This is a genomic window from Telluria sp. ZB4P36 (assembly GCF_059685865.1).
Map to the genome: position 1 here is coordinate 1 of NZ_JCASIE010000026.1, position 57,544 is coordinate 57,544.

Annotated in this window: 50 protein-coding genes (1 of these 50 cut by a window edge); 32 read left to right on the top strand and 18 right to left on the bottom strand. The window is 66.3% G+C overall.

Features of this window, described 5'->3' with window-relative positions:
* The first annotated feature begins 231 nt into the window (after positions 1–231).
* A complete protein-coding gene (gene gshA / locus AC56LK_RS22920; protein ID WP_497186773.1) occupies positions 232–1,533 on the top strand; it encodes a glutamate--cysteine ligase in 1,302 nt (433 codons plus the stop codon).
* A 3-nt stretch (positions 1,534–1,536) separates the two neighbouring features.
* Here the strand turns inward: gshA and AC56LK_RS22925 are convergent, their stop codons facing one another.
* Together AC56LK_RS22925 and AC56LK_RS22930 are read right to left on the bottom strand one after the other, a co-directional pair.
* Positions 1,537–2,184, bottom strand: coding sequence for a DUF4272 domain-containing protein (locus tag AC56LK_RS22925; RefSeq protein ID WP_497186774.1), 648 nt, complete (start codon positions 2,182–2,184; stop codon positions 1,537–1,539).
* 49 nt (positions 2,185–2,233) lie between these two features.
* Positions 2,234–2,947: a class I SAM-dependent methyltransferase gene (locus AC56LK_RS22930; protein ID WP_497186775.1), complete on the bottom strand. Its 714-nt coding sequence runs from the start codon at positions 2,945–2,947 to the stop codon at positions 2,234–2,236.
* 181 nt (positions 2,948–3,128) lie between these two features.
* Between AC56LK_RS22930 and gshB the strand changes: the two genes are divergently transcribed.
* The 8 genes from gshB to AC56LK_RS22970 all read left to right on the top strand — a co-directional run bounded on the left by gshB (position 3,129) and on the right by AC56LK_RS22970 (position 10,417).
* Complete coding sequence (gshB, locus tag AC56LK_RS22935) at positions 3,129–4,079, top strand: glutathione synthase (protein ID WP_497186776.1); 951 nt, start codon at positions 3,129–3,131, stop codon at positions 4,077–4,079.
* Position 4,080: 1 nt separating this feature from the next.
* Positions 4,081–4,488: a PTS sugar transporter subunit IIA gene (locus AC56LK_RS22940; RefSeq protein WP_497186777.1), complete on the top strand. Its 408-nt coding sequence runs from the start codon at positions 4,081–4,083 to the stop codon at positions 4,486–4,488.
* Between the two features lie 43 nt (positions 4,489–4,531).
* Complete coding sequence (locus AC56LK_RS22945) at positions 4,532–4,801, top strand: HPr family phosphocarrier protein (protein WP_436107599.1); 270 nt, start codon at positions 4,532–4,534, stop codon at positions 4,799–4,801.
* A gap of 41 nt (positions 4,802–4,842) precedes the next feature.
* Entirely contained in the window at positions 4,843–6,609 is a 1,767-nt protein-coding gene (gene ptsP, locus AC56LK_RS22950) for a phosphoenolpyruvate--protein phosphotransferase (protein ID WP_497186778.1), read from the top strand.
* Between the two features lie 51 nt (positions 6,610–6,660).
* Positions 6,661–7,824, top strand: coding sequence for a homoserine O-succinyltransferase MetX (gene metX, locus AC56LK_RS22955; RefSeq protein WP_497186779.1), 1,164 nt, complete (start codon positions 6,661–6,663; stop codon positions 7,822–7,824).
* Positions 7,821–8,438, top strand: coding sequence for a methionine biosynthesis protein MetW (metW, locus tag AC56LK_RS22960; RefSeq protein WP_497186780.1), 618 nt, complete (start codon positions 7,821–7,823; stop codon positions 8,436–8,438). Before metX ends, metW begins: the two co-directional genes overlap by 4 nt.
* Before the next feature lie 138 nt (positions 8,439–8,576).
* Complete coding sequence (locus AC56LK_RS22965) at positions 8,577–9,482, top strand: M48 family metallopeptidase (RefSeq protein ID WP_497186781.1); 906 nt, start codon at positions 8,577–8,579, stop codon at positions 9,480–9,482.
* Entirely contained in the window at positions 9,482–10,417 is a 936-nt protein-coding gene (locus tag AC56LK_RS22970; protein WP_497186782.1) for a pseudouridine synthase, read from the top strand. Before AC56LK_RS22965 ends, AC56LK_RS22970 begins: the two co-directional genes overlap by 1 nt.
* A gap of 15 nt (positions 10,418–10,432) precedes the next feature.
* On the opposite strand, the gene AC56LK_RS22975 is transcribed toward AC56LK_RS22970, so the two are convergent.
* Both AC56LK_RS22975 and AC56LK_RS22980 read right to left on the bottom strand, forming a co-directional pair.
* The gene (locus tag AC56LK_RS22975; RefSeq protein WP_497186783.1) at positions 10,433–14,719 is read right to left on the bottom strand and encodes an Ig-like domain-containing protein; all 4,287 of its coding nucleotides are present in this window, start codon (positions 14,717–14,719) and stop codon (positions 10,433–10,435) included.
* A 195-nt stretch (positions 14,720–14,914) separates the two neighbouring features.
* Complete coding sequence (locus AC56LK_RS22980; protein ID WP_497186784.1) at positions 14,915–15,685, bottom strand: exodeoxyribonuclease III; 771 nt, start codon at positions 15,683–15,685, stop codon at positions 14,915–14,917.
* A 200-nt stretch (positions 15,686–15,885) separates the two neighbouring features.
* Between AC56LK_RS22980 and AC56LK_RS22985 the strand changes: the two genes are divergently transcribed.
* The 3 genes from AC56LK_RS22985 to AC56LK_RS22995 all read left to right on the top strand — a co-directional run bounded on the left by AC56LK_RS22985 (position 15,886) and on the right by AC56LK_RS22995 (position 19,893).
* A complete protein-coding gene (locus AC56LK_RS22985) occupies positions 15,886–18,453 on the top strand; it encodes a hybrid sensor histidine kinase/response regulator (protein ID WP_497186819.1) in 2,568 nt (855 codons plus the stop codon).
* 61 nt (positions 18,454–18,514) lie between these two features.
* On the top strand, positions 18,515–19,174 hold the full coding sequence (pyrE, locus tag AC56LK_RS22990; protein ID WP_497186785.1) for an orotate phosphoribosyltransferase: 660 nt from the start codon (positions 18,515–18,517) through the stop codon (positions 19,172–19,174).
* Between the two features lie 2 nt (positions 19,175–19,176).
* Entirely contained in the window at positions 19,177–19,893 is a 717-nt protein-coding gene (locus AC56LK_RS22995; protein WP_497186786.1) for a DUF6624 domain-containing protein, read from the top strand.
* A 64-nt stretch (positions 19,894–19,957) separates the two neighbouring features.
* Here the strand turns inward: AC56LK_RS22995 and gatB are convergent, their stop codons facing one another.
* Genes gatB through gatC form a run of 3 tightly spaced genes read right to left on the bottom strand, consistent with a single transcriptional unit; the run spans position 19,958 to position 23,257 of the window.
* A complete protein-coding gene (gatB, locus tag AC56LK_RS23000) occupies positions 19,958–21,436 on the bottom strand; it encodes an Asp-tRNA(Asn)/Glu-tRNA(Gln) amidotransferase subunit GatB (RefSeq protein ID WP_497186820.1) in 1,479 nt (492 codons plus the stop codon).
* 15 nt (positions 21,437–21,451) lie between these two features.
* Entirely contained in the window at positions 21,452–22,927 is a 1,476-nt protein-coding gene (gatA, locus tag AC56LK_RS23005) for an Asp-tRNA(Asn)/Glu-tRNA(Gln) amidotransferase subunit GatA (RefSeq protein ID WP_497186787.1), read from the bottom strand.
* 30 nt (positions 22,928–22,957) lie between these two features.
* Positions 22,958–23,257: an Asp-tRNA(Asn)/Glu-tRNA(Gln) amidotransferase subunit GatC gene (gene gatC, locus AC56LK_RS23010; RefSeq protein WP_436107588.1), complete on the bottom strand. Its 300-nt coding sequence runs from the start codon at positions 23,255–23,257 to the stop codon at positions 22,958–22,960.
* Positions 23,258–23,566: 309 nt separating this feature from the next.
* Between gatC and AC56LK_RS23015 the strand changes: the two genes are divergently transcribed.
* The 8 genes from AC56LK_RS23015 (at position 23,567) to AC56LK_RS23050 (ending at position 33,156) form a co-directional block, all read left to right on the top strand.
* Positions 23,567–24,610 (top strand): rod shape-determining protein, encoded by a 1,044-nt coding sequence (locus tag AC56LK_RS23015; RefSeq protein WP_436107587.1) that lies wholly within the window; start codon positions 23,567–23,569, stop codon positions 24,608–24,610.
* A 162-nt stretch (positions 24,611–24,772) separates the two neighbouring features.
* Positions 24,773–25,813: a rod shape-determining protein MreC gene (gene mreC / locus AC56LK_RS23020; protein ID WP_497186788.1), complete on the top strand. Its 1,041-nt coding sequence runs from the start codon at positions 24,773–24,775 to the stop codon at positions 25,811–25,813.
* Entirely contained in the window at positions 25,813–26,331 is a 519-nt protein-coding gene (gene mreD / locus AC56LK_RS23025) for a rod shape-determining protein MreD (protein WP_497186789.1), read from the top strand. The genes mreC and mreD overlap by 1 nt, the downstream gene beginning before the upstream one ends.
* 39 nt (positions 26,332–26,370) lie before the next feature.
* Positions 26,371–28,299: a penicillin-binding protein 2 gene (gene mrdA, locus AC56LK_RS23030; protein ID WP_497186790.1), complete on the top strand. Its 1,929-nt coding sequence runs from the start codon at positions 26,371–26,373 to the stop codon at positions 28,297–28,299.
* Positions 28,300–28,301: 2 nt separating this feature from the next.
* The gene (gene rodA / locus AC56LK_RS23035; protein WP_497186791.1) at positions 28,302–29,417 is read left to right on the top strand and encodes a rod shape-determining protein RodA; all 1,116 of its coding nucleotides are present in this window, start codon (positions 28,302–28,304) and stop codon (positions 29,415–29,417) included.
* A gap of 18 nt (positions 29,418–29,435) precedes the next feature.
* Positions 29,436–30,443: a septal ring lytic transglycosylase RlpA family protein gene (locus tag AC56LK_RS23040; protein WP_497186792.1), complete on the top strand. Its 1,008-nt coding sequence runs from the start codon at positions 29,436–29,438 to the stop codon at positions 30,441–30,443.
* A gap of 133 nt (positions 30,444–30,576) precedes the next feature.
* On the top strand, positions 30,577–30,951 hold the full coding sequence (locus AC56LK_RS23045) for a GFA family protein (RefSeq protein WP_497186793.1): 375 nt from the start codon (positions 30,577–30,579) through the stop codon (positions 30,949–30,951).
* 102 nt (positions 30,952–31,053) lie between these two features.
* Entirely contained in the window at positions 31,054–33,156 is a 2,103-nt protein-coding gene (locus AC56LK_RS23050) for a putative bifunctional diguanylate cyclase/phosphodiesterase (RefSeq protein WP_497186794.1), read from the top strand.
* A 6-nt stretch (positions 33,157–33,162) separates the two neighbouring features.
* Here AC56LK_RS23050 and AC56LK_RS23055 read toward each other — a convergent pair whose 3' ends face one another.
* Genes AC56LK_RS23055 through argS form a run of 7 tightly spaced genes read right to left on the bottom strand, consistent with a single transcriptional unit; the run spans position 33,163 to position 39,272 of the window.
* Entirely contained in the window at positions 33,163–33,855 is a 693-nt protein-coding gene (locus AC56LK_RS23055; RefSeq protein ID WP_497186795.1) for an SPOR domain-containing protein, read from the bottom strand.
* Positions 33,856–33,868: 13 nt separating this feature from the next.
* Complete coding sequence (locus AC56LK_RS23060; RefSeq protein WP_497186796.1) at positions 33,869–34,594, bottom strand: type III pantothenate kinase; 726 nt, start codon at positions 34,592–34,594, stop codon at positions 33,869–33,871.
* A gap of 2 nt (positions 34,595–34,596) precedes the next feature.
* Complete coding sequence (locus tag AC56LK_RS23065; RefSeq protein WP_497186797.1) at positions 34,597–35,361, bottom strand: biotin--[acetyl-CoA-carboxylase] ligase; 765 nt, start codon at positions 35,359–35,361, stop codon at positions 34,597–34,599.
* A complete protein-coding gene (locus AC56LK_RS23070) occupies positions 35,358–36,152 on the bottom strand; it encodes an SDR family oxidoreductase (protein WP_497186798.1) in 795 nt (264 codons plus the stop codon). The genes AC56LK_RS23065 and AC56LK_RS23070 overlap by 4 nt, the downstream gene beginning before the upstream one ends.
* Positions 36,149–36,814, bottom strand: coding sequence for a thiol:disulfide interchange protein DsbA/DsbL (locus AC56LK_RS23075; protein WP_497186799.1), 666 nt, complete (start codon positions 36,812–36,814; stop codon positions 36,149–36,151). The genes AC56LK_RS23070 and AC56LK_RS23075 overlap by 4 nt, the downstream gene beginning before the upstream one ends.
* Before the next feature lie 24 nt (positions 36,815–36,838).
* Positions 36,839–37,513, bottom strand: a complete 675-nt coding sequence (locus tag AC56LK_RS23080) for an SPOR domain-containing protein (RefSeq protein WP_497186800.1) — start codon at positions 37,511–37,513, stop codon at positions 36,839–36,841.
* A 7-nt stretch (positions 37,514–37,520) separates the two neighbouring features.
* A complete protein-coding gene (argS, locus tag AC56LK_RS23085; RefSeq protein WP_497186801.1) occupies positions 37,521–39,272 on the bottom strand; it encodes an arginine--tRNA ligase in 1,752 nt (583 codons plus the stop codon).
* A 333-nt stretch (positions 39,273–39,605) separates the two neighbouring features.
* Here argS and rsmB point away from each other — a divergent pair, with 333 nt between their 5' ends.
* The 8 genes from rsmB to AC56LK_RS23125 all read left to right on the top strand — a co-directional run bounded on the left by rsmB (position 39,606) and on the right by AC56LK_RS23125 (position 47,734).
* On the top strand, positions 39,606–40,997 hold the full coding sequence (gene rsmB / locus AC56LK_RS23090) for a 16S rRNA (cytosine(967)-C(5))-methyltransferase RsmB (protein WP_497186821.1): 1,392 nt from the start codon (positions 39,606–39,608) through the stop codon (positions 40,995–40,997).
* Between the two features lie 57 nt (positions 40,998–41,054).
* Positions 41,055–41,618: a DUF4390 domain-containing protein gene (locus AC56LK_RS23095; protein WP_436107571.1), complete on the top strand. Its 564-nt coding sequence runs from the start codon at positions 41,055–41,057 to the stop codon at positions 41,616–41,618.
* Between the two features lie 5 nt (positions 41,619–41,623).
* Entirely contained in the window at positions 41,624–43,933 is a 2,310-nt protein-coding gene (locus AC56LK_RS23100) for a sensor histidine kinase (RefSeq protein ID WP_497186802.1), read from the top strand.
* A gap of 66 nt (positions 43,934–43,999) precedes the next feature.
* Complete coding sequence (locus AC56LK_RS23105; protein ID WP_497186803.1) at positions 44,000–44,743, top strand: response regulator; 744 nt, start codon at positions 44,000–44,002, stop codon at positions 44,741–44,743.
* A gap of 9 nt (positions 44,744–44,752) precedes the next feature.
* Positions 44,753–45,127 carry a GTPase gene (locus AC56LK_RS23110; RefSeq protein ID WP_497186804.1) on the top strand — a complete coding sequence of 125 codons (375 nt, stop codon included), beginning with the start codon at positions 44,753–44,755 and terminating at the stop codon, positions 45,125–45,127.
* A 131-nt stretch (positions 45,128–45,258) separates the two neighbouring features.
* Positions 45,259–45,516 carry a BTH_I0359 family protein gene (locus tag AC56LK_RS23115; protein WP_027865841.1) on the top strand — a complete coding sequence of 86 codons (258 nt, stop codon included), beginning with the start codon at positions 45,259–45,261 and terminating at the stop codon, positions 45,514–45,516.
* Between the two features lie 76 nt (positions 45,517–45,592).
* Positions 45,593–46,357, top strand: coding sequence for a class II glutamine amidotransferase (locus AC56LK_RS23120; RefSeq protein WP_497186805.1), 765 nt, complete (start codon positions 45,593–45,595; stop codon positions 46,355–46,357).
* Between the two features lie 99 nt (positions 46,358–46,456).
* Entirely contained in the window at positions 46,457–47,734 is a 1,278-nt protein-coding gene (locus tag AC56LK_RS23125; RefSeq protein WP_497186806.1) for an EAL and HDOD domain-containing protein, read from the top strand.
* A gap of 57 nt (positions 47,735–47,791) precedes the next feature.
* On the opposite strand, the gene metH is transcribed toward AC56LK_RS23125, so the two are convergent.
* On the bottom strand, positions 47,792–51,559 hold the full coding sequence (metH, locus tag AC56LK_RS23130) for a methionine synthase (protein WP_497186807.1): 3,768 nt from the start codon (positions 51,557–51,559) through the stop codon (positions 47,792–47,794).
* 249 nt (positions 51,560–51,808) lie between these two features.
* On the opposite strand from metH, the gene AC56LK_RS23135 reads away from it, so the two are divergent.
* A complete protein-coding gene (locus tag AC56LK_RS23135; protein ID WP_497186808.1) occupies positions 51,809–52,039 on the top strand; it encodes a BrnA antitoxin family protein in 231 nt (76 codons plus the stop codon).
* Between the two features lie 39 nt (positions 52,040–52,078).
* Here AC56LK_RS23135 and fmt read toward each other — a convergent pair whose 3' ends face one another.
* Positions 52,079–53,026: a methionyl-tRNA formyltransferase gene (fmt, locus tag AC56LK_RS23140; protein WP_497186809.1), complete on the bottom strand. Its 948-nt coding sequence runs from the start codon at positions 53,024–53,026 to the stop codon at positions 52,079–52,081.
* Entirely contained in the window at positions 53,023–53,562 is a 540-nt protein-coding gene (gene def, locus AC56LK_RS23145; RefSeq protein WP_497186810.1) for a peptide deformylase, read from the bottom strand. The genes fmt and def overlap by 4 nt, the downstream gene beginning before the upstream one ends.
* A 209-nt stretch (positions 53,563–53,771) precedes the next feature.
* Here def and AC56LK_RS23150 point away from each other — a divergent pair, with 209 nt between their 5' ends.
* The 3 genes from AC56LK_RS23150 to AC56LK_RS23160 all read left to right on the top strand — a co-directional run bounded on the left by AC56LK_RS23150 (position 53,772) and on the right by AC56LK_RS23160 (position 56,700).
* The gene (locus tag AC56LK_RS23150) at positions 53,772–54,866 is read left to right on the top strand and encodes a LysM peptidoglycan-binding domain-containing protein (RefSeq protein ID WP_497186811.1); all 1,095 of its coding nucleotides are present in this window, start codon (positions 53,772–53,774) and stop codon (positions 54,864–54,866) included.
* A gap of 8 nt (positions 54,867–54,874) precedes the next feature.
* Positions 54,875–56,005, top strand: a complete 1,131-nt coding sequence (gene dprA / locus AC56LK_RS23155; protein WP_497186812.1) for a DNA-processing protein DprA — start codon at positions 54,875–54,877, stop codon at positions 56,003–56,005.
* 236 nt (positions 56,006–56,241) lie between these two features.
* A complete protein-coding gene (locus tag AC56LK_RS23160) occupies positions 56,242–56,700 on the top strand; it encodes a Smg family protein (RefSeq protein WP_436107559.1) in 459 nt (152 codons plus the stop codon).
* A 61-nt stretch (positions 56,701–56,761) separates the two neighbouring features.
* Here the strand turns inward: AC56LK_RS23160 and AC56LK_RS23165 are convergent, their stop codons facing one another.
* Positions 56,762–57,544, bottom strand: the 3' portion of a protein-coding gene (locus AC56LK_RS23165; RefSeq protein ID WP_497186813.1) for a LysR family transcriptional regulator. The gene runs 96 nt beyond the window's last position; the window shows 783 of its 879 coding nt (coding positions 97–879); its start codon lies beyond the right edge, outside the window; its stop codon occupies positions 56,762–56,764.

Consider the following 57,544-nt stretch of genomic DNA (forward strand, 5'->3'; position numbering starts at 1 on the left):
AGCCGTATAGTCCAGGTCAAGTTGGAGAGCCATAATAAAAAACGGATTCATGTTTTGAACATGAATCCGTTTTAGCTCAAGCCACCAAGAGGTCAATGCCTTAAGTGACAGGCATTAGCCTGCGGGCGCCTTTTTTGTTTACGGCAAGTATGCGGGCTTTAAATAAGCATATTCGTCCATATATGAGGCTACCGATATAATTCAAAAAAGCCACTACTAGGACGCTCCCCCATGGTTCCGCACCTCGCCACCGCCCTGACCGGTCCCCTCCTCGACCTGGAAAAGAAGATTCTCGAAGCCACGCCCGCCATCGAGCGCTGGTTCCGCCTCGAGTGGCAGGAGCACACCCCGCCGTTCTACTGCTCGGTGGACCTGCGCAATGCCGGCTACAAGCTGGCGCCGGTCGACACCAACCTGTTCCCGGGCGGCTTCAACAACCTGTCCACCGAGATGCTGCCGCTGGCGGTGCAGGCCGCCATGGCCGCGATCGACAAGTACTGCCCGGACGCGCGCAACCTTCTGATGATCCCGGAAATCCACACGCGCAATCCGATGTACCTGCAGAACGTGGCGCGCCTGATGCAGATCTTCCGCCAGACCGGCCTGCACGTGCGCCTCGGCTCGCTGTCGCCGGAAGTCACCCAGCCGACCCCGCTGGCGCTGCCGGACGGGAACATGCTGGTGGTCGAGCCGCTGGTGCGCTCGCCGAACGGGCGCCGCGTCGGCCTGGCCGATTTCGATCCCTGCACCATTCTGCTGAACAACGACCTGTCGGCCGGCATCCCGGCGATCCTGGAGAACATCCACGAGCAGTCGCTGCTGCCGCCGCTGCATGCGGGCTGGGCGCTGCGCCGCAAGAGCAACCACTTCAAGGCCTTCGACGAAGTCGCCAAGAAGTTCGGCAAGCTGATCGACATCGATCCGTGGCTGGTCAATCCCCTGCACAGCAAGGTCGGCGAGATCGACCTGCAGGAAGACGTCGGCACCGAGCAGCTGGCCGACGCCGTCTCGGCCCTGCTCTCGAAGATCAAGAAGAAGTACAAGGAATACGGCATGAAGGAGCAGAAGCCCTTCGTCATCGTGAAGCCGGACGCCGGCACCTATGGCATGGGTGTGATGACGGTGAAAGACGCCAGCGAGGTGCGCGACCTGAGCCGCGCCCAGCGCAACAAGATGACGGTCATCAAGGATGGCGTGGCAGTCACCGACATGATCGTGCAGGAAGGTGTGCCGACCTTTGAAAGCATCAACGATGCCGTGGCCGAGCCGGTGGTGTACATGATCGACCGCTACGTGGTGGGCGGCTTCTACCGCGTGCACGCCGAGCGCGGCATCGACCAGAACCTGAACGCGCCGGGCTCGCAATACGTGCCGCTGGCCTTCGCCCAGCAGCACGCGGTGCCGGACCTCAAGGCCAAGCCGGGCACGGCGGCGCCGAACCGCTTCTACGTGTACGGCGTGGTGGCGCGCCTGGGCCTGCTGGCCGCGTCGCTCGAACTCGAGCGCACCGATCCGAATCCGGAAGTGTATTAATCCTCAGGTGTCGGTGCCGACGGCATCCCAGTCGTCTTCGTCTTCGTAGCAGATCATCCAGTTCGCGGCATGGTGCCACTCCAGCACCATGCCCGGATGGATGCCGGGAGGCGGCTCGCGCCCGTTCAGCTGGGCGTCGCGCACGGCCCAGTGCAGGCGGTACAGCAGGTCGGCCCAGTCCAGGACCTCGGCCTTGCCGCGCAGGTGCAGCGCCTGGCGCAGCATGCCGGCGTCGCCCAGGTCGTGCGGATAGAGCGGCAGGATGGCCTCGGCGCTGGAAGCCTGTTCCGGCATCGGCAGTTCATCCACGAGTCCGCCGCACCAGGCCAGGAAGATCATCGCTTCCAGCCGCCACGAAAAGCGGATCACGTCGGCCTCGGCCGGCGTGTCGTTGAAGATGAAGGCCGCTTCGTCGCCGGACAGCCAGCTGCGCCGCTCGCCCACCGAGAAATATTCCTTGAAGTAGGCATTCTCACGCAGGGTGGCCGTGCCGACCACGCCCCACAGGGCCAGCAGGCGGTGCCACAGCGCGTCCTCCGAACGCAGCCTGACGCTGTCCTCGCCTTCGATCATGGGCAGATGCGGGTTGACGGGAATGCCGCGCTCCCGCAACAGGTCTTCGTTTGCCGTCCTGCGTTCTTCTGGTGTCATGCCGCGCCCCGGAAATCGTTTGCAGGACGATAACATTATTCCGGGCCGGCTAGCCGCCCTTCTGGACCATGTACATGAAGTGCGAGCGCAGCGGCGGGGCCAGCGCGGCCAGCAGGTCGGACGCCATCCAGGGCGCCCGCGCCAGCAGCCGGTGGATCGGCGGCGCCAGCATCAAGCTGCGGTAGCGGCTGCGCTCGCCGGGCCAGAAGGCGTCGAGCTCGGCCCGCGTCACCTTGTGCACATTGCGGTTGCGCGGGTTGTCATAGCGGAAGTCGAACACGAGGCACCAGCCGCCCGGGCGCAAGGCGCGCCACATCTGGCCCGCCAGTTCGCGCCTTACCCCTGCGTCGAGGATCGAAGAAAACACGGTCTGGGCCGAGACGAGGTCGAAACCGCGCAGTGTCATCGTGTCGAGGGGGCCGAGGCGCCAGGCGACGCCGCCGGCGGTGCAGCGCCGCGCGTGATCGAGCCGGTCCTGCTGGAGTTCGGTGCCGGTGAGCCTGGCCGGGTCGGCGCCCCAGTCGATCAGCTGGCGCAGGAAGCCGCCGGTGCCGCAGCCGACGTCGAGCACTTTCAGGCCGGACAGGTCGCCGCCCACCGTACTGGACAGCAGGGCGGCAAAGGCGCGCGAGCGGGCCGAGACCTGCTGCAGGATTTCCGGCCGGTGCCAGGCATAACGGTCCAGCGCCGCGCCGCCATGCCAGCGCCGGTACACGTCCTTGATGCGGTCCTGTTCCGCCTGTTTGTCGGTGTGCGTGCTCATGGAAGCATGGTCGCAGGGCGGACCGCCCAAAGGCTTGAGGCGCCTCATATTGCCCTGCTGTGCATGCGCAATTTGCAATCAGGAATTTGTACATGCACCGCGCAGGTGCATAAAGCAGGGCTCGTCCGCGAGCAATCGCGTTTCCGGCTAAAATCAGGGTATTCCCCGCATTGGATGCCCCATGAAGATCGCTTTCCTCGCCGACCCGCTTTCCACGTTCAAGATCTACAAGGATTCGACTTTCGCGATGATGCGCGAAGCCGCGAAACGCGGCCATGCCATCTACGCCTTCGAGCAGCGCGACATGGTGCTGGAAGAGGGCGTGGTGACGGCGATCGTGACGCGCATCCACCTCACCGGCGACGCCCACGCATGGTACCGCGCCGACCGGCCGGAAAGCCTGCAGCTGTCGGCATTCGATGCCGTCATCGAGCGCAAGGATCCGCCCTTCGACATGGAATACGTGTACGGCACTTATCTGCTGGAGCTGGCCGAGCGCCAGGGCGCGCGCGTGTTCAACCGCCCGGGCGCGATCCGCGACCACAACGAGAAGCTCGCCATCGGCCAGTTCAGCCGGTACACCTCGCCGACCCTGGTCAGCTCGGATCCGGCCCGCCTGCGTTCCTTCCACGAGAAGCACGGCGACGTGATCTTCAAGCCGCTGGACGGCATGGGCGGCGCCGGCATCTTCCGCGTCAAGGACGACGGCATGAACCTGGGTTCGGTGATCGAATCGCTGACCGCCAACGGCAAGCACACGATCATGGCGCAGAAATTCATCCCGGCCATCAAGCAGGGCGACAAGCGGGTGCTGGTCATCAACGGCAAGCCGGTGCCCTTCACGCTGGCCCGCATCCCGCAGGGGAACGAGGTGCGCGGCAACCTGGCCGCCGGCGGCCTGGGCGTGGCCCAGCCGATCACCGTGCGGGAGCGCGAGATCGCCGAGGCCCTGGGGCCGGTATTGGCCGCGCGCGGCTTATTGCTGGTAGGATTGGACGTGATCGGCGATTTCCTGACCGAAGTGAACGTCACCAGCCCGACCTGCTTCCAGGAGATCACCGACCAGACCGGATTCGACGTGGCCGCGATGTTCATCGACGCGGTCGAACTGAAGGCAAAAGAGACACACTGACATGGTAGGCATCCTGCTGATGACCCACGCTCCGCTGGGCCAGGCATTCATCGCGGCGGTGGCCCACGTATTCCGTGGCCCCACCGAGCGCTTCGAGGCGATCGACGTGGCCGCCGACCAGGACCTGGCGCAGGTGAACTGCCTCGCCAAGGAAGCGATCGCGCGCCTCGACGACGGCGACGGCGTGCTGGTCATCACCGACATCAAGGGCGGCACGCCGTCCAACTGCTGCAACTCGCTGGCCGATGCCGGCCATGTGGAAGTCATCGCCGGCATCAGCCTGCCGATGCTGCTGCGTGCGATCACCTACCGCCGCGACACCCTCGACGTGGTCGTGGAAATGGCCCTGGCCGGCGCCCAGAACGGCGCCGTGCGGGTGGACAACCGGATCCGCGTCGGATCGAGCTGACTTACATTGAACACACTTTTGGCCACGGGCACATAACGAGAACATGATTCAACAGGAACTGGAAATCATTAACAAGCTGGGCCTGCACGCCCGCGCCTCCGCCAAATTCACCCAGCTGGCCGCCAAGTTCAAGAGCGACGTCTGGCTCACCCGTAACGGCCGCCGCATCAATGCCAAGTCGATCATGGGCGTGATGATGCTGGCCGCCGGCAAGGGCGCGAAAGTGCTGCTCGAGGCCGACGGCCCGGACGAGGAAGCCTGCATTGCCGCCTTGACCGGCCTGATCAACGACAAGTTCGGCGAAGGCGAGTAATGCCGCGCGAAGCGGCAACTCCCCGCCACACGGGACCCTCGATGGCATCGTTCACGCTCCACGGCATTCCGGTTTCGCGCGGCATCTCGATCGGCCGCGCGCACCTGCTCACGCCGGCCGCACTCGACGTCAAGCACTACCTGGTTCCGGTGGAGCAGGTCGAGGCCGAGGTCAAGCGCCTGCAGCACGCCATCGCCGAAGTGCACCGCGGCCTGCAGGCCCTGTGGACCGAGCTGCCCAAGGACGCCCCGACCGAACTGGGCGCCTTCATCGACGTGCACGCCCTGATCCTGTCCGACCCGATGATCTCGGAAGCGCCGCTCGACATCATCCGCACCCGCCACTACAACGCCGAATGGGCGCTGGTGACCCAGATCGACGAGCTGTCGGCCCAGTTCGACGAGATCGAGGACGAGTACCTGCGCGAGCGCAAGCACGACATCCAGCAGGTGGCCGAACGGGTGCTGAAGGTCCTGATGGGCACCGCCCTCGACATCCCGCCGCCGCTTACCGGCGACGACCACGCGCCGCCGCAGATGATCGTGGTGGCCCACGACATCTCGCCGGCCGACATGCTGGCCTTCCGCGACCGGTCCTTCATCGGCTTCGTCACCGACGTCGGCGGCCAGAATTCGCACACCGCGATCGTCGCTCGCTCGCTCGACATCCCGGCGGTGGTCGGCATGAGCCAGGCCTCGCGCCTGGTCGAGCAGGACGACTGGGTGATCATCGACGGCGACGCCGGCGTGGTGATCTGCAACCCGAGCCAGCTGGTGCTGGAACAGTACCGGTCCCGCCAGGCCACCCTGATCAAGGCGCGCAAGCGCCTGCTCAAGCTCAAGAAGACCCCGGCGGTCACCAGGGACGGCACCCCGATCACGCTGCTGGCCAACATCGAGCTGCCGGACGACTGCCCGGCGGCGCTGGAAGCCGGCGCGATGGGTGTCGGCCTGTTCCGCTCGGAGTTCCTGTTCATGGGCCGCGGCGGCAGCGGACTGGGAAGCGCACTGCGCATCCCGAGCGAGGACGAGCAGTTCGAGCAGTACCGCAAGGCGGTGGTGGCCATGAAGGGCCGCCCGGTGACGATCCGCACCCTCGACGTCGGCGCCGACAAGCCGCTCGACCCGACCGAGCACACCGCGCTCAATCCGGCGCTGGGCCTGCGCGCGATCCGCTACTGCCTGGCCGAGCCCCAGCTGTTCCTGACCCAGCTGCGCGCGATCCTGCGCGCCTCCGCCTTCGGCAAGGTGCGGATCCTGATCCCGATGCTGGCGCACGCCTTCGAGATCGACCAGACGCTCAGCATGATCGAGCAGGCCAAGGCCCAGCTGCGTGAAGAGGGCGTCAAGTACGACCCGGGCGTGGAAGTGGGCGCCATGATCGAGATTCCCGCGGCCGCGCTGGCGCTGCCGATGTTCGTCAAGCGCATGAACTTCCTGTCGATCGGGACCAATGACCTGATCCAGTACACGCTGGCGATCGACCGCGTCGACTACGAAGTGGCGCACCTGTACAATCCGCTGCACCCGGCGGTGCTGATGCTGATCGCCCAGACCATCGCCATCGGCCAGAAAGCCGGGCTGGACGTCGCCGTGTGCGGCGAGATGGCCGGCGACACCAAGCTCACCCGCCTGCTGCTCGGCATGGGCCTGCGCGAGTTCTCGATGCACCCGGCCCAGCTGCTGTCGGTAAAGCAGGAAATCCTGAACAGCGACCTGTCCGCCATCACGACGCGCACGCGCCGCATCCTGCGCTCGGTCGAGCCGAACGAGATCGCCGCCGCCGTCGAACAGCTGCAAACCCTCTAACGTATCAACGGCGGCGCATGCCGCCACAACAAGAACACCACGAACACCTCCATGGGATCGATCGGAACAGTCACACCACAGGCGATGCACTTCGCCGAGCCGCTGCGCCTGCAAAGCGGCGCCAGCATCGGCGACTACACGCTGATGTATGAAACCTATGGGACCCTGAACGCCGACAAGTCGAACGCGGTCCTGGTCTGCCATGCGTTGAACGCCTCGCACCACGTGGCCGGCACCTATGCCGACAAGCCCAAGAGCCTGGGCTGGTGGGACAACATGGTCGGCCCGGGCAAGCCGGTGGACACCGACCGCTTCTTCGTGATCGGCGTGAACAACCTCGGTTCCTGCTTCGGCTCGACCGGTCCGATGCACGTGAATCCGGCCACGGGCAAACCCTACGGCGCGGCCTTTCCGCTGCTGACGGTGGAAGACTGGGTCACGGCGCAGGCGCGCCTGGCCGACCGCCTCGGCATCGAACAGTTCGCCGCCGTGATGGGCGGCTCGCTGGGCGGCATGCAGGCCCTGTCGTGGAGCATCATGTTCCCCGAGCGCCTGCGCCACTGCATCGTGATCGCCTCGACCCCGAAGCTGTCGGCCCAGAACATCGCCTTCAACGACGTGGCGCGCCAGGCGATTCTCACCGATCCGGACTACCACGGCGGCAACTTCTACGAGCACGGCGTGGTGCCGAAGAACGGCCTGAAGGTGGCGCGCATGGTCGGCCACATCACCTACCTGTCGAACGACGACATGGCGGAGAAATTCGGCCGCAAGCTGCGCAACGCGGCCGAGAGCGACGAGTACGCCTTCGACTTCGGGATCGACTTCGAGATCGAGTCCTACCTGCGCTACCAGGGCGACAAGTTCTCGGAATACTTCGACGCGAATACCTACCTGATCATCACCAAGGCGCTCGACTACTTCGACCCGGCGCGCGCCCACGGCGGCGACCTGGCCAAGGCCCTGGCGGGAACCAAGGCGCAGTTCCTGCTCGCCTCGTTCACCACCGACTGGCGCTTCTCGCCCGAGCGCAGCCGCGAGATCGTCGATGCCCTGGTGTCGAACCGGCGCAAGGTGACCTACGCCGAGATCGACGCGCCGCACGGCCACGACGCCTTCCTGCTGGAAGACCCGCGCTACATGGGGGTGGTGCGCGCCTACTACGACCGGATTGCGGCCGAGTTTTCCGATGCGCTCGCAGGGGAGGCGGCATGAATTTCAAGGACCTGAACACCCTGCGTCCCGACCTGGCCTTCATCGCGGACTGGGTGCGCGACGGCGCCCACGTGCTGGACGTCGGCTGCGGCGACGGCGCCATGCTGCGCTACCTCGAACTGGGCAAGAACTGCACCGGCTACGGCGTCGAGATCGCCGACGACAAGGTGCTGGAGAGCACCCAGCGCGGCATCAGCGTGATCCAGCACGACATGGAAGAAGGCCTCGACCTGTTCCGCGACAATGCCTTCGACATGGTGCTCTGCCTGTCCTCGCTGCAGATGATGCAGCACGTCGAGGCGCGCCTGCGCGACATCGTGCGCGTCGGCCAGGAAGCCATCGTGTCCTTCCCGAACTTCGCCTACTGGCCGCACCGCGTGGCGCTGATCCGCGGCCGGATGCCGGTCTCGCGCTCGCTGCCCTACCAGTGGTTCGATACGCCGAACGTGCGCTACGCAACCATCCACGATTTCAAGGACCTGGCCGAGAAGTGCGGGCTGGAAGTGCTGGAATACGTGGCCCTGGCCGAGGGCAAGCCGGTGAGTTTCCTGCCCAACCTGCGCGGCAGCCTCGCGGTGTTTCGTCTGCGCAAAAGAACCGGGGCAACCGTCTAAGCCGGTTCGGTAGCGCTTTATGTGCGGTGGCGGCTTGTCGAGCCGGCCAGCATCCGCGATCATCGGCACTATCGTGGGTCTTCTTCCAGTTACTTTCTATGGAGATAGTGCTGCTAAGAACAGTCTATCAGTGATGAAATGAAAAACCTCAAGTATCTAGCCGCCTGCCTGTCCCTGCTGGCCGCGGTCGGCACGGGCGGCATGAACATGGCCGTCGCCCAGGACGACCGCAGTACCACGGTCCAGGACGGCATCAAGGTCGAACCGCTGTCGCGTGCGCGCGTGTTCGTTTCTGAAGAACAGCTCAACCAGGCGTCGGCCCAGCAATACACGCAGATGATGAGCCAGGCGCAGCAGAAGGGCGTGCTGCTGCCGCCTTCGCATCCCGAGGTGCAGCGCCTGCGCGCCATCGCCAAGCGCATCATCCCGCATACGCCGCGCTGGAACCAGCTGGCGACCGAATGGGAGTGGCAGGTCAACGTCATCGATGCGAAGGACGTCAACGCCTTCTGCATGCCGGGCGGCCGGATCGGCTTCTTCACCGGCATCCTGACTTCGCTGAAGCTGACCGACGACGAGGTCGCGGCCATCATGGGGCACGAGATCGCCCACGCGCTGCGCGAACATGCCCGTGAAAAAATGGCCAAGGAGGCAGGGACTGGCCTGGTCGCACGCGGCGTCGGCGCCCTTGCGGCGGGTATCTTCGGCATCGATCCGGGCATTACCGGCATGGTGACCAATGGGCTCGGCCAACTGGCAGTGCTGAAATTCTCGCGCAACGAGGAACGCGAGGCCGACCTGGTCGGCCTGGACATCGCCGCCCGCGCCGGCTACGACCCGCGCGCCGGCATTGCCCTGTGGCGCAAGATGGCGGCCCTGGACAAGCGCGCCCCAATCGAGCTGCTGTCGACCCACCCGGGCGGCGAAAGCCGTATCAAGGACATGAATGCGCACATGAACGTGCTGCTGCCGCTGTACGCGCGCGCCAAGGGCACCACCGCCGCCAAGCTGCCGCCTTACCGGACCAACGTCGCCCTGCGTTGATGGGAAGCAGCCGCAAGGGCCGCCAGGCCGAAGCCAATGCCTACGTGCCGCTGCCGACCCGCGACGGCGTCGCGCCCAGCTACCTGTGGCTGACCGAGACCCGCGCCGGCGGCATGCTGCGCTTCCTGGTGGAGCGTTTCCCCGACGTGTCCGAAGCCGCCTGGGCGCAACGCCTGGCGCGCGGCGACATCGTCGACGCCAAGGGCCTGCCCTTGAACGCCGGCAGCCAGGTACGGCAGGGCATGCGCGTCTGGTATTACCGCGAGCTCGAACAGCCCGAGACCCCGATCCCGTTTCGGGAACGGGTGCTGTTCCAGGACGAGCACCTGCTGGTGGCCGACAAGCCGCACTTCCTGCCGACCATCCCGACCGGGCGCTTCCTGCACGAGACCCTGCTGGTGCGCCTGAAGAAGCGGTTCGACCTGCCGCACCTGGTGCCGATCCACCGGCTCGACCGCGAGACCGCGGGCGTGGTGATCTTCTCGCACAACCCGGCCTCGCGCGGCGCCTACCAGTCGATGTTCCAGAAGCGGGTGGTGAAGAAAGTTTACGAGGCGCTGGCAGGCATGATCGAAGGCAGGGAATTCCCGCTCACCTACCGTAGCCGCATGCAGGATGCCGAGCAGTTCTTCGTCAGCGCGGAAGTGCCGGGCGAGCCGAATTCGGAAACCCTGATCGAGCTGATCGAGCGGCGCGGCGCGCTGGCGCATTACCGCCTGCATCCGCACACGGGACGCAAGCACCAGTTGCGCCTGCACCTGGCGTCGCTCGGCGCGCCGATCCTGAACGACGCCTTCTATCCGGTCGCCTTGCCATGCAAGGGCGACGACTTCAGCGCCCCCCTGCAACTGCTGGCGCGTTCGATCGCCTTCGACGATCCGCTCAGCGGCCAGCCGCGCCGCTTCGACAGCGGCTTCCGGCTCGACTGGCCCTAAGGGCGAGGCAAGACCTCAGATCGTGAACACCCACTCCGGCGTACCGGTAATGTCGGCGACATTGCCGGCCAGGTCGGTGACGCTGCCGTTGGTCCACTGCATCTTCAGCAGGCCGTTGAGCGAAATGTTGAAGTTCAGGACCGACCAGTCGCCCTTGCTGTCCTGCGTGACGCTCCAGCCGCTGTTGTTGTTGCCGTAGTAGGAAGCGAGCTCGGTGCTGCCGTCGAGCAGCTTGAAGCGGCCGCTCGGGGTAAACACAATGGCCTCGCTGAAGGGCAGGATGAACTTGCGGCCGAGCGTACTCACCGAGGCGGTCCCAGGGGTCGGAGCGACGGTATCGATCTTCACTTCCAGCGCTGCCGAATCGGGCCCCTGGTTGCCGGCCGGGTCGAACTGGTGCACGCGGAACTGGTGGGCGCCATCGGCAAGCGTGCTGCTGGTGATCGACCAGTTGCCGGCTGCATCCGCGACTGCACGGCCGACTTCGGTGGAACCCAGCATCAGGGCGACGACACTGTTCGCCAGTGCGCCGCTGCCGGTGAAGGTCGGCGTGTTGTCCTTGGTGAGAAGGTCGGTGTTCGAGATGCCGGTGTCGCTCGCCGCATCCAGGATCGGGGCCGCCAGTGCGGCGGGGGCGGTGCTGTCGACCGTGATCACCAGCGGGCCCGAGGCACTGCTCAGGTTGCCGGCAAGGTCCTCCTGCCTGACCGTGAAGGCCCATCCGCCGTCGGCCAGGATGCCCGCCGAGGTGGATAGGCCGGCTTTCCAGTCGCCCTTGGCGTCGGCGGTGCCGGAGCCGAGTACGGTGGAGCCCACCATGATATCGATCCTGGCGCCGGCTTCGGCGCCGCTGCCCGCGAAGACCGGCCTGTTCTCGCGGGTCAGGTTGTCGGTCGCCGAAGTGCCGGTGTCGTAGCCATCGGCCAGCTTCGGCGCGGCCAGCACGGCGACCGCGGTGTCGATCGTCACGCCCAGGGGCGCCGAGGCCGGGCTGATGTTGCCGGCCACGTCGATCTGCTTGACGGTGAGCTGGTGCGCGCCGTCGGCCAGTTCCTTGCCTGCCTCCACGGTCACGGTCCAGTCGCCCTGGTCGTCGGCGTAGCCGATGCCGAGCAGGGTGCTGCCCTCGTAGATCTCGATGCGCGCATAAGCCTCGGCGGTGGTGCCGGCCAGGGTCGGGGTCTTGTCCTTGGTCAGCAGGTCGAGCGTGCTGCCGGAGTTGCTGTCCGCGGCGAGCAGCGGCAGGTCCGGCGCCGCCGCCACGGTGTCGATGTCGATCCAGCTGCCGTAACCGCTGTCGTCGTACAGGCCGCTGAACTCGATGTGCGCACTGTCCAGCAGGTTGCCCGACAGGTCGGCGAAGCGTCCCACCAGCATCGATCGGTCGGTGATCTGGAGATTGTCGGCATCCTGGCCGGCAGCGACGGTGTAGCTGAAGACCGCCTCGTTGCCGCTGATGCCGCTGAAGATGGCGCGCGCACCGTTGCTCAGGCCAAGCGACAGCTCGCTCGCACCGGACTTCTCGACCTGTTCGTTGAAACGGATGCGGAAGCTGATGGTTTCGCCGGCGCGGTAGCTGTGGTCGCCGCTGACGATCGCCCGCACGGCGCTCGGCAGCGCGCTGTTACCGGTACGGAAGGCGATCGCGTACTCGCTCATCCCATTGCCGGCGAGATCGGTGAGCGTGGTCGGCAGCTGGACGCGGTAGTCGGTGAGCGCGGCCAGGGTGTGCATGTCCGCGCCGATGGTCAGGGTGCGCTTGTCGGCCGACAGCTTGGCGTCGCTGAGCGCGATCTTTTGCTGGCTGCCGTTCGCGTCGACCAGCACCAGCATGTCTGCGTCGCCGTCGGATGCCGCGATGTGCACCGCCTCGCTGAAACGGATGACGATGTCGCCGTTGGGGTTGAAGTGAGCGGCGCCGTTCGGGCCGGCCGCCACGGTCGGCCTGCTGCGGTCGACCGTGATCGACAGGGTCGACGATGCCAGGGTCTCGCCCAGGTGCACGCTGAAGCCGTGCACGCCGTCGGCGAGCGCGGGCAGGGTGGTGCTCCAGTCGCCGTTCGCGTCCGTGCTGATGTTGGTGAGGAAGGCGCCGTTGTGCTTCAGCGTGAGCGCCGTGTTGGCGGGGCCTTTGCCGGCAATGCCCGGCTGCTCGGTCAGGGTCAGGTTATCGCTGTTGGACACGCCCGTGTCGCTGGCGGTCGCCATTACCGGCGCCGCGAGGCTGGTCGGCATGGGGGCCGCGATGGTGAGGGCGAGCGCGCTCGAGAGCGCACTGACGTTGCCCGCGAGGTCACGCTGGGTCACCGTGAGCTGGTGGGTGCCGATCGACAGCGAGGTCGCCAGCACCGTGTCCCAGTGGCCGTCGGCGTCGGCGGTGGCGCTGCCGACCCTGGTGTCGCCCGCATAGATCGCGATCGTGGCATAGGCTTCGGCGCCGCCGCCGGTCAGGCGCGGCTGGATGTCCGCCGTGCTGTTGTTGCCTGCGGCGCTGGCCTCGCTGGTCGCATGCAGCTGGGGCGCGCCGGGCATCGCCGCGGCTGTGTCGATCGCCACCTTGGCGAGCTTGCCGTCCGCGGTGGTGAGGCCGTCGTACTCGGCGTGTTCCTGCCGGAAGACGTTGCCGGCGGCGTCGCGCACCTTGCCGTACAGCGTCGACGAAGGATCGGCGTAGTCCAGGTTGTCGATATCGTCGCCTGCCTCGACCGTGTAGGTGAACATCATTTCCTTGCCGTCGGCCGTCAGGCCCACGTACTTGGCGACCTTGCCGTTGTCGAGGTAGAGCTCGGGCACCGTGCCTGCGTCGAGACTGACCTTCTCGGTATAGCGCAGGCGGAAATCGAGCACGGCGCCCTTGCCGTAGTTGCCGCTGCCGTTGGCGATGTACAGCTGCACCAGGCGCGGCGCGGCCTTGTCCTGGTAGTCGCCGGCGGTGCTGAACGCGATCGCAGGGCCGGTGTACTCGTTGCCTGCCAGGTCGGTCAGGTTCTCCGGCAGGGTGATCGAATACTGGTTGCCGGTCGCAAGATTGTGCTCGGCCGGGGTCAGCGTCAGGGTCTTGCCGTCCGCCGAGAGCATGCTCTCGTTCATGTCGATCCTGCTGGTATTGCCGAAGCTGTCGACGATTTCGATCTCGCCGGAGGATTCGGCATGGCCGCTCCAGTACATCGCTTCGTCGAAGCTGATCGTGATTGCCTTGGCCGCGTCGATCGTGCCGCTCGGTGCCGACACGATGTCCGGCGCATCGCGCTCGACGGTGATGGTCTTGCTGGCCACCAGGCTGCCGTGGCCGTCCGGCCGGACGATGCGGGCCTGTACCGAATTCTGGCCGGGATTGAAGTGATCGCCTTCTTCGCCGAAGTAGTACCAATAATAGGTGCCCGGCTCGTAGGTGTTTTCGAATTTCTCGACCTTGGCGGGATCGACCGGCTGGCCGTTGATGACGAGTTCGATGAACTCACCGGGCTGCAGGGCGCCATGGAGGATGCCGCCGACACCCATGGCGTCGCCGTTGGTGATGCCGTCCATGTCATCCGGGCCGTTATCGTCAAACATCTGGATGACCGGGTCGATGTGGGCCGCGACCAGGGTATCGACCAGATAGGGCGCCGATTCCTTGATGCCGGTGCCGCGGCTGCCGTCGCCGGCGCTGACCTGGGCCATGTCGAGGCGCAGCACGTTGCTTGCTGCGTTGGTGGCGGCAGCGCCGCTCAGCGTCAGTTTCCAGACGCTGCCATCGCCCAGCTTCTCCAGCTTGCCGATGCTCGCATTGACGGCGCTGAGCGCGGCAGGGTCGAGGCTCGTGACAGGCTTGCTGAAGGTGATGGTGGCGGTGATGTCCTGGCCGGACTTCAGGCTGCTGCCGTCCAGGGCGATGCTCGCGCTCAGTTGGGACGGAGGGGGCTCGACCACCACGGCCGGCGTGGTGAAAGCCGCAGTGCCCGGCACGGTGAGAGCGGAGACGGCCTTGCCGCCGCTGAGCAGCGTGCCCGCGCCCATGTAGACGTTCAGGCTGGCGCCCGCCGGCAGGCCGGCGGCATCGAAGCTGACGTGGGTGCCGCTGACCTGCACCTGGTCGAGCGGCACCAGCTTGGTGAAGGTGGCGCCGACCACACGCAACGTTGGCTGGCCGGTGACGCGGTCGATCACAGTCTGCACGGCGCCGTCGGTGACGAAGATCGAACCGCTTCCCTTGGCCATCGCCGTCGCAAAGTTCAGGTCGATACGGGTCACGCCTTTGACCGTCTCGGCGGAGGTGGTCAGGAGGAGGGAAGAGGCGAGGGGAGTCGAGGTAGTTGGCATGGCCGGCAGACTTGTTGTTGTTCCGTCAACGGAACATTCTGATTAGAAAGTTACCAGACGGATAGTATCAACAAAAAAGGCATGCCACTTCGCCAAAGCCGCCGAATGGTGCAAATTTGCATCATTTCGGCAGCGAATCCCCCTGAAATGGGGGGGTAGGATTTATAAGAAAGTCTTATAAATCCCGGCTATGTATTAGAGATCGTAATCAATGATGAGCGGGGCGTGGTCGCTGAAGCGCTCGTCCTTGTAGATGGACACGGACTTGGCGCGCGCCGCGATGCCCGGGGTGGCGACATGGTAGTCGATGCGCCAGCCCACATTGTTGGCGTAGGCCTGGCCGCGGTTGCTCCACCAGGTGTAATCCGCGGCATCCGGCGCCACCACGCGGTGCACGTCGACCAGGCCGATTTCGTCGAAGATGCGCGTCATCCAGGCGCGCTCTTCCGGCAAGAAGCCCGAGTTCTTCTGGTTGCTCTTCCAGTTCTTGAGGTCGATTTCCTTGTGCGCGATGTTCCAGTCGCCGCAGATCACGACTTCACGGCCTTCCGCCTTCAGCTCCGCGAGGTGCGGCAGGAACACTTCCATGAAGCGGAACTTGGCCAGCTGGCGCTCCGGCGACGAGGAACCGGACGGGCAGTAGACCGAGATCACGGTCAGGTTGCCGAAATCGCAGCGGGTATAGCGGCCTTCGGCGTCGAATTCCTGGCAGCCGAAGCCGATGCGCCTGTTGTCCGGCGCGCTGCGGCTGTAGACGCCGGTGCCCGAGTAACCCTTCTTTTCGGCGTAATGGAAGTGGCCGTGGTAGCCGTGCGGGGCGAGGAATTCCTCGGTCATGTCGGCTTCCTGCGCCTTCAGCTCCTGTACGCAGATGTAGTCGGCGGACTGGGTGGCGAGCCAGTTGAAGAAACCTTTTTTGTGGGCCGAACGGATGCCGTTCAGGTTGGCGGAGATAATTCTTGGCATGGATCTATCGAAATGTGAAGGCGGCCTGACGCCGCGCGGGCAGCATCGGAGCGCGACAGTGTAGCGTGTTTTGCGATGCCCCGGAATGCCGGGATCTTGTTCCAAGGATCGAACCGCAAAGCGCCGGGCGAGGTCTGTTACACTTCGCACTTCTCCGCCGGCCTGTCCAGGGCCACGCGCCTATCGACAGGAGTGGCTCTATCAAGACCGATACCACGCTTCCGGACAGCGGCGCACGCCACACCGTCCGGTTCTACGACGACGAAGGACTGCTGCTGGCCGAAGTGGCCGCCTTCCTCGGCACCGCGCTCGCCGCCGCCGGCAGCGGACGTGGCGCCAGGCATGGCGCCGGCATCGTGATCGCCACGCCTGCCCATGTCGCCTCCTTGCGCGCGATGCTCGGCGCGGCGGCCGTGCGCGTGCGCTTCCTCGACGCCGCCGACACGCTGTCGCATTTCATGGTCGACGGCTGGCCGGACGAAGCGCGCTTCCGCGCCGTGATCGGGCCGGTGCTGGCGCAGGCCGGCAGCGGGGGCGGGCCGGTGCACGCCTTCGGCGAAATGGTCGCCCTGCTGTGCATGGAAGGCCGCTACGATGCCGCGGTGCGGCTCGAGCAGCTGTGGAACCTGGTCGCCGCGGATTACCGCTTCGCCCTGTTCTGCGCCTATCCCTGGACCCTGTTCCAGGACGAGACCCAGGCGCGCGCCTTCGAGCAGGTGTGCGCGGAACACCACTGCGCCCACGGGCACACGCCGGAAGGCCGGGACCACGACCTCAAGGACCGTGCGCTGGAGCATGTCAAGTTGGAACAGAAGCTTGCGGCCCTCGAAGCCGAGGTGGCGCGCCTGCGCGAATCGGAGGAGGAGCTGCGCTGGCGCGAACGCGAACTGGCCGACTTCGTCGAGAACGCGGTCGAAGGCCTGCACCGGGTCGGGCCTGACGGCACCATCCTGTGGGCCAACCGCGCCGAACTGCAGATGCTCGGCTATCGCTGGGAAGAATACGTCGGGCGCCACATCGCCGAGTTCCACCTGGACGCCGACGTCATCGACGACATCCTCGGGACGCTGAATTCGGGCGGTACCCTGTATGACCGGCCGGCGCGCCTGCGCTGCAAGGACGGTTCGATCAAGCAGGTCGTGATCCACTCGAACGGCTGTTTCGACGATGGCCGGCTGCGCTACACGCGCTGCTTCACGCGCGACGCGACCGAGCGCCACCAGCGCGACGCCGCGCTGGCCCAGCGCGATGCCATGCTGCTGAACGCCCCGGTGGCCGCGGCGCTGCTGGTGGGGCCCGCGCTGCGCTTCCATCTTGCCAACCGGCGCTATTGTGAACTGGCGGGCCGCGCCGACCTGGCCGGCAAGCGTTTCGGCGACTGCTTCCCGCAGCTGCGCGGCGGTCCCGTCGAACACGCCCTCGAGCAGGTATTCGAGACCGGCAAGCCATTCTGCGCGCAAGAGCTGCGCATCGAGATTCTCGACGTCGCGGGCAAGCGCCGCGAGCGTTTCTTCAGGTTCAGCCTGGAAGCGCTGGAAGACGCGCAGGGCGTGCGCGAGGGCGTCATTGTCGTGGTCGTCGAAGTGACCGAGCACGTGCACAACCGCCAGCAGATCGAACTTGCGCAGCGCGAGCGCGAGCGCATGCTGGCCGAGCTGAGCTCGGCCAACCAGGCCAAGGATGAATTCCTGGCGATGCTGGGGCACGAGCTGCGCAATCCGCTGTCTCCGATCGTCACCGCGCTGCAGTTGATGCGCATGCGTGATGGTGATGGAAAGGGCGCCGGCCAGGCGAGCCACGTGCGCGAGCGCGACATCATCCAGCGCCAGGTCGACCATCTGGTGCGCCTGGTGGACGACCTGCTCGACGTGTCGCGGGTCACGCGCGGCAAGGTCGACCTGAAGCTCGAGCGCATCGCGCTGGCGCAGGTGCTCGGCAAGGCGGTCGAAATGGCCAGCCTGCTGATCGAACAGGGCCGGCACCGGCTCGAGGTCGACATCGAGGACGGCCTGGAATGGATAGCGGACCCGGTACGCCTGGCGCAAGTGGTGGCTAACCTGCTGACCAACGCTGCACGGTATACCAAGCCCGGAGGCCGGATACGGCTGCGCGCGCGCCGCGACGGCGACGCCGCGGTCCTGATCAGCGTCGCCGACAACGGCATCGGCCTGGCGCCCGAGATGCGCAGCCAGGTGTTCGACCTGTTCTTCCAGGGTAAGCGCAGCGTCGACCGTGCCGAAGGCGGGCTCGGGATCGGGCTGGCGCTGGTCAAGAACATCGTCGCCCTGCATGGCGGCACGGTCGAGGCGCGCAGCGAAGGGCGCGGCTGCGGCAGCGAATTCATGGTGCGCCTGCCCCTGGGCAGTGCGCCCGAAATGACTGCGGCGCCAGAAACCGCCACGCCCGCAGTGCAGCGGCGCGTCCTGATCGTGGACGACAACGTCGATGGCGGCGAGACCCTGGGCAGCCTGTTGGCTGCGCTCGGCCACACGGTCGAGGTCTGCCATGACCCGGTGGCGGCGCTGGCAGCCTTCGGGCGGCTGCAGCCCGAGGTCGCCCTGCTGGACATCGGCCTGCCGGTGCTGGACGGTTACCAGCTTGCCGCGCGCATCCGCGCGCTGCCGGGCGGCGAGGCATGCCGGCTGGTGGCGCTGACCGGCTATGGACAGGAAGCGGACCGGGCGCGCAGCCAGGCCAGCGGCTTCGAGCGCCACCTGGTCAAGCCGATCAGCCCGGGCGATGCGGCGCGGGTGGTGGCGGGCGGCTAGACCTGTTCCGGCCGGTCCTGGGCGCAGGTACAATACCGCCTTTCTGATCAAGGGGGAACGCATGAGCGATCTGCGCCAGGAATTTATTGCATTTTCGGTCAAGGCCGAAGTATTGAAGTTCGGTCGATTCACGACCAAGGCAGGGCGCCAGTCGCCGTACTTCTTCAACGCCGGCCTGTTCCACGACGGCGCGACGCTGGGCCGGCTGGCGCAGTTCTACGCGCAGACGCTGCTGGACTCCGGCGTCGAATTCGACATGCTGTTCGGCCCGGCCTACAAGGGCATCACCCTGGCCTCGGCGACCGCGGTGGCGCTGGCCGCCAAGGGCCGCGACACCGCGTTCGCCTACAACCGCAAGGAAGCCAAGGACCACGGCGAAGGCGGCACCATCGTCGGCGCCAGGCTGGCGGGCAAGGTCGTGATCATCGACGACGTGATCTCGGCCGGCACCTCGGTGCGCGAATCGGTGGACATGATCCGCGCCGCGGGCGCCGAGCCGGCGGCGGTGCTGATCGCACTCGACCGCATGGAGCGTTCGGGCAAGGATGGCGCGCTGTCGGAACACTCGGCGGTGCAGCAGGTATCGCAGGAATTCGGCATCCCGGTGATCTCGATCGCCAACCTGGACGACCTGTTCACTTACCTGTCGAACGAGGCGGGCGCCGACCTCGGCGCGCACAAGGACGCGGTTGCCGCCTACCGCGCGCGCTACGGAGTCTGAGCATGGGCGTCTGGAACATGCAGCATTCCGCCGCCTGCGCGGCGCTCCTGTGCGCCGCCTTCAGCGCCTCGGCCTGGGCCGCCGACCCTGCCGTCGCGGCCAATTGCCCGGGCGTGAGCGCCTGGTATGCCGCCCACCCGAACGAGACCGACGAAGCGCTGGCGAAGCGCGATGCCGCGCGCAGCTTCACCGATCCGCAACTGCGCGCCGAACTGGCCGCCCGCGCCGCCCGCGACCAGCAGGCGCGCCTGGCGATGGTGAAGGCCGCCCGCAAGGACTGGGGCCCGCGCCGCGAGGTGGCGGCGATCGACGAAGAGAACGTCAAGTGGCTGTTCGAACTGGTGCGCAGCAAGGGCTTCCCGAGCGCGGCCCAGGTGGGCGAGCAGGGCGTGCACGACGCCTGGCTGCTGGCCCTGCACGCCGACCGCGCCCCGAAGTTCCAGCAATCGCTGGTGCCGGTGCTGGACCAGCGCCGCGTGGACGGCGAACTGTCCGGCAGCGACATGGCGCGCTACGTCGACCGGCTGTTGCAGGCGCAGGGCAAACCCCAGCGTTTCGGCACCCAGTCCTCCGACAACTTCGCCGGCAGCCATCTCGGCCTGCCGAACGCCGAGAGCCTGCGCGAGGTCGAGGCGAACCGCCGCGAGTTCGAGCTGATGCCGCTGGCCGACTACGTCTGCATGATGAAGGAAGAGCGCAAAGAGGCCAAAGGCCGTTAAGGCAGCGCCGACGGGCACAAATAAGCCGGAGCATGCTCCGGCTTATTTATTGCAGCCTGCCGGATCAGCCGGCCAGCTTCTGCTTCAGCAGCTCGGTCACCTGGGCCGGATTGGCCTTGCCCTTCGAGGCCTTCATGGTCTGGCCGATCAGGGCGTTGATCGCGGCTTCCTTGCCGGCGCGGTACTGCTCGACCGACTTGGCGTTGGCGGCCAGGACTTCGTCGACGATCGCTTCCAGCGCGCCCGTGTCCGAGATCTGCTTCAGGCCCTTCTGGTCGATCACGGTATCGGCCAGGCCGGCGTCATCCGATTTCGCTTCCCACATGGCGGCGAAGACTTCCTTGCCGGCCTTGTTCGAGATGGTGCCGTCGGCGATGCGCTTGAGCAGCAGCGCAAGCTGGGCGGCCGACACCGGCGACTGGTCGAGTTCCACGCCTTCGCGGTTCAGGGTCGACGAGACGTCGCCCATCATCCAGTTCGCCGCCGCCTTGGCGTTTTCCTTGCCGGCCGCGGCCACCACGGCTTCGTAGTAGGTCGCCATCGCCTTCGAGGAGGTCAGCACCAGGCTGTCGTACTCCGGCAGGCCGTAGTCGCCGGTGAAGCGCGCGCGCAGGGCGCCCGGCAGTTCCGGCATGTCGGCTTTCACGCGCTCGATCCAGTCCTGGCCGATCACCAGCGGCGGCAGGTCCGGGTCCGGGAAGTAGCGGTAGTCCTGCGCGTCTTCCTTGGTGCGCATGGAGCGGGTTTCCTTCTTGTCCGGGTCCCACAGGCGGGTCGCCTGGATCACCTTGCCGCCGTCTTCGATCAGCTCGATCTGGCGCCGCACTTCGTAGTGGATGGCTTCTTCCATGAAGCGGAAGGAGTTCAGGTTCTTGATCTCGCAGCGGGTGCCGAATTCCTTCTGGCCCATCGGGCGCACCGAGACGTTGACGTCGCAGCGGAAGCTGCCTTCCTGCATGTTGCCGTCGCAGACGCCCAGCCAGACCACCAGCGAGTGCAGGGCCTTGGCATAGGCCACCGCCTCGTTCGCGCTGCGCATCTCCGGCTCCGACACGATCTCGAGCAGCGGCGTGCCGGCGCGGTTCAGGTCGATGCCGCTCATGCCGGCATAGTCTTCGTGCAGCGATTTACCGGCGTCTTCCTCGAGGTGGGCGCGGGTCAGGTTGACGGTTTTCGTCTCCAGCTTGCCGTCCTTCTCGTAGGCGAAGCTGATGGTGCCGCCCTGGACCACCGGGTCCTCGAACTGGCTGATCTGGTAGCCCTTCGGCAGGTCGGGGTAGAAGTAGTTCTTGCGGGCGAAGACCGACTGCGGCGCGATCTTCGCGCCCACGGCCAGGCCGAAACGGATCGCGCGCTCGACGGCGCCGCGGTTCAGGACCGGCAGCACGCCCGGCAGCGCCAGGTCGACCGGGCTGGCTTGCGTGTTCGGCTCGGCGCCGAAACGGATCGAGCTGCCGCTGAAGATTTTCGAGTTGGTCGTGAGCTGCACGTGGTTCTCAAGACCGATGACGACTTCCCATTGCATGGTGTGTTCTCTCTGTATTCTGTGCTTGTGGGCTTACACGCCTTCCGGCGCGCGCTGGTGCCAGTCGGTCACCTGCTGGTACTGGTGCGCGATGTTCAGCAGCTTCGCTTCGGCGAAGTAGTTGCCGATGATTTGCAGACCGACCGGGCGCTTGGCGTTCTTTTCACCCTGGCCGAAACCGACCGGGATCGACATGCCCGGCAGGCCCGCCAGGCTGGTCGACAGCGTGAAGATGTCGGCCAGGTAGTTCGCCACCGGGTCGTTGGCCTTGGCGCCCAGGTCCCAGGCCACCGTCGGCGCCACCGGGCCCATGATCACGTCGCACCTGTCGGCGAATGCGGCCTGGAAGTCGTCGGCGATCAGGCGGCGGATCTTCTGCGCCTGCACGTAGTAGGCGTCGTAGTAGCCGTGGCACAGCACATAGGTGCCGACCATGATGCGGCGCTGCACCTCTCGGCCGAAGCCTTCGGCGCGGGTTTTGCGGTACATGTCCTGCAGATCCTTGTACTCGCTGGCGCGGTGGCCGTAGCGCACGCCGTCGAAGCGCGACAGGTTCGACGAGGCCTCGGCCGGGGCGATGATGTAGTAGGTCGGGATCGACAGTGCGGTCTTCGGCAGGGAGATCTCGACCAGCGAGGCGCCCAGCTTCACGAATTCGTCCAGCGCCGCGCGCACGGCCTGCTCGACGTCTGCCGCCAGGCCTTCACCGAAGTATTCCTTCGGCACGCCGATGCGCAGCCCGTTCAGGGGCTTGTTCAGGTCGCGGGTGTAGTCCTCGGCCACGTTGCCCTGCTCGACCGTCAGGCTGGTCGAGTCGCGCTCGTCGAAGCCGATCATCTCGTTCAGCAGCAGGGCGCAGTCCTCGGCGGTCTGGGCGATCGGGCCGCCCTGGTCGAGCGAGGAGGCGAAGGCGATCATGCCGAAGCGCGACACGCGGCCGTAGGTCGGCTTGATGCCGGTGACGCCGCAGAAGGCGGCCGGCTGGCGGATCGAGCCGCCGGTGTCGGTCGCGGTGGCGGCCGGCGCCAGGCGCGCAGCGATCGCGGCGGCCGAGCCGCCCGAGGAGCCGCCCGGCACCGCCAGCGGATCCCAGGGGTTCGTAACAAAGCCGAAGGCCGAGTTCTCGTTGGCCGAGCCCATCGCGAATTCGTCGAGGTTGACCTTGCCCAGGGTGACCATGCCGGCCTGCGCGAAGCGCTCGACCACGGTCGCGTCGAACGGGCTTTCATAATTGGCCAGCATTTTCGAGCCGGCTGTGGTGCGCCAGCCACGGGTGACGAAGATGTCCTTGTGCGCGATCGGCACGCCGGTCAGCGGGCCGGCCGTGCCGGCGGCGATGCGGGCGTCGGCGCCGGCCGCCTGGGCCAGGGTGCGCTCGCGGTCCAGGTGCAGGAAGGCGTTGTGGCTGCTCGCCTCGATGCGGTCGAGGTAGTGGCTGGTCAGTTCGACGCTCGACACCTGCTTCGATTGCAGGAGCGCGGACAGCTCTTTGATGGTCTTGTTGTGCATGGTCGTTGTTCTGGAAGCGGTTTGCGTGGATTACTCGATGACCTTCGGCACCAGGTACAGGCCGTCCTGCGCCTTCGGCGCCGGGGCCTGGTAGTCCTCGCGGCGGTTCTCTTCGGTCACCACGTCGTCGCGCAGGCGCAGCGGCATGGCCATGATGCTGGCGAGCGGCTGCGACAGGGGGGCAACGCCGGTCGTGTCCACCGCCTGCATCTGCTCGGCCAGGGCGAAGATGCCGTTCAGCTCGGCCAGCGCGATCTCCGCGTGGGCTTCGTCCATCTCGAGCTGCGCCAGGTTGGCAATGCGTTTTACGTCTGAAAGTGTCAGGGACATGGCAATGGGCGCGGCGGGGGCCGCGCGATAAATGTGGTTGGGCTGTTAATGAAAGTTGGCAAGCGGTCAGCGAACGGCGCGCTACGTCCGATAAAACCTTGGTAACACCGTCGATCTCGCCTTTGAATTGGGGGGTAAAACCGCCCGTTTTCAGCATTTAATCGACAAATTATAAGGTAGAATGGCGGGCTAATGCGCTGTCGGGCTGAAAGCTAGTCCGCCGCAGGAAAGACCGCGATGCATCCGCAGACGCGGCGAAGACAAACCGATCAATTTTCATGCGCGACTTCACGCGCAATCAGGACACCCATGTTTGGTTCTTTACGCAGCTACTTCTCGAATGACCTGGCGATCGACCTCGGCACCGCCAACACCCTGATCTACGTGCGCGGCCTGGGCATCGTGCTGGACGAGCCGTCGGTCGTCGCGATCCGCCAGGAGGGCGGTCCGAACGGCAAGAAGACCATCCAGGCGGTCGGCAAGGAAGCCAAGCAGATGCTGGGCAAGGTGCCGGGCAACATCGAGGCCATCCGCCCGATGAAGGACGGCGTGATCGCCGACTTCACCGTCACCGAGCAGATGCTCAAGCAGTTCATCCGCATGGTCCACGATTCGAAGTTCTTCCGCCCGTCGCCGCGCATCATCATCTGCGTGCCCTGCGGTTCGACCCAGGTCGAGCGCCGCGCGATCCGCGAATCGGCCCTCGGCGCCGGCGCCTCGCAGGTCTACCTGATCGAAGAGCCGATGGCGGCCGCGATCGGCGCCGGCCTGCCGGTCTCGGACGCGACCGGCTCGATGGTGGTCGACATCGGCGGCGGCACCACCGAGGTGGGCATCATCTCGCTGGGCGGCATGGTCTACAAGGGTTCGGTGCGCGTCGGCGGCGACAAGTTCGACGAAGCCATCGTCAACTACATCCGCCGCAACTACGGCATGCTGATCGGCGAACAGACCGCCGAAGCGATCAAGAAGGCCATCGGTTCGGCCTTCCCGGGTTCCGAGATCAAGGAAATGGAAGTCAAGGGCCGCAACCTGTCCGAAGGCATCCCGCGTTCCTTCACCATCTCGAGCAACGAGATCCTGGAAGCCCTGACCGACCCGCTCAACAACATCGTCTCGGCCGTCAAGAACGGCCTGGAACAGGCTCCGCCGGAACTGGGCGCCGACATCGCCGAGAAGGGCATGATGCTGACCGGCGGCGGCGCGCTGCTGCGCGACCTCGACCGCCTGCTGATGGAAGAGACCGGCCTGCCGGTGCTGGTGGCCGAAGACCCGCTGACCTGCGTGGTGCGCGGTTCGGGCATGGCGCTCGAGCGCATGGACAAGCTCGGTTCCATCTTCTCCTACGAATAACAACGATAACAGCGGCGCGGCCGATGCGACAGCGGGCAGGGCGTGCGGATGATCCCGCGCGCGTCTGCCCGCGTTGACATTCCGCGCACCGACTAGACAGGACGCCAATTCGGCATGCAATACAGTCCTCCGCCGCTTTTCAAACAAGGTGCCCCGGCCCGGGTGAAGGCTATCGTCTTCGCCCTGATCTCGGTGCTGCTGCTGGTCGTCGACGCCCGCTACCAGACCCTGGCGTCAGTGCGCCAGGTGGCCGCCACCATCCTCTATCCGGTACAGATGGCCGCCCTGATGCCGCGCGAGGCGCTCGGCAACATGGCCGGCTACTTCTCCTCGATCTCCTCGCTGCAGAAGGAAGTCCGCGAGCTCAAGACCCGCGAACTGGCGCAGGCCCGCGTGCTGCAGCAGGCCCAGCTGCAAATGGCCGAGAACGCCCAGCTGCGCCGCCTGATGGATGCGAAGCAGCACCTGCCGGTCCAGGCGCAGATGACCGAGATCCTGTACGACGCACGCGATCCCTCGACCCGGCGCATCGTGATCGACCGCGGTTCGCGCAATGACGTCGTGCTCGGCTTGCCCGTGATCGACCATGCGGGCGTGGTCGGCCAGGTCACGCGCGTGTTCCCGTTCACGTCCGAGGTCACGCTCCTGACCGACAAGGAGCAGGCGATTCCCGTGCAGGTGCTGCGCAGCGGCCTGCGCAGCATCGCCTACGGCCGCGGCCAGTCCGGCCTGCTCGATTTGCGCTTCGTGGTGGCGAACGCCGACATCCAGGTGGGCGACGTGCTGGTCACCTCGGGCCTGGACGGCATGTACCCGGCCGGCCTGGCGGTGGCCAAGGTGGTGCAGGTCGAGAACGTCGCCGCCGGCGCCTTCGGGCGCGTGGTCTGCCAGCCGCTGGCCGGCATCGACCGCAACCGCCAGCTCCTGATCATCATGTCGCAGTCGAAGCTGCCGCCGCGTCCCCAGGCCGAGATGCAGAGCGCCGCCACCACCGCGCGCCGCAAGCTGCCGGACATGGCGCCGATCCCGGCGCCGCCGCTGGCGCCGGCGCCGCTGCCGCCGCAGGGCGTTCCGCAACTGCCTGCACAAGGCCTGGGCACCCCAGCCGCCGGCACCGCAAGGCCGCCGGCCGCGCAGCCCGCCGCGGCCACTGTGGCCGCCCCCGCCAACAACCCACGCCCGGCCACCAGGGAGGGCCAATAATGCCCGGTAACCGTCCGCATTACATCCTGCTGCCCGTCAGCCCGCTGTTCATCACCTTCAGCCTGGTCTGCGCCTTCATGCTCAACCTGCTGCCGCTGGGCCGCTGGGTCGGCGCCCCCGACTTCGTCGCGCTGGTGCTGGTGTTCTGGGGCATCCACCAGCCGCGCAAGGTCGGCATCGGCGTGGCCTTCGTGATGGGCCTGCTGATGGACGTGCACGACGCCAGCCTGCTGGGCGAGAACGCGCTCGCCTACACGCTGCTGTCCTACCTGGCCATCATGATCCACCGCCGCGTGCTGTGGTTCCCCGTGATGACCCAGGCCATGCACGTGTTCCCGCTGCTGCTGCTGGCGCAGGCGGTGCAGGCCTTCGTCCACTTCACGGCGTCGGGCCGCTTCCCGGGCCTGCTGCACTTCGCCGAGAGCGTGGTCGCGGTCGCCCTGTGGCCGCTGATTACGTGGCTGCTGCTGGCGCCGCAGCGCCGCGCCGTCGACCGCGACCATACCCGTCCGATCTGATCCCGCATCCGATCCGACCGCAACAATGAGCTCTTTGCCGTGACCGAATTCAAGGACAACGACCGCGAGATCCACCTGTTCCGCATGCGCCTCACGGCGCTGGTGGCGCTCGTCTTCATCTGCTTCGGCCTGCTGGTGGCGCGCTTCGTCTGGCTGCAGGTGCTGCGCCACGACCAGTTCGTGCTGCAGGCCGAGGGCAACCGCATCGCGCTGGTGCCCATCGTGCCCAACCGCGGCCTGATCGTCGACCGCAACGGCGTGGTCCTGGCGCGCAACTACTCGGCCTACACGCTCGAGATCACGCCGTCCAAGCTGCAGGCCAACCTGGATTCCGTCATCGACGAGCTGTCCAAGCTGGTCGTCATCGAGCAGCGCGACCGGCGCCGCTTCAAGCGCCTGCTGGAAGAGTCGCGCAGCTTCGCCAGCGTGCCGCTGCGCACCCGCCTGACCGACGACGAAGTGGCGCGCTTCACCGCGCAGCGCTTCCGCTTCCCGGGCGTGGAAGTGCAGGCGCGCCTGTTCCGCCAGTACCCGCTGGGCGAGACCGCCTCGCACGTGATCGGCTACATCGGCCGCATCAACCAGAAAGAAGCGGCCAGGCTGGAAGAGGACGGCCTGGATGCCAACTACAACGGCACCGAGCATATCGGCAAGGAAGGCGTCGAGAAGAAGTACGAGAGCTACCTGCACGGCACCACCGGCTACGAACAGGTCGAGCGCACTGCCGGCGGGCGCGCGATCCGCACCCTGGCGCGCACGGCGCCGACCCCGGGCAGCAACCTGATCCTGTCGATCGACATCGAGCTGCAAAAGATCGTCGAGGAAGCCTTCGGCGAGAACCGCGGCGCGCTGGTGGCGATCGAACCCGAGACCGGCGACGTGCTGGCCTATGTGTCGCGCCCCGGCTTCGATCCGAACCTGTTCGTGGACGGCATCGACAGCCAGAACTGGAACGAGCTGAATACCTCGCTCGACCGGCCGCTGATGAACCGGCCGCTGTCGGGCACCTATCCGCCGGGATCGACCTTCAAGCCCTTCATGGCGCTGGCCGCACTCGAGCTGGGCTTCCGCAAGCCGAACGACGGCATCCGCGACCCCGGCTTCTACGTGCTGGGCGGGCACCGCTTCAACGACGACAAGCCGGGCGGCCACGGCTACGTCGACATGTACAAGTCGGTGGTCGAATCCTGCGACACCTATTACTACCAGCTCGGCAACGAGATGGGCATCGATAACATCTCGAACTTCATGGGGCAATTCGGTTTCGGCCATCCGACCGGCATCGACCTCGAGCACGAGAAGACCGGTGTGCTGCCGTCCAAGGAGTGGAAGGCGCAGCGCTTCCGTAAGAACCCGCGTGCCGGCAAGTGGGTGGGCGGCGACACCATCTCGATCTCGATCGGCCAGGGCTTCAACAACTACAGCATGATCCAGCTGGCGCACGCGGTCTCGACCCTCGCCAACAACGGCGTGGTGATGAAGCCGCACCTGGTGAAGATGATCGAGGACGGCGCCACCAAGCAGCGCAGCCTGACCGTGCCGAAGGAAACCCGGCGCATCCCGCTCAAGCAGGAGAACATCGATTTCATCAAGCACACCATGGTGGGCGTGACCCAGGAATCCTACGGCACCGGCCACCGGGCCTTCGCCAATGCCGGCTACATCTCGGCCGGCAAGACCGGCACCGCGCAGGTGATCGGCCTGAAAGGCCAGAAATACAATGCCAGCGCCATCGACGAGCGCCACCGCGACAATGCGCTCTACGTCGCCTTCGCGCCGGCGGACAAGCCGAAGATCGCGCTGGCCCTGATCGTCGAGAACGTCGGCTTCGGCGCGTCCTTCGCCGCCCCGATCGCGCGCAAGGCGCTCGACTACTACCTGCTGGGCAAGCGTCCGGCGCCGCCGAAGCCGAAAGACCCGCTGCCAGGCGCCGCGCCGAAAGCCGCGCCTTCCATTCGAAAGGAATAAGCATGGCGCACATTCCAGAACGCCGCTCGCTGCGGCGCCGCCTGCGTCCGTATTTCACCGTGTTCGACTGGCCGCTCGGCCTGGTGCTGTTCGTCCTGATGATGACCAGCGTGATCACCATGACCTCGGCCGGCGCCGAGTTCCCCGACCGGGTCGAGCACCAGATCCGCAACTTCATGCTGGCCTTCGGGATCATGTGGATCGCGGCCAACGTGCCGCCCCAGACCCTGATGCGGCTCGCCGTGCCGATCTATACGGTCGGGGTCACGCTGCTGATCGCGGTGGCGCTGTTCGGCATCATCAAGAAGGGCGCGCGGCGCTGGCTGTACGTCGGTGTCGACATCCAGCCCTCCGAAATCCTGAAGATCGCGACGCCGTTGATGCTGGCCTGGTACTTCCAGCAGCGCGCCAATGCCGGCACCTGGAAGAACTACGCCGTGGCAGCCGTGATCCTGCTGGTTCCATTCGCCCTGATCGCCAAGCAGCCCGACCTCGGCACCGCGCTGATGGTGGGCACCTCGGGCTTCTACGTGATCTTCCTGGCCGGCCTGCCGTGGAAGGCGCTGATCGGGCTGGGCGTGTCCGCTGCGGCGGCGATGCCGATCGCCTGGTCGATGCTGCACGATTACCAGCGCGACCGGGTGATGACCCTGATCGACCCGACCTCCGACCCGCTGGGCAAGGGCTTCCACATCATCCAGTCCGAGATCGCCATTGGTTCCGGCGGCATATTTGGCAAGGGCTACGCCCAGGGAACGCAGGGCGCCCTGGAATTCGTCCCCGAGCAGACCACCGACTTCGTGTTCGCCGTGTATTCGGAAGAATTCGGCCTGGTCGGCAACCTGTTCCTGCTGTTCGTCTACCTGATGCTGATCGGCCGCGGGTTGATGATCGCGGCAAATGCCCCGAACACTTTCTCGCGCCTGCTGGCCGGTGCGATCACGATGATGTACTTTACTTATGCTTTCGTTAACATGGGCATGGTGATCGGCATCCTGCCTGTCGTCGGAGTTCCGCTACCTTTCATGAGCTACGGCGGAACAGCCTTCATTACGCTGGGTCTCGGCGCTGGTATATTGATGAGTATTCAAAGACATCGTAAACTGGTGCAGACGTAATGAAATAGGACGACACGAATGGCCGTTCCAAGAAAACAACTTGCTACGGTCATCGGCCTGGCATTGCTCGCAACGCAACTCGTCGGCTGTGGCACCACCGATTCGGGTGAACGCAAGAGCCTGATCCCGCTGCCGTGGAAACACCCCGCGGCAAAGCACACCGACGTGCCGAAGCTGCCGGCGCCCAATTCCGGGCGCGGCGGCTATTACAAGGACGACGGCCCCGGCCTCAATCCACCGCCCGGCCTGATGGACATGCCGGATGCGGTCGTCAAGGCCGAACCCTACGCCAAGTGGGCCAACCGCCCCTATTCGGTGTTCGGCCAGACCTATACCCCGATCGTGCACCAGGACCCCTTCGTCCAGCGCGGCGTGGCCAGCTGGTACGGCGTCAAGTTCCACGGCCAGAAGACCTCGTCGGGCGAGCTCTACGACATGTACAAGATGACGGCGGCGCATCCGACCCTGCCGATTCCCTCCTATGCGCGCATCACGAGCGTCGAGACCGGCAAGTCGGTGGTGGTGCGCATCAACGACCGCGGTCCCTTCCACGCCAGCCGCATCGTCGACGTCTCGTACACGGCGGCGCTCAAGCTCGGCCTGCTGGGCAAGGGCAGCCACCAGGTCGAGGTCGAGCGTCTGTTCCCGAACGACCCCATCCGCATGGCATCGGAACGCCGCAGCGCCGCGTCCGAGGCGCAGTCGGCGCCGCCGGAGATCGCGGCGCTGATGCTGGAAGACCGGGTGCGCACCGACAGCGCGGCGGTGGCGCAGGTGGTGCCCAAGCTGGTGCCGCGCGGGAGCTTCTATGTCCAGCTCGGCTCCTACGGCCGCGCCGGTACCGCCGAAGCCATGAGCGGGCGCCTGCTCGAGGCCGGCGTCGAAGTCGGCAAGCTCGAAGTGGTCAAGGTGGGGTCGCTGAACCGCCTGTACGGTGGGCCCTTCGAAAGCCGCGAAGATGCCCTGGAGGCGGCGCGCTCGGTGCCGTCTTCCTTCGGTCTGAAGCCGATCGTCGTCAAGCGCTGACCGGCATGCCGACCCGGGAAGACATCGTTTTACTGGCGTCCAAGCACGCTGCCAACGCAGGCGGGCGTCGACATCGGCGTCACCGATCTTCTCGCGTGGATCCCCGACCAAACCAGTTTGTGAGGAATCGAACATGCTAAAAGGAAGCTGCTTGTGTGGCGATGTCGCCTACAGCACCACCGGCCCGGTCGAAAGCGCCAGCCACTGCTATTGCAGCATGTGCCAGAAACAGCACGGCGCAGCCTCCGGCACCTACGCCAATATCCCGCGTGCCAGCTTGCGCATCGAGCGCGGCGAGGCCCTCATCACCGAATATGCTTCTTCCGACCACGGCCGGCGCGCCTTCTGCGGGCGCTGCGGCTCGACGCTGTTCTGGCGCAGCGAGCACTCGCCCGAACGCATTGCAGTGACCCTCGGCACGCTCGACGCTCCCTATACCGATCCGGTCGAGATCGAATTGCACACCGACACCAAGCCGTCCTGGCTACCGGTCAAGAATCCGGCCTGAGCTGTCATGAACCGCCTTTGTCCTTGAAATAATATATCAACGGACATTTGCAAACTGTTACTGTTGGTATTTACAGTGCCGGGCGGTTTCGGGAGAGCAGTCATGGTTGAGCAAAACCTACTTGTGATCACATCAGGTTCAGCGACACTCGCCAGACTGCTTGCAACGCTGGCCGGGGCCGCATCCGACACCCTGGTTCTGCGTGTCGATGTCACGGCAAGCGTCCAGGCGGCGCAAGTGCATGGAGCGGCGCATGCTGTCCATGTGGTTCTGCTCGATCTGGACACGGCCGGCCCGGACGGCGTGGGCGAGCTGGCGCGTGCCATCCGGGCATTCGCACCGGTTCCGGTCCTCGTGTGGATGGCCAGCAAGCGATCCGGGCTGGAGCCCGAGTTGCTGGGGCAGGGTGCGGCGGCATGCCTGAACGATTCATCGACCGCGTCCGATCTGATCTTGCAGATCCTTGCGCTCGTGATCCGGCATGCCGCGTCACAGCATGCGCTTCAACAGCGGCAACAGCAAACGGCGATTTCGCTCGAGGCCATTGCGGACGGCGTCATCTGTACAAATTCCCGCGCCGAGATCACCTTCCTCAACTCCGCCGCCCGCCGCCTGTTGCACTACCCGTCCACTGAGCTCATCGGGCGCCAGATTGCCGGCCTCATGGCGTTCCAGGATGCAGAGAACCTGGAAGCGCTCGTGCATCCCGTGCATCAGGTCATCTCGACACTGCAAAGCGCGCGCGTCGCCCCGGGGACCGTGCTGGTCCGCCATGACGGCACGACGATACGCATCGAGGATTCCTGCTCGCCGATCATCGACGAATCCGGCGCACTGGTGGGGGCCGTGATGGTATTCCACGACACGACCGAAGCCTACGAGATGCAGGCCAAGGTCGACCATCTCGCATGGCACGACTTCCTGACCGGCTTGCCCAACCGTTTCGCGATTCAAAAACATCTTGACCAGGCCCTGGCCCATGCCGCGACCCATCGCCAGAACGTGCCGGTCCTGTACCTGGATCTGGACAAGTTCAAACTCGTGAATGACACGCTGGGGCATGATGCCGGCGATAAGTTGCTCGTTTCCGTTGCGGAACGCTTGCGCGGCTGCTTCAGGCTGATCGACCTGGTTGGCCGGCAGGGCGGCGACGAATTCGTCGTCGTGATGGCGCCAGGATCGAGTACGGAAGAGGCCATGCTGGCCGCGGCACGCATTGCCGACGCGCTCGCCTGGCCGCACCAGATCGGCGGTAAGGACGTTCGGATTGGCTGCAGTGCTGGCATTGCAAGCTATCCCGAACATGGCACGACTGTGGAAACGCTGCTCCAGCATGCGGATATTGCGCTGCAAAGTGTCAAGGGCGGCGGGAGAAACGGCTGGCGTGTTTTCACGCATGCCTTACATGCCGACACGCTGGAGCGTCAACGTATCGAAGAGCGACTGCGGCTTGCGCTCAACGCCGGCAGCTTCAATCTGTTCTATCAGCCGAAGATCAAGTTCCCCGACGGGAAGGTATGCGGGTGCGAAGCCTTGTTGCGGTGGCACGATGCGGACTGGGGATGGGTGGCACCGACAAAATTCATCCCCTGTGCGGAAGCGTCGGGCTTGATCAATGCCCTGGGAAGATGGGTGTTCGATGAAGCGCTCCGGCAAGCGCTGGCCTGGACCAGCGAGGGGGTGGACTTTGGCACCATCGCCATCAATGTATCGGCCGAGGAGTTGCGTCATCCTGGATTCGTCGACTACATCGGCGCGCAATTGCAGGCATCGGACATCGATCCAGCCGTGTTGCAGCTCGAACTGACGGAGTCGGTGCTCATGCACGATATCGGCCACGCGAGCAGATCGCTGCGACAACTCAAGGAACTGGGCCTGACGCTGGCGATCGACGATTTCGGGACCGGTTATTCCAGCTTGAGCTACCTGGCAGACTTCCCGGTGGATGTGCTCAAGATCGACCGGTCTTTTATTCACGGCATCAACCGGGCAGGTACGCGCCAGCAGGCACTCCTGCATGCCATCCTGACCCTTGCAAAGAGCCTGTCACTGGTCGTGGTCGCCGAAGGCATCGAAACTGCGGAAGAAGAGCATTTCCTGCTCCAGAGCGGGTGTGAGGTAGGCCAGGGTTACTACTACAGCCAACCCCTGGACCTGCCATCGTTCGAACGCTTCCTGTCTTCGGCGGGCGTGTACCAGCACTGAACGGGGTCACTGGCAGGGACGCAGCTGCACGCCGGCGAAATCGTCGGCAATGCCGGCGACGCGGCCGCGCTCGTCCGGCGTCAGGTCGCGGAACTGCCAGGCCGCGCGCGTGACCTGGGGGCCGCGCGGCAGCACGCGCACGCCGCGCACGCCCCGCTTTGCGAGCGCCGCCGCCAGGGTTTGCGCGGCAGCCTCGGTCTTGAACACGCCCAGCGACACCGCCCACTTGAGCGGCGAGTCCCCCTGCATCACGAAGAAGTTGTCGACGCCTTTTTCCTTCAGCTCGGCCACGCGCCGGTCGGCGCCTTCCTTGCCGCCGTTCGGGGGCAGGTAGACCAGGTGGCTGGTGATTTCCTGGAAGGGTAGCGTCGTGCGGGTCGCGCGCGCGCCCAGCGCGAGGCGCGCGATGCGGGTCTCGAAGCGGCGCGCGTCGGCCGCCGCGAAGGCGCCGGCCTGGGTGCAGGCGATGGTCTCGGGAGCCGGCGCCGCGGCGGGCGCGGCTTCCGTGGCAGGCGCGGAGACCGCGGCGGCGGCGCGCGCTTCGGCCGGGCTCAGGAGCACCATGCGCTCGGCGGCCAGCTGGTTCCTGAGGCGCTGCGGCTCGCGCTCGGCGCCGTCGAGCGTGCCGAGGTAGCCCTGCGCATACGTGAACATCAGGCCATTCAGTGCCAGCAGGGCCCAGAATATGAATTTCAACAAGTGCGCTCTCCGTTCAAGGGGCGGCCGCTGCGTGCAGGCCGACCAGCACGATGTTATCGACCACCCGGTGCGCAAACTTGAGGACCGGGGCGATATACGGCGCCGCGCCGCCCGACAGGATGCAGGCGCCGGCGCCATGCGCCGCGCAGGCGCGCTCGATGGCGCCGGCCTGGGCCGACAGCACGCCGGAGACGATGGCGTCGTCGGTGTTGTCGCCGAAGACCGGCGGCGGGGCTGCTCCGGGCGTCACTTGCGGCAGCTGGGCGGTATTGCGGGCCAGCGAGCCGGCCATCAGGGCCAGGCCGGGCAGGATCATGCCGCCGATGAAGCGCCCGTCGGCGCTGACGGCATCCACCGTGGTGGCGGTGCCGCAGGTGGCCACGATGAGGTCCTGGCCGGGCGCCAGCGCGCGTGCGCCGATGGCGGCGGCGAAGCGGTCGCAGCCCAGTTGGCCCGGGTTGCGGTAGCCGTTGCGCAGTCCGGCGCGCTCGGCGCTGGAGGCGAACCATTCGACCGCGATCCCGGCGGGCAGTAGCTGCGCGATCTGTTCGCGCACGGCGGCGCCGGCGACGTTCGAGATCAGGGCGCGCGTCACGCCGCTCCGGCGCCACAGGTCGGCCGCGCCTTCGAGTCCGGCGTGCGACACCGCATCGGCCAGGGTCCAGGCGCCCAGCGCCGCACCCGGCGCGGCGAGTGCCCACTTGATGCGGGTATTGCCCGCGTCGATCAGCAGCAGCATGCTTACTCCTTGATCCTGAGCGACACGTCGCCCGCCAGCACCGTGCTGCGCCCGTCCGCCGTGTCGAGCAGCAGCCGGCCGGCGTCGTCGACGCCGGCGGCCAGGCCCTCTTGCAGCACCTGTCCGTTGTCGAGGATGACGACGGTCTGGCCCTGCCATGCGTGGCGCAGGTTCCAGCGCGCGCTGAAGGCGCCGAAGCCCTGGCGCGCGAACAGGCGCAGCGCCTCGGCCAGGGCGTCGAGCAGGGCAGCCATCAGCACATCGCGCTCCATGCGCGCCAGCCAGGGCGCGCCGGCGGCGCTGCGGCCGAGCAGGGCTTCCACTTCGTCCGGCATGATGAGGTTGAAGCCGATGCCGATCACGGCCCAGGTGCCGCCATCCGGCGCCGACTGGGTCTCGATCAGGATCCCGGCCAGCTTGGCGCCGTCCTTCAGCACGTCGTTCGGCCACTTGAGCTGGACCTGCACGCCCAGCTGGGCCAGCGCGTCACCCAGCGCCACGCCGACCGCGAGCGGCAGGCCGCTCAGCACTTGCGGGCCGCCGTCGAATTTCCAGGCCAGCGAGAACGTGAGAGAGTTGTCGCTGGACGAGAGCCAGCTGCGTCCCGCGCGGCCGCGGCCGGCGGTCTGGTGCTCGGCCACCAGCAGCACCGGTTCGCTCAGCCGAGCTGCGCGCGCCAGCAGGTCGGCATTGGTCGAGCCGGTTTCAGGCACGACTTCCACGGCCACGCCGGCACGCGACAGGGAAGCGATGCGTTCCGCCTTCATGCTTCCCCCTGGCGCTGCTTGGTGGGCGCGCGCGCGAACACGGGATCGAACAGGGCGTTCGGCAGCAGGCGCAGCAGCTTGGCCACGGCGCCCATCTGCCAGGGCAGGACGCGGTAGCCGGCGCCGCGCGCGACGACATTGGCTGCCAGCGCGGCAAAGCGCTCGGCGGGCATCAGGAAAGGCATGGGGAAACGGTTGTTGCGGGTCATGGGTGTGTCGATGTAGCCGGGGGCGATGGTCACCACCCTGATGTTCGTTGCGCGCAGTTCCAGGCGCAGCGATTCGCAGTAGCTGTGCACCGCGGCCTTGGAGGCGCAGTAGGCGCCGGCGCCGCGCATGCCGCGGATGCCGGCCACGCTGCCGATGCCGACCAGGCGGCACGGTCCCGGCTGGGCTTTCATGGCCGCGATGAAGGGTGCGAAGGTGGCCACGGTGGCGTTCACGTTGGTGGCGAACACGGCATCGAATACCGCCAGGTCGGCGGGACGCTCGGTGAGGGTGCCGTGCGAGATGCCGGCGCTGGCGATGACGATGTCGGCGCCGCCGTTGGCCGCGATGAAGTCGGCGGCCGCGGCGGCCACGGCCTCGCGGTCGGTGACGTCCGCCGCATAGATGCGGTGGCGTTCGGGGTGGGGCAGGCTGGCGGCGAGGTCTTCCAGCAAGGGGCGGCGCCGCGCCAGCAGGCCGAGGGAGGCGCCGCGCGCCGCATATTCGCGCGCCAGCGCCGCGCCGATGCCGCTCGAGGCGCCGGTGATGAACACCCGGTCCGCGCGGCCCGGCACAAGGGTCATTTCTTGTCTGCTTTCGCCCGTGCGACCAGCCCGTCCATCACCTGCAGGGTCGCCTGCAGCGCCTCGTTGCCGCTGATGTCGTTGGCCTCGTTGAGCATGCCCGGCGAGGTCAGGAAGCGGCCGTCGATCGCGATCATCGGCCAGTGGGTGATGCGGTAGGACTCCATCATCGCCTGCGCGCGGCGCAGCTTGGCCTGCACGCCGAAGGAGCGGTAGGTGTCGATGAATTTCGCGCGGTCGATGCCGGCGCGGCTGGCCCAGTCGAACACCTGTTCGTCCTGGGCGAAGGTCTGGCGCTCGACGTGCATGGCGTTGAAGACCTTGCCGTGGAACTGATCGAGCAGGCCGAGCGACTCGAGCGTGAAGAACAGGCGCTGCTGGGCCTGGACTTGCGGCCCGCGCGGCACGTGCACGCGGCGGAACACGATATTGTCGCCCTGTTTCCTGACCCACTCGGCCAGCTGCGGCTCGAAGGCGTAGCAGTGCGGGCAGTAATAGGCGAAGAACTCCAGCACCTCGACCTTGCGTCCGCTGTCGGTCGGCTGCGCTTCCGGCAAGGCCTGGTATTCCGCGCCTTCTTTCGGAGCAGCCGGGGAGGCTGCGGCAATGCCGGAAGCGGCGAACAGTGCGGCGGAGACGATCAGGCGGCGAAGCTGGTTCATGCGGTTCCTCGATGGTCGGACGGCTTAACGCTGGTTGCGGACGATGGCGACGTCGATGCCGCTGTCGAGCAGCTTGGCGCGCGCCTTGTTCATGGCTTCCGGACCGCTGTAGGGGCCGACGCGCACGCGGTGCAGCACGCCGCTGTCGGTCGTGCGGTCGCTGATCGCGGCTTCGAAGCCGAGCAGGGCCAGCTTGGCGCGGGTGTTTTCCGCATCGGACATCTCGCGGAAAGCGCCGGCCTGCAGGTAGTAGATGTAGCCGTCGCCGCCGGCGGCCGGGGCCGCGGCGGCCGGTGCCGGCGCTGCCGTATTCGCCGGTGCCGCTGCCGGTGCTGCGGCCGGCGCGGCAGGCGCCGCACCCTGCATGCCGGCGATGGCCTGGCCCAGCGGATCGGCTTCGGCGGCCGCCGGCGCCGGTGCCGGCGCCGGGCGGTTGGCGCGTTCGGCGATCTCGCGGTTCGCTTCGCGCGCGGCGTCGCGGTTGCCGTACAGCGGCTTGTTCGGATCGCTCGCCTGGCTCGGCTCGAGATCGGCCGGGCGGCCCATCTTGTTCGAGCGGTCGGTAAACGGCGACTGGCCCTTGGTGATCACGAGCGCGACCGCCACCGCGATCCCCAGGCCGATGATCAGGCCGATGATGATGCCGGTCAGGGTGCTGCCGCGCTGGCGCAGCGGGGAGAAGGAACGGATGGCGGTCATGTTGCGATTACGATTGGGTTTCGGTTGAGGATTCAGCCACTGAGCGTTCCATCTTGGCCGGCGCCGAGACGCCGATCAGGGCCAGGCCGTTGCGAAGCACCTGGCGGGTAGCCGTGGCCAGGGCCAGGCGCGCCAGCTTCAGCGGCTCGTTGTCGTCGAGCAGCCACTTGTGCGCGAAGTAGTAGCTGTGCAGTTCGCCGGCCAGTTCGCGCAGGTAGAAGGCGACGTGGTGCGGGCTCAGCTCGAGCTTGGCGCGCTCCAGCATTTCCGGGTAGGTGGCCAGCTTGGCCAGCAGGCTGGCTTCGTGCGGCGCGTCGAGCAGGGACAGGTCTGCATTGACCAGCTGCGCTCCATCTCCGCCCCAGTTGGCCAGCGCCGAGCAGATACGGGCGTGGGCGTACTGCACGTAGTACACCGGGTTCTCGTCCGAGGTCTTGAGGGCGACGTCGACGTCGAACACGAATTCGGTGTCGGCCTTGCGCGAGATGAGGAAGAAGCGCACCGCGTCGCGGCCGCGGGTCACGTCGCCGTTGCCCGACCATTCGATCAGGTCGCGCACGGTGACGTAGGAACCGGCGCGCTTGGAGATCTTGACCTCCTCGCCGTTCTTCATGACGGTGACCATCTTGTGCAGCACGTAGTCGGGATAGCCCTGCGGGATGCCGATGTTCACCGCCTGCAGGCCGGCGCGCACGCGCGCGATGGTGCCGTGGTGGTCGCTGCCCTGCACGTTGATGGCCTGGTCGAAACCGCGGCGGAATTTCTGGATGTGGTAGGCCACGTCCGGCACGAAATAGGTGTAGGTGCCGTCGGACTTGCGCATCACGCGGTCCTTGTCGTCGCCGTAGTCGGTGGTCTTGAGCCACAGCGCGCCTTCGTGTTCGTAGGTGACGCCGGCGTCGACCAGGGCCTGCACGGCCGCTTCCACCTTGCCGTCCGCGTACAGCGAGGACTCGAGGTAGTAGTTGTCGAACTTGACGCCGAAGGCTTGCAGGTCCTGGTCCTGCTCGTTGCGCAGGTAGGCCACGGCGAAGCGGCGGATCGATTCGATGTCCTCGACGTCGCCCGAGGCGGTGGCCGGCTCGCCATCGCTGGCCGAGACGGTTTTCTTCGCCAGGAAGTCGGCGGCGATGTCGGCGATGTAGTCGCCGTTGTAGGCCGACTCGGGCCACTGCAGATCGCCCGGCCGGAAGCCCTTGGCGCGCGCCTGTACCGAGGTGGCCAGGGTGGCGATCTGGACGCCGGCGTCGTTGTAGTAGAACTCGCGGGTCACCTCGTGGCCCTGCGATTCGAACAGCGAGGAGAGGGCGTCGCCCAGCGCGGCCTGGCGGCCGTGGCCGACGTGCAGCGGACCGGTCGGGTTGGCCGACACGAATTCGATGATGGCGTGGTGGCCCTCGCCGGAAGCGCCGCGCCCGAAGGCTTCGCCTTGTTCCAGCACGGTCTTGACGACCGATTGCTTGGCGCCGGCGGCCACGCGCAGGTTGATGAAGCCGGGGCCGGCCACGTCGGCCGACTCGACCAGGCCGGCGGCGCCGGGCCCGGCCAGCAGGGCGGCGACCAGGCGGGTGGCCAGTTCGCGCGGATTGGTCTTGAGCGGCTTGGCCAGCTGCATGGCGATGTTGCAGGCGATGTCGCCGTGGCTCGGGTCGCGCGGGCGCTCCAGCACGACGTTGGGGATGAGGTCGGTGCCGGCGACGATCGGCGCGAGGGCGGCCTGGAACAGGGCAACGATCTGTTGTTTTTGTTGGGCGAGCATGGGGATGTCGATCTGATAAAAATGGCGGGCCTGTGGACAGGCAAACAGCAGCCATTATACTGGTTTGGCGCACCGCGCAATATGTTCAGCTCGGCAAGTTGTGGCACTTGCTCAGTGTTCAACTTAAGCGGCACCAAAGCCTATGCCGTTACAATGAAGGCCATTTTTCACTGTACCGACCCTGCCATGACCGACAAGCGCCCGACGCTCACCCTGAAACCCAAAGCCAAGCCGGCGCGTTCCACGTCGCCGCAGGGCAGGGAGCGGCCCCAGGGCGGCGGCCAGGCAGCCGCGGCCAAACCGTCCTACCGGCCGTCGGCCGAACGGGAAACGATGCGCGAACCCGCGCGCGTGCCGGTACGCGAACCCGCGCGCCTGCGCCCGAGCCATGACGTGAAGGTGGCGCCGCAGCGCGACTACCGTCCCGACCTGAAGGCCGATTCGCTGGCCCTGGCCCTGGTGGGGGCGGCCAATGCCGTGGCGCGCGTGCGCGCAGGCAGCGCGCTGCCGCAAGCCCTGGCGGGGGTATTTACGGCCTATGACGTGACGCCGCAGGCGCGCGGTGCGATCCAGGACATCGCCTACCGCAGCATGCGCCAGCTGGGCCGCAGCGAAACCCTGCTGGGCCTGATGACCAGCAAGGCGCCGGAGCCGCCGATGCTGGCCGGCCTGTTGATTGCGGCGCTGGCCCTGCTCGATCCGCCCGAGGGCACGCATCCGCCTTACGAAGCCTTCACCGTGGTGGACCAGGCCGTGAACGCGGCCGCCAGCCACCCCGACTTCGCCCATGCCAAGTCCATGGTGAACGCCGTGCTGCGCCGCTTCCTGCGCGAGCGCGAGGCCCTGGTGGCGGAAGCCCTGAGGCAGCCGCTGGCGCGCTGGAACTACCCGCAATGGTGGATCGACAGTACCCGCGCGGCCTATCCGTCCGACTGGGAAGCCATCCTCGCGGCCGGCAACGTGCATCCGCCGCTGACCCTGCGCGTGAACCGCCGCCGTCTGGACGTCGACAGCTACATGAACAGCCTGCGCGATGCCGGCATCGAGGCGACCCAGGTGGGCCCCACCGCGGTGCGCCTGGCGCAGGCCGTCAACGTCAGCCAGATTCCGGGTTTCCACGAGGGAGTGGTGTCGGTGCAGGACGCCGGCGCCCAGCTGGCGGCGCCGCTGCTCGACCTGGCCGACGGCATGCGCGTGCTGGATGCCTGCGCGGCGCCCGGCGGCAAGAGCGGCCACATCCTCGAGGCGGCCGACGTCGACCTGACCTCGGTCGATGCCGATCCGCAGCGCCTGGCGCGTGTCCGCGACAACCTGGGCCGGCTGGGACTGGAGGCGAAGCTGATCACGGCCGAGGCCCAGGACAGCGGCTGGTGGGACGGCCGTCCCTTCGACCGCATCCTGGCCGACGTGCCCTGCACGGCCTCCGGCATCGTGCGCCGCCACCCGGACATTCGCTGGCTGCGCCGCAAGTCGGACACGCTCCAACTTGCAACACTTTCCGCCAAAATACTCGACAACCTTTGGCAGATGCTGCTGCCCAATGGTAAATTGTTGTTTGTGACATGTTCGCTCTGGCCCCAGGAATCGGAGGCGCAGGCTGCCGCGTTTGCGGCGCGCCACGACGCCATCCGCCTCGACGCGCCGGGCCAGCTGCTGCCAGCCAGCGGTGCCGGGCAGGATCATGACGGCTTGTTCTACGCGCTGTTCCAGAAGAAGGCAGCGTAGTGATCCACCCGACTTCGGCTTCAACTCGGCTTTAACCATTTAGGCTCCGGCGCACCCGTGACGTTACGATTTCTTTGCCTCCTCGCTTGCCAGCTGCTGCTGGTCTTCGCGTGTTCGCAGGCACGGGCGGCCGAGGTCATCGATATCACCAAGGTCGAAATCCAGACCAGCGAAGACGGCTATCGCCTGAATACCGCCTTCGCCTTCGACCTGAACCACGAGCTGCAGGACGCGGTCCAGCACGGCATCAAGCTGCACTTCACCACCGAGATCGAAATGACGCGCCCGCGCTGGTGGTGGCGCGACGAGAAGGCCGTGTTCTCCAAGCGCACCATCGGCATCTCCTACGACATGCTGACGCGCCAGTACATCGTCACCATCGGCGGCAGCGTGCCGCAGCCCTTCACGACCCTCGACGACGCCCTGTCGCTGATCCGGCGTCCCGCGCGCTGGCTGATCGCGCCCAAGGGGGCGCTCAAGCAGGGCGAGGTCTACAACGTGTCGGTGCGCATGTTCATGGACCGCGACTTCCTGTCCAAGCCCCTGCAGGTCAACGCCATCAATGATTCGAGCTGGCGCCTGAGCTCGAGCCGGAAGAACTTCACTTACCGTGCGGAGTAAGCCGGATGCGGGCTAAATCGTTCAACCAGGCGCTGCGCTACGCGCTGGTGGTGGGCGGCGCCATCGTCTCGATCCTGCTGTTCCTGCTCGCCTCGGCGTCCGACAACTCGGGCTTCTTCGACCGCTACTACACCTGGCTGCTGGGCGTGAACGCGGGCATGGCCGCGCTCCTGCTGATCCTCGTGATCGTGGCGCTGGCGCGCCTGTATTCGCGCTACAAGGCCGGCAAGTTCGGCTCGCGCCTGGTGGCGCGGCTGGTCCTGCTGTTCGCCGGCATCGGCATCCTGCCGGGGCTGGTCGTCTTCATGGTGTCGGTGCGCTTCGTCTCGCACTCGATCGATTCCTGGTTCGACGTCAAGATCGAGGCCGCGATCGAATCCGGCCTGAACCTGGGCCGTGCCGCCCTCGACGAAGCGGTGGCCGAACTGGGCGCCACCGGCCAGACCGCTGCCGCCACCCTGGCCGGCCAGGATGCGGTGATGGTGCAGGGCGTGCTGAGCGGCCTGGTGAACGACATCAGCGGCCTGCAGAGCGCCATGCTGATGACCGCCGACGGCACCTTGCTGGCCTCGAGTTCGCAGGACCGCAACGCCAACCTGGAGCTGGACAAGCCGACCCCCGACATGCTCAAGTCGGCCGCCCTGCCGGGCGGCTATGCGCGCCCCGAAGGGACCATCAACCGCGAGGTCACCGCGCAGAACGGCCAGAACGGCGAGAGCGGCCTGGATGCGGCCACCGGCCTGCGCCTGCGGGTGCTGCTGGCGGTGCCGGAGGCGGCCGGGGTGGAGCCGCGCTACCTGCAGCTGCTGCAGTCGGTGCCGGTCAACCTGGCCTCGAATGCGGTGGTGCTGGGCAGCGCCTCCGAGGAATACCGCTCGCGCTCGCTGCAACGCACCGGCCTGCGCAAGATGTACATCGAGACGCTGACCCTGACCCTGCTGCTGGCGATCTTCGGGGCGATCGGCAGCGCCTTCCTCATGGCCGGCAACCTGGCGCAGCCCCTGCTGGTGCTGGCCGAGGGCACGCAGGCGGTGGCCGAAGGCGACCTGTCGCCGCGTCCGACCGTCGAGACCAACGACGAACTGGGCACCCTGACGCGCTCGTTCAATGCGATGACCGGCCAGCTGTTCGAGGCGCGCAGCGCGGTCGAGCGCAACCGCATGGCGCTGCAGAACGCCAAGGCCCACCTGGAGTCGGTGCTGGCGAATATGTCGGCGGGCGTGATCGTGCTCGATGCCGAAGGACGGGTGGTGAACTCGAACGATGCCGCCTACCGCATCCTGCAGGTGGAGCCGGGCGCGCTGGCCGGCCCGCTGGCCAGCATCGCCGGCCTGGAGACCTTCTATAACTGCATCACGCGCGCGATCTCGGCCCAGAGCGCCCAGAGCGCGGCCAGCGCCGACCGGCGCCGGCGCGCCCACTGGCAGCAGCAGATCGAGATCCCGCGCCGCGGCAGTGGCGACGAGCACGACCACGACATCACGCTGCTGGCGCGCGGCTCGCGCCTGCCGGTCGGCACCGGCAGCGGCTTCATCGTGGTGTTCGACGATATCTCGGACGTGATCTCGGCCCAGCGTTCGGTGGCCTGGGGCGAAGTGGCGCGCCGCCTGGCGCACGAGATCAAGAACCCGCTGACCCCGATCCAGCTGTCGGCCGAGCGCCTGCAGATGAAGCTGGAATCGAGCCTGCCGCCCCATGAAGCCGAACTGCTCAAGAAAAGCACGACCACCATCGTCAACCAGGTCGACGCCATGAAGCGCATGGTGGACGACTTCCGCGACTATGCGCGCACGCCGCCGGCGGTGCTGGAACCGCTCGACCTGAACGGCCTGATCAACGAGATCCTGCAGCTTTACCTGGCCGAGGACGGCTCGGACGTGATCCATGCCGCGCTGGCGCCGGATCTGCCGCAGGTGATGGGCGACGCCACCCAGCTGCGCCAGGTGATCCACAACCTGGTGCAGAATGCCCAGGACGCGCTGGTCGACCGCGGCCCCGATGCCCCGGTGCCGCGGGTGGACGTCACCACCGAAGCCATCCACTACGAGGGCGCGGACGGCGCCGCCGGCACCGCGGTGCGGCTGGCGATCACCGACAACGGCCCCGGCTTCTCGCCGCGCATCCTGGCGCGCGCCTTCGAGCCCTATGTCACGTCGAAGGCGCGCGGCACCGGCCTCGGCCTGCCGATGGTGAAAAAGATCATCGACGAACACGGTGGCCGGATCGATATCGGCAACCGGGCGGACGGATGTGGCGCGTCGGTATTCATTTTGCTGTTAAAGTTAGCCCCTGAGGCGAACTTGTCCGAAATATAAAAGAGGGCATAAAATCGCACCGGGTCGTAGCAAATGCACGGGTAAGAGATCAGGAAGGTTAATAAGATGGCGAACATACTCGTAGTTGACGATGAAATGGGCATCCGGGAATTACTCTCGGAAATCCTGGGCGACGAAGGCCACGCCATCACGCTGGCGGAAAATGCGCAGCAGGCGCGCGAGGCGCGTGCCGCCGGCGCCCCCGACCTGGTGCTGCTCGATATCTGGATGCCGGATACCGACGGCGTCACCCTGCTCAAGGAGTGGCAGCGCGACGGCCTGCTCACCATGCCGGTCATCATGATGTCCGGCCACGCCACCATCGATACCGCCGTCGAAGCGACCCGCATCGGCGCCCTGAATTTCCTCGAAAAGCCGATCGCCCTGCAGAAACTGCTGAAGGCCGTGCAGCAGGGCCTGACGCGTGCGCAGGAAGTGGCGCGCGCGCCGCTGGTTCCGCCGCGTCCGCTCGCCGCGGCACCCGCTCCCATGCCCGACGGCGCCGCCGGCCCGGCCACCGCCGCAGCCACCCCGATGTTTTCCCAGCCGGTGCCGCAGATGGCCAACGGCTCGCGCATGGTGCATGCGATCTCGCAGGGCGAGGGCACCGGCTATACGCTGTCCTTCGACCTGCCGCTGCGCGAAGCGCGCGACGCCTTCGAACGCATGTACTTCGAACACCACCTGGGCCGCGAAGGCGGCAGCATGACGCGCGTGGCCGAGAAGACCGGCCTCGAACGTACCCACCTGTACCGCAAGCTCAAGCAGCTGGGCGTCGAGCCGGGCAAGCTCGCCAAGAAGGGCGTCTGATTGCCCGGCTTGCGCGCCGGCGTCGCGACCACCCTGGTCGCCGGCGCCTCGGCGGCCCTGCGCGAGGCGGCCATCGCCTCGCTGCTCGAGACTGCACCGTCCTCTCCCGACGGCTTCAGCGCCGTCATCCTCGAAGGGCTGGCTTCAGGCAGCACACCTATCCCCGACTCCTCTTCTGTCAGACTTGTCCGACTCGCACCCGGGTGTGTGTGCTGCACCGGGAACCTGGTTTTGCGTGTAACATTAAATCGACTGTTGCGCCAAGGGCCGGAACGCCTGTTCATCGGTTTGGCGAGCAGTGAACACCTTGATCAGTTGCGATCGTGGCTGCAAGAAGCGCCATACGATCAGCTGTTGGCACTGAACCCGACCGTACACGCCTGACATCTCTGCTTACATTGCGCGTACTTGAAATCGGTCCAGCGAGCCCCACCTCTTAACCGAAGTGATCAGCTAACCGCTTGCCGCCACGCGGTTGGTCTGCACAATTACTCTGATCGAGAGAAGGAGTCATCATGAACATGATCTACAACAGCGAACAGTACAGCGTCGTCGAATTTGGCGTGGATCGCGACCTCGAAGCCCTGCGCTTCGGCGGATACGAGATCGTCGACAAAGCCGGCCGGCGTGAAGCGTTCATCGGCGGCAAACTGGCTCAATCTTTCCGACGCGATGTGAACAACCTCATCGCAAGCGAGCCGACCATGGAAGAAATCGACGACTTCCTGGGTTCCTACGACACCCTGATGAGTCAGCCAGTCGTGCTGCACTAAGCATCAGGAAAGAGCCGCTGCCTGTTTCGAGGGGGCAGTGGCGCTAACGGCACCTCTGGCGTGGTAAGCTGCGCGCATGTGCCAGCTCCTCGGAATGAACTGCAACGTCCCCACGGACATCGTCTTCTCCTTCACCGGTTTCGCCCACCGCGGCGGCCGCACCGACACCCACCACGACGGCTGGGGCATCGCTTTCTTCGAAGGCAAGGGAGTCCGCCACTTCGTCGACCACCAAGCCGCCATCGCCTCGCCGATCGCCGAACTGATCAAGCGCTACCCGATCAAGTCCACCAACGTCATCGCCCATATCCGCAAGGCCACGCAAGGCCAGGTCGCGCTCGAGAACTGCCATCCCTTCGTGCGCGAACTGTGGGGCCGCTACTGGGTGTTCGCCCACAACGGCGACCTGAAGGATTTTTCGCCCACGCTGCACGGCCCCTTCCGCCCGGTCGGCAACACCGACAGCGAACTGGCCTTCTGCTGGCTGATGCAGGAATTGCGCAATACCTTCGGCGACACCGCGCCCGCCTTGCCGGACCTGCGCACGGCACTCGAGCGCCTGGTGCCGCAGATTGCCGCGCACGGTACCTTCAACATGATGCTGTCGGACGGGACGGCGCTGTTCACGCACTGCTCGACCAAGCTGTGCTACATCGTGCGCCAGTATCCCTTCGCCGCCGCCTGCCTGGCGGACGAAGACCTGTCGGTCGACTTTTCGCAGGTGACGACGCCGAAGGACCGGGTCGCCATCATCGTCACCGAGCCGCTGACCAACAACGAAACCTGGACCCAGTTCGCGCCCGGGGAACTGAAGTTGTTCGTGGACGGCCTGCCGCAATGAGGACGAAGGCTTATCGTTCCGCTAATAAATTAGTGTTAATACACCACACGATCTGACGAATACGGTAAAGTACCCAGGTTCGCGAGCCCACCAGACGACATGACCGATACCGCCAGCCCTGACCAGGCCTCCCAGCCCCTAAAACTGCGCAATTTCTACCTCGGGCGCCAGCCGGTGCTCGACCGCAACCAGGCGCTGTTCGGCTACGAACTGCTGTTCCGCGGCAGCGCCCAGGGGGCGGCGCAGATCGATTCCGGCCTGTCGGCCAGCGCCAGCGTGATCCACCATGCCTCGCAGCTGGGCCTGCCGCGTGCGATCGGCGATGCGACCGCCTTCCTGAACGTCGACACCGACGTGCTCATGAGCGATATGTTCGCCTTCCTGCCGCGCGAACGCACGGTGCTGGAGATCGTGCGTTCGGTCGAGCCCACCGATGCGGTGGTCCAGCGCATGACCGAACTGTCGACCCATGGCTTCCGCTTCGCGGCCGAGGCCTCGGCCCACGGCGCCAGCCTGGCGCGCCTGCTGCCGGTGATCGACTACGTCAAGATGGACCTGCGCGAGCTGCCGGTGGTGACCCTGCTGTCGCTGGCGCCGCGCCTGCGCGGCACCGGCAAGCGCCTGGTCGCCGAGAAGGTCGAGACCCACAACGAATACCGCACCTGCCTGGACATCGGCTTCGATTACTTCCAGGGCTATTACTTTGCCAAGCCGACGGTGATCGCCGGCCGCAAGCTGTCGCCCTCGCAGGCGGCGGTGATGGACCTGATGAACCTGGTGAGCTCGGATGCCGACAACATCGAAATCGAGCGCGCCGTGAAGAAGGACGTCACGCTCGGCCTGAACCTGCTGCGCCTGGTGAACACGCCGGCGGCCGGGGCAGGGCGGCGCATCGAATCGGTCAGCCAGGCCCTGATGCTGCTGGGCCGCCGCCAGCTGCAGCGCTGGCTGCAGATCATGCTGTACGCCGAGCCTGGCGTGCGCGGCCACAACCTGAGCCCGCTCCTGATGCTGGCCACCACCCGCGCGCGCCTGATGGAATTGCTGGCCCAGCGCCTGCGCCCGAGCCAGCGCAACGTGGCGGACATCGCCTTCACGGTGGGCATGATGTCGCTGATGGATACGTTGTTCTGCATTCCGATGCAGGACATCGTGGAACAGATTCCCGTGATCGACGAAGTGCGCCACGCCCTGCTGGTGCGCAAGGGCTTCTTCGGCGAGCTGCTGAGCCTGGCCGAATCGATTGAGCGCATGGACGACGCGCAGGATGAGGTGCTGCCTGCGCTGCACGAGCTGTCGATGGACGGCGACGACCTGGCCGAGCTCGAGGTATCGGCGTTCGAGTGGAGCGACAAGGTCGTTCGCTACGCGATTTGATTCGCGCTTCGGTAAGCTTGGAATTGCCATTACCGTAGCGCGAGGTGGAAGTTTGGCTTACAGGTTCGGCGCGAGGTAGCGTTCCAGTTCGGCCCTGTCCATGCCGCGGCGGCGCGCCATGTCCTCGACCTGGTCGTCGCCGATCTTGCCGACCACGAAGTACTTCGAGTCGGGGTGGGCGAAGTAGAAACCCGACACCGCGGCGCCCGGGTACATCGCGAAGGATTCGGTCAGCTCCATGCCGATGTCGTGGGCCTGCAGGGTGCGGAACAGCTCGGCTTTCACCGTGTGCTCCGGGCAGGCCGGATAGCCCGGCGCGGGGCGGATGCCCTGGTAGCTTTCCGCGATCAGCGCTTCGTTCGACAGGTCCTCGCCGCTCGCATAGCCCCACAGGTCGGTACGCACGCGCTCGTGCAGGTACTCGGCGAAGGCTTCGGCCAGGCGGTCGGCCAGGGCCTTCAGCATGATCGACGAGTAGTCGTCGAGCGCCGCTTCGAAGCGCTGCTCGTGCTTTTCGATTCCCAGGCCGGCAGTCACGGCGAACATGCCGATGTAGTCGGCCACGCCCGAATCCTTGGGCGCCACGAAGTCGGCCAGGCACTGGTTCGGGCGCTGTTCGCCGTCGACCACCGGCTTGACGCCCTGCTGGCGCAGGCCGTACCAGGTGAAGGCGACTTCCTTGCGCGATTCGTCGGTATAGATCTCGATGTCGTCGTCGTTGACCGAGTTCGCCGGCAGCAGGGCGATCGCGCCGTTGGCGGTGAGCCAGCGGCCTTCGATGATCTTCTTCAGCATCGCCTGGGCTTCCTCGAACACCTTGGACGCGGCTTCGCCCACCACCTCGTCGGTAAGGATGGCCGGGTAGGGGCCGGCCAGGTCCCAGGTCTGGAAGAAGGGGCCCCAGTCGATGAAGCGCGCCAGCTCGCCCAGCTCGACGTTCTTGAACACGCGGCGGCCGATGAACTTCGGCTTCACCGGGGCGTATTTCAGGCGCGCCTTGTTGCCGCGGGCCTGTTCGAGCGTGAGCATCGGCAGCGCCTTCTTGTTGGCGTGCTGCACGCGGATGCGCTCGTAGTCCTGGGCCAGCTCGATGATGTAGGCGTCGCGCGTCTCGTCGGTCAGCAGCGACTGGCCGACGGATACCGAACGCGAGGCGTCCGGCACGTAGACCACCGGGCCTTCGTAGTGCGGCGCAATCTTGACGGCGGTGTGGGCGCGGCTGGTGGTGGCGCCGCCGATCAGCAGCGGGATCTTCTTCTCGCGGAAGTAAGGGTCGCGCTGCATCTCGCGTGCCACGTGGGCCATCTCTTCCAGCGACGGCGTGATCAGGCCCGACAGGCCGACCATGTCGGCGTTTTCTTCCTTGGCCTTGGCCAGGATGTCCGAGCAGGGGACCATCACGCCCATGTTCACGATCTCGAAGTTATTGCACTGCAGGACCACCGAGACGATGTTCTTGCCGATGTCGTGGACGTCGCCCTTGACGGTCGCGATGACCATCTTGCCCTTCGGCTTGGCGACGATGCCGGTGCGGCGCTCTTCTTCCGCCTTCTCTTCTTCGATGAAGGGGATCAGGTGCGCCACGGCCTGCTTCATCACGCGCGCCGATTTCACCACCTGCGGCAGGAACATCTTGCCCTGTCCGAACAGGTCGCCGACGATGTTCATGCCATCCATCAGCGGGCCTTCGATCACGTGGATCGGACGGCCGCCGGAGTTCAGCACCTGCTGGCGCATCTCTTCGGTGTCCTCGACGATCCACTGGGTGATGCCGTGCACCAGCGCGTGCGCCAGGCGCTTCTCGACCTTTGCCTCGCGCCACTCGAGGTTCTGTTCCTGCTTGCCGCCGCCGGCCTTCAGGGTGCCGGCGAATTCGATCATGCGCTCGGTGGCGTCCTCGCGGCGGTTCAGCACCACGTCCTCGACGCGCTCGCGCAGCTCCGGCGACAGGTCGTCGTAGACGCCGACCATGCCGGCGTTGACGATGCCCATGGTCAGGCCGGCCTTGATTGCGTGGTACAGGAAGACGGTGTGGATCGCCTCGCGCGCCGGGTCGTTGCCGCGGAAGCTGAACGAGACGTTCGACACGCCGCCCGAGACCTTCGCGTGCGGCAGGTTCTTGCGGATCCAGGCCGTGGCTTCGATGAAGTCCACGGCGTAGTTGTTGTGCTCTTCGATGCCGGTGGCGATCGCGAAGATGTTCGGGTCGAAGATGATGTCTTCCGGCGGGAAGCCGACCTTCTCGACCAGCACCTTGTAGGCGCGGCCGCAGATCTCGGTCTTGCGCGCGAAGGTGTCGGCCTGGCCCTGCTCGTCGAAGGCCATCACGATGACGGCGGCGCCATAACGGCGGCACAGCGTGGCCTGGCGGATGAATTCTTCTTCGCCTTCCTTCATCGAGATCGAATTGACGATGGCCTTGCCCTGCACGCACTTCAGGCCGGCTTCGATCACGCTCCATTTGGAGGAGTCGATCATGATCGGCACGCGCGAGATGTCCGGTTCGGACGCGATCAGGTTCAGGAAGCGCGTCATCGCGGCCACGGAATCGAGCATGGCCTCGTCCATGTTGATGTCGATGACCTGGGCGCCGTTCTCGACCTGCTGGCGCGCCACCGACAGCGCCTCGTCGAACTGCTCGTTCAGGATCATGCGCGCGAAGGCCTTGGAGCCGGTGACGTTGGTGCGCTCGCCGACGTTGACGAACAGCGAGCTGTCGTCGATGGTGAAGGGCTCCAGGCCCGACAGGCGCATCGCGACCGGGATGGCCGGCACCTGGCGCGGCGTGCGGCCTTCGAGGATCTTCGCAATGGCGGCGATGTGCTCGGGCGTGGTGCCGCAGCAGCCGCCGGCGATGTTGACGAAGCCGGCGTCGGCGAACTCGCGCAGCAGGGCCGAGGTATCGGCCGGCAGCTCGTCGAAGCCGGTGTCGCTCATCGGGTTGGGCAGGCCGGCGTTCGGGTAGATGCAGACGAAGGTATCGGCGATCTGCGACAGCTCTTCGGCATAGGGGCGCATCAGCGCGGCGCCGAGGGCGCAGTTCAGGCCGATGGTCAGCGGCCTGGCGTGGCGTACCGAGTTCCAGAAGGCGGCGACGGTCTGGCCGGACAGGATGCGGCCCGAGGCGTCGGTCACGGTGCCCGAGATCATCAGGGGCAGGCGCGGGGTTTCCGGATGCTCGTCGAAGTACTGGTCGATCGCGAACAGCGCGGCCTTGCAGTTCAGGGTGTCGAAGATGGTCTCGACCAGCAACAGGTCGGACCCGCCGTCCACCAGGCCGCGCACCTGCTCGTGGTAGCTCGCCACCAGCTGGTCGAAGGTGATGTTGCGCGCGGCCGGGTCGTTGACGTCGGGCGAGATCGAGGCGGTCTTCGGCGTCGGGCCGAGGGCGCCGGCGACGAAACGCGGCTTCTCAAGCGTAGAGTATTTGTCGCAGGCGGCACGCGCGAGCTTCGCGGCTTGCACGTTCATCTCGTAGGCGAGATGCGCCATGTGGTAGTCGTCCTGGGCCACGCCGGTGGCGCCGAAGGTATTCGTCTCAATCAGGTCGGCGCCGGCGGCGAGGTAGCGCTCGTGGATTTCCTGGATGATGTGCGGCTGGGTCAGGGTCAGCAGCTCGTTGTTACCCTTGACGAAGAGCTCGCGCGCACCGGCGCCTTCCGGTGCGGCGAAATCCTTGAAACGCTCGCCGCGGTAGGCCGCTTCATCCAGCTTGTACTGCTGGATGATGGTGCCCATCGCACCGTCCAGGATCATGATGCGGCGCTTCAGGATGTCGCGCAGCTGGGAGTCGATCGGGGAGAGGGTGCAAAGTGGGGCGTTCATGTGGCGTCTTTCTGAATAAGCGGCTTGACAGGCCGTTACTGTTGGGCGGTCTACGATTATACGTCATGACGCCGCATCGCTCAGGCGAGGCCAAAAAGCCCGTTTTGTGTATGTATCTTTATGTATGGAAATCGCAAAATGTTACATGGTGTTACAAAACCCGGGGTATCCGCAATCTTTACGTTACATACACGGACGACAATTACCCCGTCGCCACAGTGTTGGCGAAGCTTTTAACGGGATGATTGCATGAACAAAGAATATGAGCCGGATTGGGATCAACCGGTGAACCGCATCGAAGAACCGGCTGTCGCCGCGAAGCCGCAAACGATCAACGGCGTGAAGCAGATCGTGACGATCCGCCTGGACGTGGACATGCTGGAATGGTTCAAGTCGGCTGGTCCGGGTTACCAGACCCGTATCAACCAGGTACTGCGTGAGTACATGGATGCGCAGCGTGCTGCGTCGCAAGATATGTGATGAAGTAATGTGTCGGGGCGCATGCCCCGATTTTCTTTTCTACGAAAAGATTTTTCCGGCCAGCGGGAAGCTTTTCAGGAACTCCGCAGCCGCCAGGCGCTTGCCGCCGGGCTTCTGGAGTTCGGTCATGCGCAGTGCGCCCTTGCCGCATGCGACCACGATGCCTTGCGCATCGGCCGCCAGCACCTGACCCGGCGCGCCACTGCCCGACACCAGTTCGGCATTCCAGACCTTGACGGTCACGCCCTCGACCAGCCCTTGCGCGCCCGGGAAGGGATTGAAGGCACGTACCCTGCGCCACAGCAGCTCGGCCGGCAGCGTGAAGTCCAGCTTCGCTTCTTCCTTGCTGATCTTGGCGGCATAGGTCACGCCCGCTTCCGGCTGCGGCACGGCCTCGAGCTGGCCGGCTTCCATCCTGCGCAGCGCGTCGACGATCATGCGGCCGCCCAGCGCGGCCAGCTTGTCGTGCAGGCTACCGGTGGTGTCGGTATCTCCGATCGCGATGCGTTCGATCAGCATCATCGGTCCGGTGTCGAGGCCTTCTTCCATGCCCATGATGGTCACGCCGGTTTCAAGGTCGCCCGCTTCGATGGCGCGGTGGATCGGCGCCGCCCCGCGCCAGCGCGGCAGCAGCGAACCGTGGATATTGATGCAGGGCTTGATGTCGAGCGTGCTGAGCGGCAGGATCAGGCCGTAGGCCGCCACCACCATCACGTCGTAATCCAGGGCCAGCAGGCGCGCATGGGCGGCGCGCGCTTCTTCCGCACGCTGCGGGTCCTTCGCATCCATGCGTAAAGAGAGCGGCTGGGCGACTTCCATGCCATGCGCGAGCGCATACTGCTTCACGGCGGAGGCCTGCAGCTGCATGCCGCGCCCGGCCGGACGGTCGGGCTGGGTCAGGACCAGGGGAATCCCGAAGCCGGCCTCGTGCAGGGCACGCAGGGCGACGGCGGCGAATTCCGGGGTGCCGGCAAAGACAACTTTCATCGGCGCGCGGCGCGCAGTGCGGCGTCGCGTTCCAGGCCGCGCTCTTCCTTCTGCAGCTTGGCCTTGATGCGGTTGCGCTTGAGCGGCGACAGGTATTCGACGAAGACCTTGCCCATCAGGTGGTCCATCTCGTGCTGGATGCACACGGCCAGCAGGCCGTCGGCCTCGACCTCGAATTCCTTGCCTTCGACGTCATAGGCCTTGCACTTGACGCGCGCCGGACGCTCGACGCCGTCGTAGACGCCGGGCACCGACAGGCAGCCTTCGTCGTAGACCTGCTTTTCTTCGCTGGCCCAGGTGATTTCCGGGTTGATGAAGACCATCAGCTGGTCGGTGGTTTCGCTGACGTCGATGACGAGCACGCGCTCGTGCACGTCGACCTGGGTGGCGGCCAGGCCGACGCCCGGTGCGTCGTACATGGTTTCGGCCATGTCCTTGACCAGTTGGCGCAGGCGCTCGGTGCCAAATTCGGTGACCGGCTTGGCGACCTTGTGCAGGCGCGGGTCAGGGTAGCGGAGGATCTTCAGTAAGGCCATGGTCGAATAGTAAAAGGGAGTATCAGTTCAATAAGGTTTGTGCGCGCGTACAGAAATGCAACACCTCTTCACTCAGGCAGGACGCGGTTTGTCTTGCTAGTTCAGGGATTTGTGTGCAGAATTTGATTCAGTACGGCAACCTTTTGTCCATCCGGTGTCAAAGCCGCAATCCATGTACGCAACAGCGGACGCAATGACGGACGTATGCAATGAAAAATTTTAGCACAGTCGTGACCCGCGCTGCTGCCGTGGCGCTGGTCGCGTGTGCCGTGGCGACCCCGGTCCAGGCTGCAAACTGCACGTTCCGCCCGAATGCGCCCGACCAGCACGTCGTGGTCAAGGGCGATACGCTCTGGGACATTTCCGGCACCTTCCTGCAGAACCCCTGGTGCTGGCCGCAGGTGTGGGGCATGAACCGCGACGAGATCCGCAACCCGCACTGGATCTACCCTGGCCAGATCATCTATTTCGACCGCGCGCGCGGCCGCCTGTCCCTGAACCGTCCGGGCGGCAGCGATGGCCGCGCCGACCCGCCGGTCACCAGGCTGTCGCCGCAGCTGCGCAGCGAATCGCTCGAGCGCGACGCCATCCAGGCGATCCCGGCCGGCATGATCGAACCCTACCTGACCCAGCCGCTGGTGGTCGAGGCGGACGAGCTGGCGCGGGCGCCGCGCATCGTCGCCTCGCAGGAAGGCCGCGTTTATCTCGGCACCGGCGACCGTGTCTATGTCAAGGGCGAGCTGCAGGGTGGCAAGACCTTCCAGGTATTCCGTCCGAGCTGCGCGCTGAAGGACCCGCAGACCGGCAAGGTATTGGCGCACGAGGCCGCCTACCTGGGGAGCGTCACCCTCGACCGCGCGGCGGCGCCGGGCGTCGATGCGCACAGCTTCCGCGTCAGCGAGACGCGCCAGGAGATGGGCGTGGGCGACCTGCTGATCCCGATGCCGCCTTCGCCGGTGCGCAACTACATGCCGCATGCCCCGGCCCAGGCCGTCGATGGCCGCGTGATGTCGATCTATGCGGGCGTGACTTATGCCGGCCAGAGCCAGGTCGTCACCGTCAACCGCGGTTCTGTTGACGGACTCGATGTCGGCACCGTGCTGCAGCTCTATCATCTCGGGAGGACGGTGCCGGACCCGGCCAATAAAGGCGTGCTCGGCTTCGGCAGAAAGACGATCAAGCTGCCCGACGAGCAATATGGCAGCCTGTTCATTTTCCGTGTGTTCAAGAACGTCTCGTACGGCTTGATCATGCAAGTGACGGCGCCGGTGGAAGTCGGCGACGTGGCCCGCTCACCGGAGTAAACCCTACCGTGCAGGACACGGCCCCCTCATCTCCCGCATCCAGCCATCCGGACACCCGTGCCGTCGCCGACTGGATCCGGCTGGAGGGGACGGCCGGGGTGGGGTGCCGGACTGCCCGGCTGCTGCTGGACGCCTTCGGCTCACCCGCGGCGATCTTCCGCGCAGGGTATGCGGCCCTGGCCGGCCACCTGCCGGCCGCGCAGGCCGCCGCGCTGTGCGCCCCCATCGCGCCCGCGCTCGCGCGCCAGGTCGACACCACGCTGGCCTGGCTGTCCCAGCCGAACCACCATCTCCTCACGCTGCAGGACGCCGACTATCCGCTGTCCTTGCGGCATATTCCTGATCCGCCATTGCTGCTCTATGTAAACGGGCAGCGCGCCCTCCTGTCCTCGCCCATGATCGCCGTGGTCGGCAGCCGCAATGCGAGTACCCAGGGCAGGGCCAATGCGGAGAACTTCGCCGAGGCCCTGTCGCGGGCGGGCCTGTGCGTGGTGTCGGGCATGGCGCTCGGCATCGACACCGCCGCCCACGAAGGTGCGCTGCGCGGCCCGGGCGCGACCGTCGCCGTCATCGGCACCGGCCCGGACCGTGTCTATCCGGCACGCAACCGCGCGCTCGCACACCGCATCGCCGAAGGGGGCTGCATCGTCAGCGAATACGCACTCGGCACCCCTCCCGTCGCCAGCAATTTCCCGCGCCGCAACCGTATCATCAGCGGCATGGCGGCCGGCGTGCTCGTGGTCGAGGCGGCGGCGCAGTCCGGCTCCCTGATCACGGCGCAAATGGCGGCCGAGCAGGGGCGCGAAGTGTTCGCCCTGCCGGGATCGATCCACTCGGCATTGGCCAAGGGTTGCCACCAATTGATCCGCGAGGGTGCGCACCTGGTCGAGACCGTGGACGAGGTGCTCGATGCGATGCGGGTATCGCCGCTGGCGCGCATGGCCGCAGTGTCATGCCGTGCCGACCAGGCCGGCTTGCTGGAGGCGCTGGGGCACGATCCGGTGGCGCCGGATGCGCTGCTGGGCCGCCTTGGCGTCGACGCGGGAGCGCTGGCCGGCGAACTGCTGGCGCTCGAGCTGGCGGGAATGCTCGAACGCTTGCCCGATGGGCGCGTGCAACGCGTGGTCGGGGCAGAGTAAGGCGCTCTAATTTCCAGAAGTATGCGCGTTCTCTTTCATGCATCAAGCATGAGGCAATGCCTGAAAGAGTATTCTTCTTGAGATATTTTTGTGAAATGTTTGGCCTGATTTTTGTTAAATATCGACAAAACTGAATGAACCGATAAGGCCGCGAAACAACGTTTTCCGGGGTGGGCGCGCGGGTGTGCGTGCCGCACTTGTGCCTCGGCGAGCTTAGCTGCTACAGTAGCGCCACTATGTTCGACATCCTGGTCTACCTCTACGAGACGTACTATCGTCCTGACGCCTGCCCCGAGCCGGCGGCCCTGGCACGCAAGCTGTCCGCCGTCGGTTTCGATGACATCGAAATTTCCGAGGCGCTGGACTGGCTGTCCGGGCTGACCGAAGCGGCAGTTTCCGACGCAATCGATGCATGCACCGGCATCCGCTACTATGTGGACGAGGAATACATCGAACTGGGCAGCGCCGCCATCGGCTTCATCCAGTTCCTCGAGAGCGCCAAGGTGCTCAGTCCGACGCAGCGCGAAATCGTCATCGAACGCGCGCTGGCCTGCGACGAGTCGCCGGTGGCACTGGGCAAGCTCAAGATCATCGTGCTGATGGTCTTGTGGAGCCAGGGCAAGGAGCCCGATGCGCTCATGTTCGACGACCTCTTCGGCGACGACGACGACCAGGAACCGCGCCTGCTGCACTGAACACACTTTACACCGACATATCGACGGGGCCGCAAGGCCCCGTTTGCATTTCTGCGGCGCTTCAGGCGAGGGCAGGGTGCCGCGACAGTTCCTGGAACAGGAAGTCGGTGAAGGCGCGGATGCGTTTCACGCGGCGCAGGTCGGGATGGCTGAGGATCCACAGCTCGGTGTCGAGCGCCGGGTCGGGTGGGGCCAGCTGCACGAGGCCGGGGCGGCGGTCCGCCAGCAGGCACAGCAGCATGCCCGCACCCAGGCCCGCCTCGACGGCGCCGGCCATGCCGAGCAGCGAGTCGACGCTGACGGCCTGCCGTTCCGGCGGCACGTGCTGGCGCAGCCAGGCGGCCTGGCGCAGGTGCCCGAGCGCTTCGTCCGGCGCCACCCAGTCGTAGCTGTCCCAGCCGCCGCCGTCCTGTTCCGTGCGCCGATCCAGGTAGGCTTGCGCCGCATACGGCGCCGTGCGCAAACGTCCGACTTTTCTTCCGACCAGGTTGTCGGGCGGCGTGTTCGAGGGCCGCAGGGCAACGTCCGCATCGCGCCGGGACAGGTTGACGAAGCGGTTGTCGACCGCGAGCTGGAGCTGGACGCCGGGATAGGCCAGGCGGAAGGCCCGCACAGCCGGCAGCACCAGCGTGTCGAGCAGGGTGTCGGTCGTGGTGACGCGGATGCTGCCCTGCAGCGCGGCATCGCGTCCGCCGATCTTGCGCGCCACTTCCTGCATGCCTTCGTCGATCGGACCGAGCAGGGCGAGCAGTTCCTCGCCGGTGGCGGTCAATACGTAACCGCTCTGGAAGCGCTCGAACAGGCGCACGTCGAGCGCGCCCTCCAGCTTGTCGAGGCGCCGGAT

Bases quoted from the DNA above. Each gene is read 5' to 3' on its own strand.
- gshA (WP_497186773.1), top strand. From the start codon at position 232: ATGGTTCCGCACCTCGCCACCGCCCTGACCGGTCCCCTCCTCGACCTG.
- AC56LK_RS22925 (WP_497186774.1), bottom strand. From the start codon at position 2,184: ATGACACCAGAAGAACGCAGGACGGCAAACGAAGACCTGTTGCGGGAG.
- AC56LK_RS22930 (WP_497186775.1), bottom strand. From the start codon at position 2,947: ATGAGCACGCACACCGACAAACAGGCGGAACAGGACCGCATCAAGGAC.
- gshB (WP_497186776.1), top strand. From the start codon at position 3,129: ATGAAGATCGCTTTCCTCGCCGACCCGCTTTCCACGTTCAAGATCTAC.
- AC56LK_RS22940 (WP_497186777.1), top strand. From the start codon at position 4,081: ATGGTAGGCATCCTGCTGATGACCCACGCTCCGCTGGGCCAGGCATTC.
- AC56LK_RS22945 (WP_436107599.1), top strand. From the start codon at position 4,532: ATGATTCAACAGGAACTGGAAATCATTAACAAGCTGGGCCTGCACGCC.
- ptsP (WP_497186778.1), top strand. From the start codon at position 4,843: ATGGCATCGTTCACGCTCCACGGCATTCCGGTTTCGCGCGGCATCTCG.
- metX (WP_497186779.1), top strand. From the start codon at position 6,661: ATGGGATCGATCGGAACAGTCACACCACAGGCGATGCACTTCGCCGAG.
- metW (WP_497186780.1), top strand. From the start codon at position 7,821: ATGAATTTCAAGGACCTGAACACCCTGCGTCCCGACCTGGCCTTCATC.
- AC56LK_RS22965 (WP_497186781.1), top strand. From the start codon at position 8,577: ATGAAAAACCTCAAGTATCTAGCCGCCTGCCTGTCCCTGCTGGCCGCG.
- AC56LK_RS22970 (WP_497186782.1), top strand. From the start codon at position 9,482: ATGGGAAGCAGCCGCAAGGGCCGCCAGGCCGAAGCCAATGCCTACGTG.
- AC56LK_RS22975 (WP_497186783.1), bottom strand. From the start codon at position 14,719: ATGCCAACTACCTCGACTCCCCTCGCCTCTTCCCTCCTCCTGACCACC.
- AC56LK_RS22980 (WP_497186784.1), bottom strand. From the start codon at position 15,685: ATGCCAAGAATTATCTCCGCCAACCTGAACGGCATCCGTTCGGCCCAC.
- pyrE (WP_497186785.1), top strand. From the start codon at position 18,515: ATGAGCGATCTGCGCCAGGAATTTATTGCATTTTCGGTCAAGGCCGAA.
- AC56LK_RS22995 (WP_497186786.1), top strand. From the start codon at position 19,177: ATGGGCGTCTGGAACATGCAGCATTCCGCCGCCTGCGCGGCGCTCCTG.
- gatA (WP_497186787.1), bottom strand. From the start codon at position 22,927: ATGCACAACAAGACCATCAAAGAGCTGTCCGCGCTCCTGCAATCGAAG.
- gatC (WP_436107588.1), bottom strand. From the start codon at position 23,257: ATGTCCCTGACACTTTCAGACGTAAAACGCATTGCCAACCTGGCGCAG.
- AC56LK_RS23015 (WP_436107587.1), top strand. From the start codon at position 23,567: ATGTTTGGTTCTTTACGCAGCTACTTCTCGAATGACCTGGCGATCGAC.
- mreD (WP_497186789.1), top strand. From the start codon at position 25,813: ATGCCCGGTAACCGTCCGCATTACATCCTGCTGCCCGTCAGCCCGCTG.
- rodA (WP_497186791.1), top strand. From the start codon at position 28,302: ATGGCGCACATTCCAGAACGCCGCTCGCTGCGGCGCCGCCTGCGTCCG.
- AC56LK_RS23040 (WP_497186792.1), top strand. From the start codon at position 29,436: ATGGCCGTTCCAAGAAAACAACTTGCTACGGTCATCGGCCTGGCATTG.
- AC56LK_RS23045 (WP_497186793.1), top strand. From the start codon at position 30,577: ATGCTAAAAGGAAGCTGCTTGTGTGGCGATGTCGCCTACAGCACCACC.
- AC56LK_RS23050 (WP_497186794.1), top strand. From the start codon at position 31,054: ATGGTTGAGCAAAACCTACTTGTGATCACATCAGGTTCAGCGACACTC.
- AC56LK_RS23060 (WP_497186796.1), bottom strand. From the start codon at position 34,594: ATGCTGCTGCTGATCGACGCGGGCAATACCCGCATCAAGTGGGCACTC.
- AC56LK_RS23065 (WP_497186797.1), bottom strand. From the start codon at position 35,361: ATGAAGGCGGAACGCATCGCTTCCCTGTCGCGTGCCGGCGTGGCCGTG.
- AC56LK_RS23070 (WP_497186798.1), bottom strand. From the start codon at position 36,152: ATGACCCTTGTGCCGGGCCGCGCGGACCGGGTGTTCATCACCGGCGCC.
- AC56LK_RS23075 (WP_497186799.1), bottom strand. From the start codon at position 36,814: ATGAACCAGCTTCGCCGCCTGATCGTCTCCGCCGCACTGTTCGCCGCT.
- AC56LK_RS23080 (WP_497186800.1), bottom strand. From the start codon at position 37,513: ATGACCGCCATCCGTTCCTTCTCCCCGCTGCGCCAGCGCGGCAGCACC.
- argS (WP_497186801.1), bottom strand. From the start codon at position 39,272: ATGCTCGCCCAACAAAAACAACAGATCGTTGCCCTGTTCCAGGCCGCC.
- rsmB (WP_497186821.1), top strand. From the start codon at position 39,606: ATGCGCGAACCCGCGCGCGTGCCGGTACGCGAACCCGCGCGCCTGCGC.
- AC56LK_RS23100 (WP_497186802.1), top strand. From the start codon at position 41,624: ATGCGGGCTAAATCGTTCAACCAGGCGCTGCGCTACGCGCTGGTGGTG.
- AC56LK_RS23105 (WP_497186803.1), top strand. From the start codon at position 44,000: ATGGCGAACATACTCGTAGTTGACGATGAAATGGGCATCCGGGAATTA.
- AC56LK_RS23115 (WP_027865841.1), top strand. From the start codon at position 45,259: ATGAACATGATCTACAACAGCGAACAGTACAGCGTCGTCGAATTTGGC.
- AC56LK_RS23120 (WP_497186805.1), top strand. From the start codon at position 45,593: ATGTGCCAGCTCCTCGGAATGAACTGCAACGTCCCCACGGACATCGTC.
- AC56LK_RS23125 (WP_497186806.1), top strand. From the start codon at position 46,457: ATGACCGATACCGCCAGCCCTGACCAGGCCTCCCAGCCCCTAAAACTG.
- metH (WP_497186807.1), bottom strand. From the start codon at position 51,559: ATGAACGCCCCACTTTGCACCCTCTCCCCGATCGACTCCCAGCTGCGC.
- AC56LK_RS23135 (WP_497186808.1), top strand. From the start codon at position 51,809: ATGAACAAAGAATATGAGCCGGATTGGGATCAACCGGTGAACCGCATC.
- fmt (WP_497186809.1), bottom strand. From the start codon at position 53,026: ATGAAAGTTGTCTTTGCCGGCACCCCGGAATTCGCCGCCGTCGCCCTG.
- def (WP_497186810.1), bottom strand. From the start codon at position 53,562: ATGGCCTTACTGAAGATCCTCCGCTACCCTGACCCGCGCCTGCACAAG.
- AC56LK_RS23150 (WP_497186811.1), top strand. From the start codon at position 53,772: ATGAAAAATTTTAGCACAGTCGTGACCCGCGCTGCTGCCGTGGCGCTG.
- AC56LK_RS23160 (WP_436107559.1), top strand. From the start codon at position 56,242: ATGTTCGACATCCTGGTCTACCTCTACGAGACGTACTATCGTCCTGAC.